The sequence below is a fragment of the Burkholderia sp. BCC0044 genome (assembly GCF_902832955.1).
Classification (GTDB): Bacteria; Pseudomonadota; Gammaproteobacteria; order Burkholderiales; family Burkholderiaceae; genus Burkholderia.
Genome location: NZ_CADFDO010000008.1, coordinates 112,043 through 168,105, shown reverse-complemented (window position 1 = coordinate 168,105; position 56,063 = coordinate 112,043). Strand labels below are relative to the sequence as shown.

Sequence of the window (56,063 nt, the reverse complement as noted above, 5' to 3'; positions counted from 1 at the left end):
TCAGCGTGGATTTGCCGCAGCCGCTCGGGCCGACGAACACGACGAATTCGCCGTCGGCGATGTCGAGGTTCACGTTGCGCAGCACTTCGGTGTCGTCGTAGCGCTTCGCGATGTTGCGCAGGAGCACGCTTGCCATGATCTGTCTCCGTTCGTTCGTGATGCGCCGCGTGACACGCGGCGCGCAATCGTTGCTAGTTCGGCAGCACCGCGCCCGTCGCCTGCCAGCGCGCGACGTAGCCGGGCAGCTCGTGCATGTCGTCGAATACGTGACGCGCGCCGATGCTGCGCAGCGCGTCGACCTGGGCCGCCGATGCGTGCCCGCCGCCGACGAAGCCGAGCACGGTCATGCCGGCCGCGGCGGCCGCGGTGATGCCGGTCACGCTGTCCTCGACGACCAGGCATTGCGCGGGCACCGCGCCGAGCGTGCGCGCCGCCGCGAGATACACGTCCGGCGCCGGCTTCGGCCGCGCGACCGAATCCGCGCAGAACAGACGGTCGCCGAAGAAGCGCGCGAGGCCGGTGCGCGCGAGCGCCGCTTCGACGTACGCGCGATAGCTGTTGCTCGCGCACGCGGTCGTCAGCTCGATCGCCGCAAGCGCCGTATCGATGCCTTCGACCATCGGCGCATTGACGGCCGCCGCCTCGACCGCGCGGCGGATCGCGTCGACGTCGTCGTTCGTCAGCGTCCGGCCCACCGCCTCGGAAGCGCCGGCCAGCACGCGCTCGATGCGCAGCCCGAGCAGCGGCATCACGGCCGGCCGCGCATCGACGCCCGGCCAGCGCGCATCGAGTTCGCGCACGATCACGTCGGCGGCGACGGCCTCGCTGTCGATCAGCACGCCGTCGCAATCGCAGATCAGCACGTTGATTCCATGCCCGGTCGTCCCTTTGCCGGCCGCGCTCACTTAACCGCCCCGAACGTGAGCCCGCGCACCAACTGCTTCTGCGACAGCCAGCCGACGATCAGGATCGGCGCGACCGCGAGCAGCGAAGCGGCCGACAGCTTCGCCCAGAACAGCCCTTCGGGGCTCGAGTACGACGCGATGAATACCGTGAGCGGCGCGGCGTTCGAGCTCGACAGGTTGATGCTCCAGAACGCCTCGTTCCACGACAGGATCACGAGCAGCAGCGCGGTGGACGCGAGCCCCGGCAGCGCCATCGGCATCAGCAGGTAGACGATCTCCTGCCACGTCGACGCGCCGTCGATGCGCCCGGCTTCCAGGATGTCCTTCGGGATCTCGTTGAAATACGTGAAGGTCATCCACACCGCGATCGGCAGGTTGATCAGCGTGTAGACGATCACGAGCCCCGACACCGTATCGAGCAGCCCCGCGTTCTTCCACAGCAGGTAGATCGGCACCAGTACGCCGACCGACGGCATCATCTTCGTCGACAGCATCCACAGCAGCACCTTCTGCGTGCGGTGGTTCGGGAAGAACGCCATCGCGTACGCGGCCGGCACCGCGAACAGCAGCGAGATCACCGTGACGCCGGCCGAGATCAGGATCGAATTCCACGCGAACCCGAAGTAGTTGCTGCGCGCGAACACCTCGCGGAAGCTGTCGAGCGTCGGCATGAAGAACAGCGACGATGCGTACGCCTGCTGCTCGGTCTTGAACGCGGTGATTGCCATCCAGAAGATCGGGAAGAACAGCAACAGCGCGATCAGCCACGCGAGCGTGCCGGGCAGCGCGCGCCGCACGAGGTCGAATGCAGCCGGCGTGCGCCGGCTTTCCAAAGTCAGGTCGCTCATTTCTCGTACTCCCCCTTCAGGTTGCGCGCGAGCATCCGCACGAGGAAGAACGACACGACGTTCGCGACCACGACGGCGATGATGCCGCCCGCGGACGCGAGGCCGACGTCGAACTGCTGCAGGCCGAGCGCATAGATCAGGTACGACAGGTTGGTCGTCGCGTCGCCGGGGCCGCCGCCGGTCGTCGTGTAGATTTCCGCGAAGATCGACAGCAGGAAGATCGTCTCCATCATCACGACCACGGCGATCGCGCGCTTCAGGTGCGGCAGCGTGATGTAGAAGAACATCGCGATCGGGCCGGCGCCGTCGATGCGCGCGGCTTCCTTCTGCTCCTGGTCGAGCGACTGGATCGCGGTGAACAGGATCAGGAACGCGAACGGCAGCCACTGCCACGCGACGATGATGATCACCGCGGTCAACGGGTAGTCGGCGAACCAGTCGATCGGCGTCATCCCGAGCGCGCGCATCGCGTTCGCGACGAGCCCGTACACCGGATGCAGGATCATGTTCTTCCAGATCAGCGCGGAGACCGTCGGCATCACGAAGAACGGCGCGATCGCGAGCAGGCGCGCGACGCCCTGCCCGTAGAACTTGCGGTCGAACAGCACGGCCATCAGCACGCCGCCGACCACGGTGATCGCGAGCACCGCGCCGATCAGCACGAGCGTGTGCCAGATCGCGGGCAGGAACGACGGATCGGTCGCGAGGAAGCGGTAGTTGTCGAACCCGGCGAAGCCCTTCACGTCCGGGTTCAGCAGGTTGTAGCGCGAGAACGAATACCAGATCGTCATCGCGAGCGGAATCGACATCCACAGCAGCAGCACCGCGACGGACGGCGACACGAGCCAGCTCGCGCCGCCGCGCGCACGGCGCGGCGCGCCGGGCGGCGACGACGCGTCGCCGACCGACGGCGCGTGACTCAGGGGAAGACGCAGGTGACGCATGATCGGAGTCCCTCCGGTTGATGCGCGGGCGCGAACGGCGCGCCCGCCTGTCAGCCTCGCCGGCCCGCGCCGTGTGCCACGGCGCACGATGCAGGCCGCGCGACGGCTTGCGCGTTACTTCTTGTAGCCGGCCTGCCGCACTGCGCGGTCGGCGGCGGCCTGGCCCGCGGCGAGCGCCTGGTCGACCGACATCTGGCCCGCGACCGCACCCGCGATCGACTGCCCGACCACCGTGCCGAACGACTGGAATTCAGGAATCCCGACGTACTGCACGCCCGTGTACGGCACCTTCTTCAGCGACGGATCGTTCGGGTCGGCCGTCTCGATCGCCTTCAGCACGAAGTCCGAGAACGGCGCGGCGGTCTTGTACTCGGCGCGCTGATACGTCGACGTACGCGTGCCCGGCGGCACCGACGCCCAGCCTTCGTCCTTGCCGACCATCTCGATGTACTGCTTCGACGTCGCCCACGCGATGAACTTGCGCGCGGCGTCCTGCTGCTTCGACGTCTTCGGCACGGCCAGCGCCCATGCCCACAGCCAGTGCGAGCCCTTCGGCGTCGCGGCGACCGGCGCGGCCGCGAAGCCGATCTTGTCGGCCACCTGCGACTGCTGCTTGTTGTAGAGCATCCCGGCCGCGACCGTCGCGTCGATCCACATCGCGCACTTGCCGGACGCGGTCAGCGTCAGGTTCTCGTTGAAGCCGTTCGAGCTCGCTCCCGGCGGGCCGTTCTTCTTCAACAGGTTCACGTAGAAATTGATCGCCTTCTTCCACTCGGGCGACGTCAACTGCGCGTTCCAGTTTTCGTCGAACCAGCGGCCGCCGAACGTGTTCACGACCGTCGACACGTACGCCATGTTCTCGCCCCAGCCGGCCTTGCCGCGCAGGCAGATCCCGTAGGTGCCCTTCGACTTGTCGGTGAGCTTGTCCGCGAATTCGGCGATCTGGTCGTAGGTCGGCTGGTCGGGCATCTTCAGCCCCTTCGCCGCGAACAGGTCCTTGCGGTAGAACGTCATCGAGCTTTCGACGTAGAACGGCAGCGCGTACAGCTGGCCGTTGTACGACAGGCTGTCGCGCGCGGTCTTCACGATGTCGTTCAGGTCGTAGTCGGCGGGCAGCCCCGTGATCGGCGCGAGCCAGCCGCGCTTGCCCCACTGCGGCGTCTCATAGGTGCCGATCGCCATCACGTCGAACTGGCCGCTGCCGGTCGTGATGTCGGTCGTCGCGCGCTGGCGCAGCACGTTCTCCTCTAGGATCACCCAGTTCAGCTTGATGTCGGGGTTCGCCTTCTCGAACGCCGGCGACAGCTTCTTCAACTCGATCATGTCGGGGTTGTTCAGCGTCGCGATCGTCAGCGTGCCGGCGGACGCCGCGCAGGCCGCCGTCGCGAGCGCGGCTCCGGCGAAACAGCGTGCGGCGGCGTCGAGCATCTTTCGTTGCATGGCATGTCTCCTGTGATTGTTCGAAATGTCGTCGGTCTTGCGTGGTGTTGCGTCGTTTCCTTCGCGGCCCGTCATGCCGGCCGCTGCATCCCGCACGCGCGCGCATAGTGCGCGATCACGTCGCGTATCCGGTGGCGCACCCAGGCGCGCGGCTCCTTCGCGAGGCCGCCCGCGCGGCATGCCGCGTAGACGTCCGGCAGCCACTGCGCGACGAGCGTTTCCGGCACCGGCTGCCGCGCGAGGTTGCCGAACAGCTGCTCGACCGCGGCCGCGACGGCCGGCTGCAGCCAGTAATAGCGGATGCGGTCGCTGTAGCTGAACTGGCGCGCGAGCCGCTGCGCGGTCTCGTCGCCGCGGTAGTACGGCGCCCAGTGTTCGGGCTGCGCGCGCATCGCCGCATCGACGACCTCGCGCAACCGCGAGCGCTGCGCGACGTCGTCGATCAGCGCGTCCTCGATGAACGTCAGCGCGAACAGCGCCTCGCGCAGCGCGAACGTCAGCGCGGGGCCGACCTTCAGCACCGCGAAGTGGTCGCGCACGAGCGCCGCGAGCGCGGCTTCGGTCTGATAATCGGTCGAATGCGCTTCGAACACGAGGCGCGGTGTTTGCAGGATACTCGCGCCGAGCGACGCCGCCTTCGCGCTGTCGTAATCGAGCACGTGGCGATCGTCGAAGTCGACGCCCGGCTGCGCGACGATCGCGACGACGCGCGTCCACGCATCGTCGAGCCCGGCCGCCGAGAACGCGCGGCGGTGCGCGTCGAGCGTCGCCGCGATGCTGTCGCCACGCGTGACCGCGATCTGCGCGATCGCATCGCCGCTCGCGTCGCTACCGGCGTCGCCGCTCACTTCGCCGCCCGGCGTCGGCACCTCGGTGCCGATCACGTAGACGGGCGCGATGCCGGCGCGCGCCGCCGCGTCTTCCGCGACGCGGCACAGCTCGGCCGCGCGCGCGGCGATCGTGCGATCGTCGAGCCGCGCCGGATCGTCCGCGCACGCCATGCTCGCATCGAGATGGATCTTTTCGAAACCGGCTTCGACGTAGGCCGCGACCATCGCGGCCGCTTCACGCATCGCGTCGGCCGCGCGGCGGTGCCGCCACGGGTTCGGGCCGAGATGGTCGCCGCCGAGCACGAGCGCCGACGGCGCGAGGCCGCAGCGCGCGGCGATCGCATCGACGTCGCGGCGGAAATCGGCGGGCGTCATGCCCGTATAGCCGCCGAGATGGTTCACCTGGTTGCAGGTCGCCTCGATCAGCAGCGGTGAGCCGTCCGCGCGCGCGGCTTCGCACGCGGCCTCCAGCACGAGCCGGTGCGCGCTGCAGATCGAATAGATGCCGCGCTGCGCGTCCGCGCGGTTCGCGTCGAAGATCATCCGCAGCACGGTGTCCGCGTGCGCGGTGCGCGTGCGCTCGGCAACGGTCGTCAGGCCGGACATGCGATACCTCGTTCGGTCAGGAAGCGGTCGATCTCGGCCGCGCTGCTGTTGCCTTCCATCGGGCCGCGCCGCGTGACCGCGATCGCACCGGCCGCGTTCGCGCGGCGCAACGCGACGTCGACGGCCAAGCCCGCGACGAGGCTCGCGACCAGCGTGCCGCCGAAGCAGTCGCCCGCGCCGGTCGGATCGACTTCGTCGACAGGATAAGCCTGCGCGTCGACGCGGCTCGCACGATCGAACGCGACACTGCCTTGCGCGCCGCGTTTGAGCACGACGCGCTCGAGCAGCGGATGCGTCGCGAGCAGGCCCGCGATCGCCCGCTCGGCCGGCTGCGGCCCGCAGAAGAACGGCAGGTCGGCTTCGCTCGGCAGGAACAGGTGGCATGCGGCGAGCATCTCGTCGAGCGCCGCGCGCATCGGGCGGAAGCTCAGCATTTCCGGCCGCACGTTCGGATCGAACGACACCTTCGCTCCCGCGCGCGCGGCCTCGATCACGCCGCGCTGCACGGCCGCGATCGCCGACTCGCTCGTCAGCGACGAGCCCATCACGTGAAAGTAGCGGCAGCCGTCGAACATTGCGGTGTCGACGTCGGACGCATCGACGCACGCGGCCGCACTGGTGGACAAGCTGAACACGAAACTGCGCGAGCCGTCGTCGCGATACGCGACGAACGCCGTGCCGGTCGGGCGGGCGACGCGGCGGATGCGCGCGACGTCGACACCGTCGCGTTCGAGCCGCGCGACGATCGCATCGCCGAACGCGTCGCGCCCGACGCAGCCCGCATACGCGACGCGCGCGCCGAGCCGCGCGGCCTGGTCGGCGAAGATCGCGGGCGCGCCGCTCGGAAACGGTCCTTCGAACAGGCCGGGCGTATCGAAACCCTGGCCGCGCTCGGCGGCGACGAATTCGGCCAGCAGTTCGCCAGCGACGACGATCTCGGCCATCAGGCGCGCCCTCCTCGTTCGACGGCGGCCGCGGCGTGCGGCGATGGCGCCGCGTCGCGGGCCGGCTGGCGACTGGCGCGTGCGAGCGGCGCCATGTCAGCTCATCCAGTTGCCGCCGTCGACGTTCAGCGTCTGGGCGGTGATGTAGTCGGCGTCGGCCGACGCGAGGAACAGCGCGGCGCCCGTCAGGTCGCCCGGCACGCCCATGCGCCCGAGCGGCACGGCTTCGCCCACGAGCCGCTTCTTCTCGCCGAGCGGCCGGTTCTCGTAGCGCGCGAACAGCGCATCGACCTGCTCCCACATCGGCGTGTCGACCACGCCCGGCGCGATACCGTTCACGTTGATCCGGTGCGGCGCAAGCGCGAGCGCGGCCGACTGCGTATAGCTGATCACCGCGGCCTTGGTCGCGCAGTAGTGCGAAACGAGCGCCTCGCCGCGACGGCCGGCCTGCGACGACATGTTGACGATCTTGCCGCCGCGCCCCTGCTCGACCATCCGCTGCGCGACCGCCTGCATCAGGAAGAACAGCCCTTTCACGTTGACCGAGAACAGCCGGTCGAACACGTCCCACGATTCGTCGAGGAGCGGGCGCATGTCGAACAGCGCCGCGTTGTTGAACAGGATGTCGACGCCGCCGAAGCGCTCGACCGCCGTGGCGACGATCCGCTCGATGTCGTCGCGGCGCGTGACGTCGGCCGTGACGGCCACCGCGCGGCCCGGGTTGGCCTCGATCAGCCGTGCGAGCGAGCCGCCTGCCGGCTTCACGTCCACGAGCACGCAGCGCGCGCCCTCGTCCAGATAGCGTTGCGCGACCGCCTCGCCGATGCCGCTTGCGGCGCCCGTCAGGATCGCGACCTTGTCTTCCAGTCTCACTGGTTGTCTCCGGTTCGTTCTGCTGCACGACGGCCGCGAAGTGAGCGAACGCTCGCGGACCGATCAATTGCTCTGTTAGTGATCGAATGATCGGATACGCGATACGCGCTGTCAAGACGACGTGACGGCTTTCTATGACGCGCTGCGGCACGACGGCACGCGACGACGCCTCGCCGCGCACGCCCCGCAAGGCGCGGGCCGCACGGTGCGGCGCAGTGGTATCGACGATGAAGGGGACGGAGCGAGGACGGGAAAAGGTGGAAACGGAATTCGCGCTGCACGGCGCGACGATACGTTATATCATCACGATACTGTGTTTCATCGCCCTGCTTCACGCCATGGCTACCTCATCGTCCATTGACGCCCGGCTGTCCCGGGCCGACGCATTCGCCGCCGAGCACGGGCTCGCGTGGACGCCGCTGCGCCGCCAGGTCTATGAACGCGTGCTCGTCGCGCAGCGCCCGATCGGCGCGTACGACCTGCTCGCCGAACTCGAACCGCAACGCGGCCGCGTGCCGCCGACGACCGTCTATCGCGCGCTGGATTTCCTCGTCGAGCACGGCTTCATCCACCGGATCGAATCGAAGAACGCGTTCCTCGCGTGCTGCGAGATCGGCGTGCCGCACGAAGGCCAGTTCCTGATCTGCGATTCGTGCGGCGACACCGTCGAGATTCCCGGCGGCGACCTCGCGAAGCAGTTGTCCGCGAGCGAGCCCGCGCACGGTTTCGAAGTCCACCACCAAGTCGTCGAGCTGAGCGGCCTGTGCGGGCACTGCAAGCGCAAGCCCGCGCAGCGCTGACGCCGCATCGCGCGGCGCACCCGCCGCCCTTCCAACGAGGAGTTCCATGTCCCTTGCCCTGAAGCGCGCGCCTCGGCGCGCCCTGTCGCCTGTCCGCTGGCTGGCCGCTGCCGTCGCCGCGCTGTCGTTCACCGCGCCCGTGGTCGCGCAGGCCGCGACCGTCAACGTCGTCGCGGCGGAGAATTTCTACGGCGACGTCGCGTCGCAGATCGGCGGCCGCCACGTCGCGGTCACCAGCATCCTCAGCAATCCGGATCAGGACCCGCACCTGTTCGAAGCGAGCCCGAAGACGGCCCGCGCGCTGCAGCACGCGCAGGTCGTGATCTACAACGGCGCCAACTACGACCCGTGGATGGGCAAGCTGCTCGGCGCATCGAAACAGGCGAAGCGCGCGACGATCGTCGTCGCCGATCTGGTCGGCAAGAAGGCCGGCGACAACCCGCACCTGTGGTACGACCCGGCGACGATGCCGGCGGCCGCACGCGCGATCGCGGCCGAACTCGGCCGCGCCGACCCGGCGAACAAGGCCGAGTACGATGCGAACCTGCAGAAGTTCGTTGCGTCGCTGAAGCCCGTCGACGACAAGGTCGCCGCACTGCGCGCGAAGTACAAGGGCGCGCCCGTGACGGCCACCGAGCCCGTGTTCGGCTACATGTCGGACGCGATCGGCCTCGACATGCGCAACCAGCGCTTCCAGCTCGCGACGATGAACGACACCGAGGCGAGCGCGCAGGACGTCGCCGCGTTCGAGGGCGACCTGCGCAAGAAGCAGGTGCGCGTGCTGATCTACAACAGCCAGGCCGAGGAACCGATGACCAAGCGCATGCTGAAGATCGCGCGCGACGGCGGCGTGCCGACCGTCAGCGTCACCGAGACGCAGCCGGCCGGCAAGACCTTCCAGCAATGGATGACCGGCCAGCTCGACGCGCTCGCCAACGCGCTTTCAGCCGGCAAGTAATAAGACAACCGTAACGACATGACCGCCACTCCCCACGCCCTCGCACTCGATCGCGTCACGCTCGAACTGGGCGGACGCACGATCCTGCGCGACGTCAGCTTCTCGGTCGAGCCCGGCGAATTCGTCGGCGTGCTCGGGCCGAACGGCGCGGGCAAGACGACGCTGATGCGCGCGGTGCTCGGCCTCGTCCCCGTGTCGGCCGGCACGCTGTCGGTCGGCGGCGTGCCGGTCGTGCGCGGCAACGCATCGATCGGTTACATGCCGCAGATCAGGAGCGGCCTCGCGAACCGCCGGATGCGCGGCTACGATTTCGTCGCGATGGCCGCCGACGGCCACCGCTGGGGCCTGCCGCACACGAACGCGGCCACGCGCCGCGACGTCGATCGCGTGCTCGATCTCGTCGGCGGCACGTCGCTCGCGCGCCGGCCGCTGTCCGAACTGTCGGGCGGCGAACGGCAGCGCCTGCTGCTCGCGCAATGCCTGCTCGGCAGCCCGAAGCTGCTGCTGCTCGACGAGCCGCTGATCAGCCTCGACCCGAACCACCAGCGCGGCGTCGTCGAACTCGTGCGCAACGTGCAGCGCGAGCTCGGCATCACCGTGCTGTTCTCCGCGCACGAACTGAATCCGCTGCTGAACGCGCTCGACCGCGTGCTGTATCTCGGCAACGGCGTCGCGGCGCTCGGCACCGTCGACGAGGTGATCACGAAGCCCGTGCTGTCGCGGCTCTACGGATCGCCGATCGACGTGATGCGCGTGAACGGCAAGATCTTCGTGATGTCGGGCGACGTCGAGATCGAGAAGCACGATCACGAACACGAGGACGACGACGGTCACTCGCACGGCGGTGGCGGCGGCCACGGCCATCATCACCACGGACACGCTCATCCCGGGCATTCGCACGATGTTTGAATACGACTTCATGATCAACGCGTTCGCCGCGTCGGGGATCGTCGCGGTGCTCGCGGGCATCGTCGGCTATTTCCTGGTGCTGCGCGGGCAGACCTTCGCCGGCCACGCGCTGTCGCACGTCGGCTTCACCGGCGCGACGGGCGCGGTGCTGCTCGGCATCTCGCCGATCTGGGGGATGGTCGGCTTCACGCTCGCGGCGGGGATCGGCATGGGCGCGCTCGGCGAAAAGCTCGCGGGCCGCGACGTCGCGATCGGCGTGATCCTGTCCGGCGCGCTCGGCTTCGGCCTGCTGTTCCTGCACTTCTACACGTCGTTCGCGACGCAGGTCACCGCGCTGCTGTTCGGCAACGTGCTCGCGGTCAGCCACGACACGCTCGCGGTGCTCGCGGGCATCGGCGCGGTGAGCCTCGCCGCGCTCGCGCTGATCGCGCGGCCGTTGCTGTTCGCGTCACTGCAGCCCGAACTGGCCGAAGCCAAGGGCGTGTCGCTGCGCATGGTGTCGGTGCTGTTCCTCGCGGTGTGCGCGCTCGCAGTGGCCTCGGCGACGCAGATCGTCGGCGTGCTGCTCGTGTTCACGCTGCTGGTCGGGCCGGCGGCGGCCGCGCAGAACGTGTCGACGCGACTGTCGACGGGCGTGCTGCTCGCCGCGCTGTTCGCGCTGTTCGAAGCGTGGGCCGGCATCGTGCTCGCGTATCACACCGACTGGCCGACGAGCTTCTGGATCACCGCGCTGTCGGCGCTCGTGTATGGGGCGAGCTTGTTGCGCAGGGCATGATGACTTGCATGCGCGTGGATGGCGTTACGAGATCGCTCTCCATGCGCACACCACCGTTGCCGCGAGGATTAGGAACCCGATCCAGGGTTTGGCACCTGTGGCCCTGGACCTCGCGAGCAACACGACCTGTGCGATCGCAACGACCATGAGCAATGCATAGCTGACCAGCGTATGGTCGCCAGTTTCGTCCTTGATCGCGTCGATCGCGACGGTTGGATCGATTTCATGCATCCACGCATACTTGTTCCCGGTGATCGTGATAACGACAAGCAATCCGACGACGCATGCGACATGAATGACGAAGCGAAGGAGACCCCGGTTCGGGGAGTTGTTTGATACCTCGCAAACCATGTCGCCCATTCAGGTCAAAGCCTCGCTCGAACAAATTCACCGCGATTAAATCGTCGATCATTATTCGGCGAATCGATTTGGCATCCTATAGAACGAGTACGAATTTGCAGCGACAGGTGATTTTTCCGGGCGGGCGCCCCGGCTGAATGCGTAGCGAAGGATGACAGCCACGTCGCCCGCTGAAGCGCAACGACGTGGCGTCAGGGCGGCTCACCGCGCAAGCACACGCGCATGATGCGCGAGGTGATCGGCGATGAACGTCGAGATGAAGTAGTAGCCGTGGTCGTAGCCCGGATGACGGCGCAGCGTCAGCGGCTGGCCGGCCTTCGCGCACGCGGCTTCGAATACGTCGGGGTTCAGCTGGTTCGCGAGGAACTGATCGGCGAGCCCCTGATCGACGAGGATGCCATCCGCGAACTTCGGCGCATCGGCACGCGCGACCAGCTCGCTCGCGTCATGCGCCTTCCACGCATCGCGATCGGCGCCGAGATAGCCGGAGAACGCCTTCTCGCCCCACGGGCAGCGGGTCGGCGCGGCGATCGGCGCGAACGCCGACACCGACCGGTACAGCCCCGGATGACGCAACGCGAGCGTCAACGCCCCATGCCCGCCCATCGAATGGCCGAAGATGCCGAGCCGCGCGCCGTCGATCGGCAGCTCGGCCGCGACCAGCTCGCGCAACTCGCCCGTCACGTACGACTCCATCCGGTAATGCGTCGACCACGGCGCTTCGGTCGCATCGACGTAGAAGCCCGCGCCGACGCCGAAGTCCCACGCATCGGTCTCGCCCGGCACGCCCGCGCCGCGCGGGCTCGTATCGGGCATCACGAGCGCGATCCCATGCTGCGCCGCGTATTGCTGCGCACCGGCCTTGATCGCGAACGTCTCGTCGGTGCACGTGAGCCCCGCGAGATAGAACAGCGCCGGCACGCACCCGTGCGCGGCCTGCGGCGGCAGATACACCGAGAACTTCATCGACAGGCCGATGGCCGCCGAATCGTGACGGTAGAAGCGCTGCTCGCCGCCGTGGCACGCATGCGAGGAAACGAGTTCGAGCATGGCGGTGCGCTCCCGGTCAGTACAGCACGACCGAGCGGATCGACTCGCCGGCCTTCATCAGGTCGAAGCCTTCGTTGATCCGCTCGAGCGGCAGCGTGTGCGTGATCAGGTCGTCGATGTTGATCTTGCCTTCCATGTACCAGTCGACGATCTTCGGCACGTCGGTGCGCCCGCGCGCGCCGCCGAACGCCGAGCCCTTCCACTCGCGGCCCGTCACCAGCTGGAACGGACGCGTGCTGATCTCCTCGCCCGCTGCCGCCACGCCGATGATGAACGACTGGCCCCAGCCCTTGTGCGTGCACTCGAGCGCCTGGCGCATCAACTTCACGTTGCCGACGCATTCGAACGAGTAGTCGGCGCCGCCGTCGGTCAGCTGCACGATGTGGTCGACGACGTTCTCGACTTCGTTCGGGTTGATGAAGTGCGTCATCCCGAACTTCTTCGCGAGCTCGACGCGCTTCGGGTTGATGTCGACGCCGATGATCTTGTCCGCGCCGACCATCTTCGCGCCCTGGATCACGTTCAGGCCGATCCCGCCGAGGCCGAACACGACCACGTTCGCGCCGGCCTCGACCTTCGCCGAGTACACGACGGCGCCCACGCCCGTCGTCACGCCGCAGCCGATGTAGCAGATCTTGTCGAACGGCGCGTCCTCGCGCACCTTCGCGACCGCGATCTCCGGCACGACGATGTAGTTCGAGAACGTCGACGTGCCCATGTAGTGGAACAGCGGCTTGCCGTCGAGCGAGAAGCGCGACGTCGCGTCCGGCATCAGGCCCTTGCCCTGCGTCGCGCGAATCTTCTGGCACAGGTTGGTCTTGCGCGACAGGCAGAACTTGCACTCGCGGCATTCGGGCGTGTAGAGCGGAATCACGTGATCGCCCTTCCTCAGGGTGCCGACGCCGGGGCCGACGTCGACCACCACGCCCGCGCCTTCATGGCCGAGGATCGCCGGGAAGATCCCTTCCGGATCGGCGCCCGACAACGTGTAGTAGTCGGTGTGGCAGATGCCCGTCGCCTTCACTTCGATCAGCACTTCGCCTGCGCGCGGCCCTTCGAGATCGACTTCCTCGATCGTCAGCGGCGCACCCGCCTTCCATGCAATCGCGGCTTTCGTTTTCATCGTGTCACTCCTGTGTGTCGGTGAGATCGGCCCGGGCCGGCGTGCGGCGCCGGCCGGGGTTTCATGCAAAGCGGTCGAAGCCGTGCCGCGCGGCACGGCGCAAGCATCTCGTGCTCGCCATGATGGCCGCTCCCGCCGCGCATCGCGTGCGGGAAACGGTCGTCGGCTTGCCAGGATGCGTCATCGCTGGCGCAAAAGAACAAGTGTCCGAGTTTAAACGCCCGTCGTGAACCATGCATCCGTGCGGGCGTACAGATCGACGAAACGTGCGTGGCGTACGGCCAGCTGGCAATCGTCGTGCGGTGCGGCAACCGGCGATGCGCTCGGCGCCAGCGCGCGCAACGCGTCTTCCTGCCAGTGCCCGATCGCGACGCCCGCGAGCAATGCGGCGCCGCGCGTCGCGGCGTTCGGGCAATCGATCGCGTGCAGCGACGCACCGAGCGCGTCGGCGAGCAACTGGCGCCAGCGCGGATCGACCGAGCCGCCGCCCGCGAGGCGCAGCGTCGTCACCGCATCGCTGCGATCGGCATCGCGAATTGCATCGAGCCCCGCGCGCAACGCGAACGCGACGCCTTCGAATGCGGCGCGCATCATCGCGCCGCGCGTGTCGCCGAGCCCGAGGCCGAGCCAGCCGCCGCGCGCATCGGGGTTCATCCACGGCGAACGCTCGCCGGTCAGGTACGGCAGGAAGCACAGCCGCTCGGACGCCGGCTGCGCGAATGCGTCGTCATACGCGTCGGCCCATCGCGCGTAGCCGAGCCAGCCGCGCACGGCTTCGAGCGCGAGCCCGACGTTCTGCATCGCCGCCATCGTGTAGTAGCCGCCGCCGGCCGCCGCGCGATAGCGATGCAAGCCGCGCCGCGCGGGCGGCAACGCATCCGCGAGCACGACGATCTGCCCGCCGCTGCCAGTCGTCAGCAGCGCATCGCCGGCCGCGGCCAGCCCGCTGCCGAGCGCCGCGCACGCGGTATCGGCCGCACCCGTCGCGAGCGGCACGCCGGCCGGCAGGCCGAGCGCGGCGGCAGCCTGCGCGCCGAGCACGCCGCAGCGCGCGGTGGACGCACGAACCGGCGCGAAGCGATCGGCCGGCAGGCCGAGTGCGTCGATCAATGCACCGTCCCACTCACCGTCGGGCGTCGCGAGCGCCGTTGCGCACGCGTCGCTCGGATCGGCGGCGACGTCGCCGCCGAGCGCGATGCGCAGCCAGTCCTTCGGCTGGACGGCCCAGCGCGCGGCACGCAGCGCATCGGGTTCGTGCAGCGCGAGCCAGCGCAACAGCGGTCCTGCCATGCCGGGCGCGACGGGGTTCGGTGGGACAGGCAATCCGGCGACGGGCAATCCGGCGGCGGGCAATCCGGCGGCGGCCCAGCCGGCCGCATCCGCCTCGCGCACCGCGCGCGTGTCGGGCCACAGCAGCGCGGGCCGCACCGGCTGGCCGGCCGCATCGATCAGCACGACGCCATGCATCTGGCCCGAAAAGCCGATCGCCGCGACCTGCGCGCGCTCGTCGGCCGGCAGCCGCGCGGCCGCGCGCACGAGCGCCTGCCACCAGGTGTCGGGCGCGATTTCCGCCCAGCCGGGCTGCGGCGACGACAACCCATAAGGTTCGCTCGCGACGGCCCGCTCGACGCCGTCGGCATCGAGCGTGACGAGTTTGACGGAGCCGGTGCCGAGATCGATTCCGAGCAGGCGCATGACGTGAGGGGGATTCGTATGAACGGATGTCGATGATAACGGGATCGCGATGTGCGCCCCCCCTTTTTGCCGCCGCTGCGACGCATCGAAAGTGCGCTCGGGCCGCCGCGTTCCACCGGGCCGCACCTTGCACGCAAAAGCGGGCGTTCGCGGGTTAACCCGGCACGATTTCCGCACACCGCTTTTTGCCACTATGCGGCCCACCCGATACACACCATAAAGCAGCCCATATTTGGCAGGGGGGCCGGCGCTATTTTGAAGCGCTATAAAACCGGTAGACCTCACTCCTGCGGCAGTTTCCCGATGATCGCGCCCCTGCTCCATACCGAAATGGCATATCGAACCAGCAAAGAACGGAATAGAACCCAGTGCTCTTGTTGCATGGATTCATTCCGAATAACTTCGTATCACCCCGAAAACAAGATCATGGAGTGAGACAGATGCAATCGAACACGGTCCATCCGTGCGATGAGGTGCTGCCGACCGGCAAGCTGGTAACGCTTGGCCTGCAACACGTCCTCGTCATGTACGCCGGCGCCGTCGCCGTGCCGCTTATCGTCGGCGGCGCGCTCAAGCTGCCGAAAGACCAGATCGCGTTCCTGATCAGCGCCGATCTGTTTTCGTGCGGCATCGCCACGCTGATCCAGACGCTCGGCCTGTGGATCTTCGGGATCCGCCTGCCCGTCATCATGGGCTGCACGTTCGCGGCAGTCGGCCCGATGATCGCGATCGGCACGAACCCCGGCCTCGGCATTCTCGACATCTTCGGCTCGACCATCGCGGCCGGCATCATCGGCATCGTGCTCGCGCCGACGATCGGCAAGCTGCTGCGGTTCTTCCCGCCGGTGGTCGTCGGCACGGTGATCGCCGTGATCGGGCTGTCGCTGATGGAAGTGGGCATCAACTGGGCGGCCGGCGGCGTCGGCAACCCCGAGTACGGCAGCCCGGTCTATCTCGGCCTGTCGCTGCTCGTGCTCACGCTGATCCTGCTGATCAACAAGTTCGGCCGCGGCTTCATCGCGAACATCTCGGTGCTGCTCGGCATCGTCGCCGGCTTCGTGATCGCGTTCGCGATCGGCCGCGTGAACACGGAAGGCGTGTCGCTCGCGCCGTGGGTCGGCTTCGTGATGCCGTTCCACTTCGGCTGGCCGCACTTCGACCCGCTGTCGATCGCGACGATGGTCACGGTGATGTTCGTCACGTTCATCGAATCGACCGGCATGTTCCTCGCGGTCGGCGACATGGTCGATCGGCCGGTCAACCAGGAGCGCCTCGTGCGCGGCCTGCGCGTCGACGGCCTCGGCACGCTGATCGGCGGCATCTTCAACTCGTTCCCGCATACGTCGTTCTCGCAGAACGTCGGCCTGATCGGCGTGACGGGCGTGAAGAGCCGCTTCGTGTGCGCAACGGGCGGCGTGATCCTCGTGCTGCTCGGCCTGTTCCCGAAGATGGCGCAGGTCGTCGCGTCGGTGCCGCCGTTCGTGCTCGGCGGCGCAGGGATCGTGATGTTCGGGATGGTCGCCGCGAACGGCATCAAGGTGCTGTCGAAGGTCGACTTCGTGAACAACTCGCACAACCTGTTCATCGTCGCCGTGAGCGTCGGCATGGGCCTCGTGCCGGTCGTGTCGCCGCACTTCTTCTCGAAGCTGCCGCCCGCGCTCGCGCCGATCCTGCACAGCGGCATCCTGCTCGCGTCGGCCAGCGCCGTGATCCTGAACATCGTGTTCAACGGCGTGAAAGGCGAAAAGGATGCGCGCTGCGAGATTCGGCGCGCAGGGCACGACTTCGACGGGCGGCCCGCCGACGTGCACCACTGATCGCGCCGCGCCGGACGATGGCGCGCAGCGGTAACGAAAAGCGCCACGGCATGCCGTGGCGTTTTGCTTGATTCCCCGCACGATTCGACAGCGCAAAAGAAAACGCCACGAACTGTCGTCCGTGGCGTTCTCGTTTCCGCATACAGCCGGTTCGAAGCGCAAGCGCGGCAAACCGCGCCCGCCCCTCTCTGTACTTACCCGTTCGTCGCAGTCGCCGACGCAGGCGCCGGAGCCGCCGCCTTGTCGTAGTCGACCGGTGCATCCGGCGCGCGCGGCGCTTCGCCTGCACGCTGGATCCACCCACCGCCGAGTGCGCGGTACAGGTCGACCAGGTTCGTCCAGCGCGCCAGACGCGCGCTGATCAGCGTCTGCTGCGCGGAGTACAGATCCGTCTGCGCGGTCAGCACCGACAGATAGCTGTCGACACCGTTCTTGTAACGCAAGTCCGACAGATCGAAGCGACGCTGCTGCGCGTGCTCGTTGCGCTCCAGCGCCGCGATCTGCTGGTCGTACGTGCCGCGTGCGGCGAGCCCGTCCGACACTTCGCGGAACGCCGACTGGATCGCCTTCTCGTAGTTCGCGATCTCGATGCGCTTCTGCACATGCGCGAGGTTCAGGTTCGCGATGTTCTGACCGCCTTCGAAGATCGGCATCGTGATCTGCGGCGCGAACGACCACGCCGCCGTGCCGGCCTTGAACAGCCCGCCCAGCGTCGGGCTGCCGGTGCCAAACGCGCCCGTCAGCGAGATCTTCGGGAAGAACGCCGCGCGCGCCGCGCCGATGTTCGCGTTCGCGGCCAGCAGCGTCTGCTCGGCCTGCATCACGTCCGGACGACGCGTCAGCAGATCCGACGGCAGGCCAGCCGGCACGTCCGTCAGCAGGTTCTGCGCGTCGAGCGGCATGCCGGCCGGCAGATCGTCCGGCAGCGGCTCGCCGATCAGCAGCACCAGCGCGTTCAGCGCCTGTGCGCGGGCACGCGCCTGCGCCTGCTGGTTCGCGAGCGCCGTCTCGACCACCGTCTGCGCCTGACGCAGCTCGAGCTCGGAGCCCGTGCCGTTGTCGAACTGCAGCTTGGTCAGGTCGTACGACGCCTGCGCGGTCTTCAGCGTGTCCTCCGTGACCTTCAGCAGATCGTCGGTCGACAGCAGCGTCAGGTACTGATCCGCCACCTGCGACACCAGCGAGATCTCGAACGCCTGCCGCGCGTACGACGTCGACAGGTACTGCGCGAGCGCCTGATCCTTCAGGCTCTGCACGCGGCCGAACAGGTCGAGCTCCCACGACGCCGACAGCCCGACGTTGTAGGCGCGCGAGATGTACGGCGCACCGGTCTGCGAAAGACCCTGCGGCACGCGCTGGATGCTGCCCGTGCCCGTACCGTCGAGCGTCGGGAACAGCCCCGCACGCGTGATCTGGTACTGCGCACGCGCCGCCTCGATGTTCAGCACCGACACGCGCAGGTCGCGGTTGTTTTTCAGCGCGATCTCGATCAGCCGCTGCAGGCGCGGATCGACGAAGAACTCGCGCCAGCCGATGGCGGTCGCCGCCTGGCCGTTCGCGCTGCGCGCGCCGGCCGCGCCCGGCTGCGTCGCGTAGACGCCGCCGGCCGGATACGCCTGCGCGACGGGTGCGTCGGGCCGCGTGTAATGCGGCGCCATCGTGCACCCCGTGGCAAAGAGCGCGACTGCGATTGCAGTCAAAGCGTGTTTTTGCATCATCACTGTCCCTTGTTGCCTTCGTCGCCGTTGCCCGGCTTCTCTTCGTGGTGCGAGTGCTCCTGAGCCAGGCGCAGCGCCTCGTCGGCATCTTCCTTCTCGCCGCTGAAGATCGCACGGATCTTCACGAAGAACATCGGGATCATGAAGATCGCGAGGAACGTCGCCGTGATCATCCCGCCGATCACGCCCGTGCCGATCGCGTGCTGGCTGGCCGACCCCGCGCCATTGCTGATCGCGAGCGGCATCACGCCGAGAATGAACGCGAGCGACGTCATCAGGATCGGACGCAGCCGCAGGCGCGCCGCTTCCAGCGCGGCCTCGATCGGCCCCATCTTCTCCGTCACCTGAAGTTCGCGTGCGAACTCGACGATCAGGATCGCGTTCTTCGCGGACAGGCCGACGGTGGTCAGCAGGCCGACCTGGAAGAACACGTCGTTCTCGAGGCCGCGCATCGTGGCCGCGAGCAGCGCACCGATCACGCCGAGCGGCACGACCATGATCACCGAGAACGGGATCGACCAGCTTTCATACAGTGCCGCGAGACACAGGAACACGACGAGGATCGAGATCGCGTACAGGATCGGCGCCTGCGAACCGGACTGGATTTCCTGGAACGACAGGCCCGTCCACGAATAGCCGATACCGACCGGCAGCTTCTTCGCGAGCGTTTCCATCGCGGCCATCGCCTGACCGGTCGACTTGCCCGGTGCGGCCTGACCCTGGATTTCCATTGCCGACACGCCGTTGTAGCGCTCGAGCTTCGGCGAACCGTACGTCCAGTGACCGGTCGAGAACGCGCTGAACGGCACCATCCCGCCCGACCCGTTGCGCACGTACCAGATGTTCATGTCTTCCGGCGTCATCCGGAACGGCGCGTCGGCCTGCACGTACACCTTCTTGATCCGGCCATCGGTGTCGAGGAAGTTGTTCACGTACTTCGACGCCCACGCGATCGAGAACGTCTGGTCGATCGCATCCGCCGTCACGCCCAGCGCATTCGCCTTCTCGCGGTCGATGTTGACCTTGTACTGCGGCGTATCGTTCAGGCCGTTCGGACGGACACCCTGCAGCGTCGGATCCTTCGACGCCATCCCGAGCAGCTGGTTACGTGCGGCCATCAGCGCATCGTGGCCGAGACCGGCGTTGTCCGTCAGCTCGAAGTCGAAGCCGGCGGCCGTACCGAGTTCCGGAATCGACGGCGGGTTGAACGGGATCACGAGCGCGTCCTTGTAGCTCCCGTAGCGCCCGAACATCCGGCCGATCAGCGCCTGCACCTTCTGGTTCGCATGCTGACGCTGCGAGTAGTCCTTCAGGCGCACGAACACGAGACCGGAGTTCTGACCGCGGCCCGCGAAGCTGAAGCCGTTGACCGTGAACGCCGATTCGACGATTTCCTTCTCGTCCTTCAGCAGGTAGTCGGAAATGTTCGCGAGCGTCTTCGCGGTCGTTTCCTGCGTCGAACCCGACGGCGTCTGCACGATCACGAACATCAGGCCCTGGTCTTCATCGGGCAGGAACGACTTCGGCAGGCGCACGAACAGCAGCCCGACCGCGACGATCACGACCAGATAGATGATGAGCCAGCGGCCCGAGCGCTTGATCACGTGGTGCACGCCGACGTGGTACTTGTCGCGGCTGTTGTTGAACGTGCGGTTGAACCAGCCGAAGAAGCCCTTCTTCTCTTCGTGATGGCCCTGCGGGATCGGCTTGAGGATCGTCGCGCACAGTGCCGGCGTCAGAATCAACGCGACCAGCACCGACAGCACCATCGCCGACACGATCGTCAGCGAGAACTGACGATAGATCGCGCCGACCGAGCCGCCGGAGAACGCCACCGGCACGAACACCGCCGACAGCACGAGCGCCACGCCGACGAGTGCGCCGGTGATCTGGCCCATCGCCTTGCGGGTCGCCTCCTTCGGCGACAGCCCCTCTTCCGCCATCACGCGCTCGACGTTCTCGACCACCACGATCGCATCGTCGACCAGCAGGCCGATCGCGAGCACGAGACCGAACATCGACAGCGTGTTGATCGAGAAGCCCACCAGCGACATGATCGCGAACGTACCGAGCAGCACGACCGGCACCGCGATCGTCGGGATGATCGTCGCCCGCAGGTTCTGCAGGAACAGATACATCACGAGGAACACGAGCACGATACCTTCGAGCAGCGTCTTGACCACTTCCTCGATCGACAGCTTCACGAACGGCGTCGTGTCGTACGGATACTTGACGACGAGGCCGTGCGGGAAGAACGGTGCGAGCTCGTCGATCTTCGCGCGCACGGCCTTCGCGGTCGCGAGCGCGTTCGCGTTGGTCGCGAGCTGGATACCGAGTGCCGCGGTCGGCTGACCGTTGTACTTCGTGTCGAAGTTGTAGTTTTCGCCGCCGAGGCCGATCTGCGCGACGTCCTTCAGGCGAACCTGCGAGCCGTCCTGATTGACCTTCAGCAGGATGTTGCCGAACTGCTCGGGCGTCTGCAGCAGCGTCGATTCGGTGATCGTCGCCTGCAGCACGGTGCCCGGCGTGGCCGGCGTGCCGCCGATCTGGCCGCCGGCGATCTGCACGTTCTGCGCGGTGATCGCCGAGCTGACGTCGACCGGCGTGAGGCCGTAGTTGGTCAGGCGGTTCGGGTCGAGCCAGATCCGCATCGCGTACTGCGAGCCGAACAGCGTGACGGTACCGACGCCGTTCAGCCGGCTGATCGGATCCTTCACGTGCGACGCCACGAAGTTCGCGAGGTCGTACTTGTTCATGCTGCCGTCTTCGGAGTTGAAGGCGAGCACCAGCAGGAAGCTGCTGCTCGACTTCGTGACCGACAGACCGAGCTGCTGCACGACCTGCGGCAGAACCGGCGTCGCGAGCGACAGCTTGTTCTGCACCTGCACCTGCGCGATGTCGGCGTTGGTGCCCGGCGCGAAGGTCAGCGTGATCGTTGCGTTGCCCGAGTCGTCACTCGTCGACGACATGTACAGGAAGTTGTCGAGACCGCTCATCTGCTGCTCGATCACCTGCGTCACCGTGTCTTCCACCGTCTTCGCGGAAGCGCCCGGGTAGTTCGCGGTGATCTGGATCGATGGCGGCGCGATCGTCGGATACTGCGAGATCGGCAGCGTGAAGATCGCCGCAATCCCGGCCAGCATCAGGATGATGGCGATCACCCACGCGAAGATCGGGCGATCGATAAAAAACTTTGCCATGAAACAGGCTCCCTGTTATTGCGCGCTCGAGGCAGCGGCAGCACTCGCCGGCGCGGCGCCCGATGCGGCGGCACCGGAAGCGGCAGCGGCGCCGGATCCGGCGGCAGCCGGCGCGGCGGGGGCAGCAGCACCCGAAGCGGCATCGGCCGCCGGGGCGAGCTGCGCGGGGACCGTCTTCACGGTCGCGCCCGGGCGCACCTTGTCGACGCCTTGCACGATCACGTGATCGCCCGCTTGCAGACCGCCTTCGACGATCCAGTTCTGGCCTTGCATGCCGGTGGTCTTCAGCGGACGCGGCTCGACCTTGTTGCTGGCGTTCACCACCATCGCGATCGCCTGGCCCTTCTGGTCGTGCGTGACGCCGATCTGCGGCACCAGGAACGCGTTTTCGTTCACGCCTTCCTCGATCCGTGCGCGCACGAACATCCCCGGCAGCAGCACGCGGCCCGGGTTCGGGAACACCGCGCGGATCGTCACCGAGCCGGTGGTCTGGTCGACCGTCACGTCGGAGAACTGCAGCTTGCCGGCTTCCGAGTAGGTCTTGCCGTCTTCGAGGATCAGCGATACCTTCGCCGCGCCCGGGCCGCTCGTCTTCAGGCGGCCGCTCTGCACGTCCTGACGCAGCTTCAGCCCTTCGAGGCTCGACTGCGTGAGGTCGACGTACACCGGATCGAGCTGCTGCACCGTCGACATCAGCGTCGCCTGGCTCGCCTGCACGTAGGCGCCCGGCGTCACCTGCGAGATGCCGACGCGGCCGCTGATCGGCGACACGACGTCCGTATAGCCGAGGTTGATCTGCGCGGTGTCGACCGCCGCCTTGCCGGCCGCGACATCCGCCGCGGCCTGGCCTTGCGTGGCGACCGCGTTGTCGTAGTCCTGCTTGCTCACTGCATTCGCGGCGACCAGCACCTTGTAGCGCGCGACCAGCGCGTTCTGCGTGACGAGGTTCGCCTGCGCCTTCGCGAGCGTCGCCTTCGCGCTGTTCAGCGCGGCGACGTACGGCGCCGGATCGATCTTGTAGAGGCGCTGACCGGCCTTCACGTCGGTGCCTTCGGTGAATTCACGGCGCAGCACGATGCCGTCGACCCGCGCACGCACTTGCGCGACGAGGAAAGCACTGGTGCGGCCCGGCAGGTCGGTGAAGACCGGTACGGCTTGCGGTTGGACGGTGACGACGCCGACTTCCGGCGTTTGCGGCGGCGGTGCCGATTCTTTTTTCCCGCACGCGGCCAGGAAAACGGCGGCCGTCGCGACAGTGATTAAGCGGTATGGAACCCGTTCGACGCGCATGGAGCGACCTCTGTGTATAACCAATGGAATGAGTGCCGCGCCCGACCCGAGCGCAACACGGATGCGCCTCGCGGCGCTGATCGAACACCTGAATTACTGGACTGCCGGATACAGCACGTCGGCACGAGACCTCCGTGCCGACGGGGATGCCGCGAACTGCGGACTGGTACTAGGGCGGGAATCAGCAGAGTGGGATATTAACTGATTGCCACTTGGGTCATTCGATCGTAGGGTGGTATTGTATATACATTCACGAATGTATGTAAAAAGCCCGTTTGTATTCCGCCCGCGGTCCAGTCTTACAGATTGTTACCCGCAGCAAGCATAGCCTGTCTGCATGACGGCGACGAGGGGTTGCGAACCCCATATTCACCCAAGATCGATCCAATCAGGCCTGCACATGGTCAGACGTACCAAGGAGGAGGCGCTCGAGACGCGCAATCGCATTCTCGACGCCGCCGAACACGTGTTCTTCGAGAAAGGCGTGTCGCACACGTCGCTCGCGGACATCGCCCAGCACGCCGGCGTGACGCGCGGCGCGATCTACTGGCATTTCGCGAACAAGAGCGAACTGTTCGATGCGATGTTCGACCGCGTGTTCCTGCCGATCGACGAGCTGAAGCGGATGCCGCTCGACGCGCCGGGCGGCAATCCGCTCGAGAAGGTGCGCCAGATCCTGATCTGGTGCCTGCTCGGCGTGCAGCGCGATCCGCAGTTGCGGCGCGTGTTCAGCATCCTGTTCATGAAGTGCGAATACGTCGCGGACATGGAGCCGCTGTTGCAGCGCAATCGCGCGGGGATGAGCGAGGCGCTGCACATGATCGACGCCGATCTCACGGTGGCCGTGGGGCTCAAGCTGCTGCCCGAGCGGCTCGACACGTGGCGCGCGACGCTGATGCTGCATACGCTCGTCAGCGGCTTCGTGCGCGACATGCTGATGCTGCCCGACGAGATCGACGCCGAGCAGCATGCGGAAAAGCTCGTCGACGGCTGCTTCGACATGCTGCGCTACAGCCCGGCGATGCTGAAGGACAACGACTGACGGCGCGGCAAGCGGCGCGCCCCGTCGCCGTGCGCGGTCAGGCCGCGTTCGCGCGCTGCGCGCGGGCCCGCCGGTTCGATGCGGCCACCGAATCGCGCGCCGGCATCGGCGCGCCGGCCAGTCCCGCGATCCATGCGTCGGTCGACATCACCGCCGCGAAATTCGACTGGAACACCACCCCATACGCGCGGTGAATCTCCTCGGCGCTCACCGCACCCGCTTCGTTCTCGTAAGGCAGCGTGCCCGTCGCGTCGTTCAGGTACTCGACCTTCAGCCCCGCATGCGCCGCGTGATAGACGGTCGACGCATTGCAGTTGTGCGTCATGTAGCCGGCCACCGCGAGCGTGTCGATCCCGTGCGCGTCGAGCCACGCGGCGAGATCGGTGCCGGCGAACGAACTCGCCTGCGCCTTCTCGATCCGATGCGCGTACGGGCGGCTCGCGACCACCGCGTGCAGCGCGACGCCGTCGCTGCCGGGCGCGAAAATCGGCGCGCCGGCCGGCGCGACGTGCTGAACCACGATCACCGGCACGCCGGCCGCATGCGCGGCGTCGATCGCGCGGCCGATGTTCGCGAGCGACACGTCGAGCGGCGGATACTCGATCGGCAGGTTGCCCGTCACGTATTCGTTCTGCACGTCGATCACGATCAAGGCACGGCGGGCAGCGGGACGGGAAGCGGAAGGCGGAACGGCGGTCGACATGGCGGGCTCCTGGTCGGGAGGCGCTGCCCCGCCCCGGAGCGGGGCGGCCAGCAGTGCGATGCGATGCATTGTCGGGCCGCGTGACTGGCGCCGATAGTGGCCCGATAGCCATTCTTCGATAAAATCGGGCCATCGCCGTTCCGGAGTCCGCCATGCTCGCCGCCGCCGCGTCCACGCCGTCCACGCCGTCCACGCCGTCCGCCCCGTCCGTTCCGACCGTCGTCGCCGTGATCGCGTACGACGGCATCAGTCCGTTCCACCTGTCGGTGCCGTCGGTCGTGTTCGCGAAGGAACGCGACGCGGCCGCGTCGCCGGCGTTCGAGTTCCGCGTCTGCTCGGTCGAGCGCGGCCCGCTCGCGACGACGGGCGGCTTCACGATCACCGCGCCGTACGGGCTCGACGCGCTCGACGATGCGGACATCGTCATCGTGCCGTCCTGGCGCGACCCGGACGAAGCGCCGCCCGACGCGCTGCTCGACGCCGTCCGTGCGGTCGCCGCGCGCGGCGCGGAGCTCGTCGGCCTGTGCCTCGGCGCCTACGTGCTCGCCGCGGCCGGCCTGCTCGACGGCCGCCCGGCCACCACCCACTGGGCGTGGGCCGACGATTTCGCCGAGCGCTTTCCGCGCGTGAAACTCGATCCGGACGTGCTGTACGTGGGCGACGGCAACCTGATGACGTCCGCCGGCACGGCCGCGGGCCTCGACTGCTGCCTGCACGTCGTGCGGCGGCGCTTCGGCTCGGACGCCGCGAACCGGATCGCGCGCCGCCTCGTGATCCCGCCGCACCGCCAGGGCGGACAGGCCCAGTACGTGCCGCAGCCGGTCGCCGCGCACCCGCGCGATGCGCGGCTCGCGGGCCTGCTCGACTGGGTACGCGCCCATCTCGACGCCGCGCACAGCGTCGATTCGCTCGCCGAACGCGTGCTGATGAGCCGGCGCACGTTCACGCGCCACTTCCGCCAGGCGACGGGCACGACCGTCACCGCGTGGCTGCAGGCCGAGCGGCTCGCACGCGCGCAGCATCTGCTCGAAACCACCGGGCAATCGATCGACGCGATCGCGCAGGCGGCCGGCTACGGCTCGAGCGTGTCGCTGCGCCAGCATTTCGCGGGCGTGCTCGGCACGTCGCCGTCTGCGTATCGAAGGGAATTTCGCGGCGCCGGCACCGGTGCCGACGCGGGACAGTGATGGCCGCCGCGCGGGCGCAGCGCAGGCCGTGACGCGGAACCGGGCGGCCGATCGGCCGCTCAGCCGCCGTTGATCCAGCGTGCCGCGTAAAGCAGCAGCGCGACGAACACGATCATCGCCGCCCACGCCCACACGGGCACCGTGCCGGAGTCGCGATGCCGGAGCGCGCTCGCCGCACGCCCGCTCAGCGCGCCGCCGAGATGCGGCGGCAGCGCACGCTTCGTCGCGGCCACCAGCGATGCCGGCCGCAGAAAGACATGCTGGCGTCGCTGCGCGGAGGCGCTCGCGCGATTCGGCGCGAGACCGTGCTTCGCCTGCACGACCGCGCAGAACTCGCGGAAGAACGTGTCGGTCCATTCGCGCAGCGCATTGTCGATCTGCCGCCCCGGCAACTCGGCGAGCGGCCCGCTCGCCGTCGCCCAGACCACGTACTCGATTCGCGTGGCGGTCGCATCGTCGTCCGGCATCAGCAGCAGTTCGACCTGGCCGCGCAGCGCGCCGAGGCCGTCGGCCCGCGCCTTGAAGTTGAGCACGCGGCGCGGCCGCCCTTCCGCGTCGCCCTGCTCGGCGGCCGCATGCGCGCGCACGTCGTAGCGGGCGCGCAGCGGGCCGAGCGGCACCGTGATCGTCAGCGCGAACTCGCCGTGCGCGAGTCTCACGAACGATTCGCAATGGTCGAAGCTCGCCCGCAGCAGCGCGAGATCCTCCAGCGCTTCCCGCACGACAGGCGGCGCGAGCGGTACGCGTAACGTGTCGTTCAGTTCCATGACGCCTCCCCGATGAACGCGCGCCGCATCAGGACGTCTCGACGAGACTGTCGACCCGTGCGACATCGAAGGCGACGTAGTGCGCAAGCACCGCGGCCGCCTCCTTCGGTTCCTCGTAACTCCATGCGGCGTTCTCGATCACGCCGTCTTCCGTCTGCAAGTCGAAATGCACGGCCTGCCCCCTGAACGGGCAGGCCGACGTGACGCCCGATTTCACGAGCCGGCGCATGTTGACGTCGCTGCGCGGCAGGTAATGGATGTCCGGGAGCCCCGCTTCGCGCACGGTCAGCGCGCCATGCGAATCGGCATAGGTGATGCCGCGATGGATCACGCGCACGCGATGACGGTTCGGCACGATTTCGAGTCGGGGGTCGGCTGCATCGGACATCGTTTCTCCTTCGGGCGGCCGCCAGGCCGGGGCAGGAAACGAAAAAGCCACGGCACGCATGCCGTGGCTTTCATTATGGGCGAAACTTCGTCCGATTGCGCGCCCGGGCCCGGGCCGCGCGCGGGCGGCTACTGCGCACTCCACTGGAACGCGGCTTTCGCGCCGCCCTTCGCGCCGACCGTGACGGCGCGCGATTCGTCGCTGCCCTGGTACGACGCGTGCACCGTATAGCGCCCCGGCGGCACCTTCACGAGCATGTACGGCCCGCGCGTATCGGTTTTCAGCACTTCGGCGCCCTTGCCGTCGACGATCCGGACATTGACGTCGGCCAGGAACTCGCCGCCCTTGCCGGTGAAGCGCAGCGCCAGCGGCCACTGCGACTCGTTGCGCTGGAACGCCGTCGATTCGTCCTGCCCGACGCCGCCGGACACGAAGGTGACGTCGCCCTGCTGGCGCGCGGCGGGCAAGCCGTCCGACTGCGCGTACGCGCCGGTCGCACCGGCCGCGAGGCCGGCGGTCAGCGCCGCGGCGACGGCAAATCGGGACACGTTGCGTAGATATTGCATGGCTCTCTCCTTGGGGTCGGAACACATACGGGGCGCAGCGTCACGCGAAGCGCACGGCGGCGGCGCCCGCCGCGGCCGGCCAGACCGGCCGTCGGCCGTGGCCGGTCAGCTCAGGTCGACCGGCACGAAGATCTGTGCATTATCGCGCTGGATCAGCAGAGCAAGACTGTTGCCCGCGCCCTTCACCGCGTCGCGCAACTGCTCGGGGCTCGTGACCGGGCGGCCGTTGACCGCGAGGATCACGTCGCCGGGCTGGATGCCCGCATTGGCGGCCGGGCCACCGGCCTGCTGCACGATCAGCCCGTGCGACAGGTTGTCGGCGTTGCGCTCCTGCGGCGACAGCGGCCGCACCGCGACACCCAGGCGGCCCTGCTCGACCGGCCCGCCGTCGTTCGACGCGAGCTTCGCATCGGCCATCGCGCCGAGCGTCACGCTGATCGACTTCTTCGACTTGTCGCGCCAGATCTGCAGGTCGGCCTTCGAACCCGGCTTCAGGTTCGCGATCTGCGCGGGCAGCGACGTCGAATCGGCGACCGGCGAACCGTTGACCGACAGGATCACGTCGCCCGGCTGCAGGCCGGCCTTCGCGGCGGGCCCGTTCGCGTCGACCGAGCTGACGAGCGCGCCGTCCGGCTTCTGCAGCCCGAACGAACTCGCGAGCGTCTGGTTCAGCCCCTGCACCGCGACGCCGAGACGGCCGCGGCTCACGTGGCCGGTCTTCACGAGCTCGTCCTTCACCTTGATCGCCTCGTTGATCGGAATCGCGAACGACAGGCCCTGGAAGCCGCCCGTCTGCGAGTAGATCATCGAGTTGATGCCGATCACCTCGCCCTGCAGGTTGAACAGCGGGCCGCCCGAGTTGCCAGGGTTCACCGGCACGTCGGTCTGGATGAACGGCGTGTAGTTCTCGTCCGGCAGCGCACGCGACTTCGCGCTGATGATGCCCGACGTGACCGTGTTGTCGAAGCCGTACGGCGAACCGATCGCGACGACCCACTGGCCGACCTTGCTCTGCGCCGGATCGCCGATCTTCACGGTCGGCAGGCCGCTCGCGTCGATCTTCAGCACGGCGACGTCCGACTGCTTGTCGGAGCCGACGACCTTCGCCTTGTATTCGCGCTTGTCGGTCAGCTTGACCGTGACGACGTTCGCGCCGTCGATCACGTGCGCGTTGGTGAGGATGTACCCGTCGGAGCTGACGATGAAGCCCGACCCGAGGCTCGCGCTCGGCTGGTCGTCCGGCTGCGCGTCGCCGCCCATGCCCGGCACCTGGCCGTAGAAGTGCTTGAAGAACTGGTAGAACGGGTCGCTCGGATCGATCGGCAGTTGCGGCTGCGGCGCGCGCCGCGACACCTGCTTCACGACATGCTTCGCGCTGATGTTCACGACCGCCGGGCCGTACGTCTCGACGAGCCCGGAGAAATCGGGAATACCGGTCTTGGCGGCGGCTTCGGCCGGCATCATGGCGGCCTGCGCGGGCGTGATGATCTGCGGATCGGCGCGGCGGGTGCCGGCGAAATAGCCTGCCGACAGGGCGGCCGCCACGGCGACCGCGACAGTGCCGCGCGCAAGGAATCGGGTGTTCATCGTAGGACCTCCTCGTTGTTAGGACGCAGCGTAACGACCCTGACTTAAAGGAGGCTTAATCAGCCTTAAGCGGGGCTTAAGCGGCTGCCGGCGTCCCGCCCGCACCGCCCTCGCCGGGCGCCTCCTTCAGACGGATTCGGAAGGTTGCGGCGCTTGAGCCGGCATCTCGGCATCGCGGAACACGACGCTGACGAGCAGCCCGCCCGCGGCCGCATCGCCGAGCGATACCGTCGCGCCCTGCTGCGCCGCCACGCGCTTGACGATCGCGAGCCCGAGCCCGCTGCCCGACACGTCGGTGCGCGCCCGCGCCGTGCTGTCGCGATAGAAGCGGTCGAACACGCGCTCGCGCTCGTCGGCCGGAATGCCCGGCCCGCTGTCGGCGATCTGCACGCACGCGCGGCCGGCCGCGTCGCGCGTCAGCGACACGTCGATGCGGCCGCCGTCCGGCGTGTACTTCACCGCGTTGTCGAGCAGGTTGCCGAACATCACGCGCAACGCGCCGACGTCCGCGACGACGCTCGCCGCGCGCGTTTCCTCGAAGCCGAGATCGATGCCGTGCCGCTGCGCGAGCGGCGCATGCGCGGCCACGCATTCGGCGAGCAGCGCCTGCAGGTCGACCGGTTCGCGCATCGTCGCGCCGTCCGGCTCGGCACGCGCGAGCGCCAGCAGTTGCTCGGTGAGACGCGTCGCGCGCGACACGCCGTCCTGGAGATCCGCGATCGCCTCGCGGCGCGACGCATCGTCCTTCGCGCGGGCGACGAGCTGCGCCTGGATCTGCACGGCCGCGAGCGGCGTGCGCAATTCGTGCGCGGCGTCGGCGACGAACGCCTTCTGCGTGTCGAGCGCCGACGACAATCGCGCGAGCAGCCCGTTCAGCGCCCGCACGAGCGGCTGCACCTCGAGCGGCAGGCGCGCGTCGGGCAGCGAATCGAGCGCTTCCGGCCGGCGCGCCTCGACCGCGCGCGTCACGCGGCCGAGCGGCGCGAGCCCGCGCCCGACGATCCCCCACACGGCCGCGCCGAGGAACGGCAGCAGCACGATCAGCGGCCACAGCGTGCGCAGCGCGACGTTCGCCGCGAGCCGGTTGCGCACCGACAGCGGCTGCGCGAGCTGCACGACGTTGTCGCCGACGATCGCGCCGTACACGCGCCATTCGCCGCGATCGGTGCGCTCGGTCGAGAAGCCGAGTTCCGCGCGCGGCGCGATCGGCGCACGCGGATGCGAGAAATACATCAGCACGCCGTTGCGATTCCAGATCTGGATCACGATGCCTTCGTCGCCGTTGGTGCGCGAGCCGAACACCTGCGAGAACGGCTCCGACGGCAGCGCCGCGGCGATTTCCTGCAACTGGTAGTCGAACAGCTCGTTCGCCTCGGCGAGCGCCTGGCGGTAGATGAGCCAGCCGGCCATGCCCACGCCCGCGACGACGATCGCGAGCAGCCAGATCAGCAATTGATGACGAATCGACCGCACGCGTCAGCTTTCCTTGACGACCATGTAGCCGAGCCCGCGCACGTTGCGGATCAGGTCCGAACCGAGCTTCTTGCGCAGCGCGTGGATGTAGACCTCGACCGTGTTGCTGCCGATTTCCTCCCCCCAGCCGTACATCTTCTCCTCGAGCTGGCTCTTCGACAGCACCGCGCCCGGCCGCGCGAGCAGCGCCTCGAGCAGCGCGAACTCGCGTGCGGACAGCGCGACGGGCGCGCCGTCGAGTGTCACCTGGTGCGAAGCGGGATCGAGCGTCAGCCCGCCGTGGCGGATCAGCGACTCGCTGCGCCCGGCCTGGCGGCGGATCAGCGCGCGCATGCGCGCGCCGAGCTCGTCGAGATCGAACGGCTTGACGAGGTAGTCGTCGGCGCCCGCGTCGAGCCCCTTCACGCGATCGGCGACGGCGTCGCGCGCGGTGACGATCAGCACCGGCAGCGCCAGCCCGCGCCCGCGCAGCGTGCGCAGCACGTCGATGCCGTCGCGCTTCGGCAGGCCGAGATCGAGCAGCAGCAGGTCGTACGTCTCGCCGCCGAGCGCAGTGAGCGCGGCGTCGCCGTCCTGCACCCAGTCGACCGCAAAGCCGTCCGAGCGCAGCGCCTTGCGCACGCCCTCGGCAATCATTCGATCATCTTCGACAAGCAGAATCCGCATCGGGCCACGCATCCATGGGGCGAATCAAACACGGCGATCATTGTAGCGCCGCGAATCGCGTGCGCGGCACCCTGCAATGCAACAGTAAGGCGGATTGCAAGGGGCCTGCCCCGACTTGTCTCTACAATGTGCGCTTCGGCGCCCGCGCGCGCCCTGCCCGAGCCCCCGCTTTTCCCGTATTCGCCCATGCCGATTTCCGATCTTTCCGCCCGGTTCGCCCCCCGCGCACGCGTCTGCCTGCGGGCGGCCGCCGTCGTCGCCACCTGCACGGCCCTCGCGTTCGCGCCGTCCGCGCAAGCCCGCAAGAAATCCCACAAGGAAGCGCGCAAGACCGCCGTCGTGTCGCCCGCGGCGCGCGCGGCGGGCCTGCCGGCATCGGTGCTCGTCGCGCTGCAGCGCGCGAAGGTGCCGGCGTCGGCGATGAGCGTCGTGGTCGAGCGCGTCGGCGATCCGCAACCGCTGATCGCATGGAATGCGAGCCGGCCGATGCTGCCGGCCTCGACGATGAAGCTCGTGACGACCTTCTCGGGCCTGTCGATCCTCGGCCCCGACTACCGCTGGCGCACGACCGCGTACACGGACGGCACGGTCGATCCCGACGGCACGCTGCAAGGCAACCTGTACATCAAGGGCACCGGCGATCCGAAGCTCGTGCCCGAAGAGCTGATCGACCTCGTCGACAAGCTGCGCAAGGCCGGCGTCAAGCGCGTGGCCGGCGGCCTCGTGCTCGACAAGAGCTATTTCGCGGCATCGACGCGCGACCTGCCGTCGTTCGACGACGATGCGAGCGCGCCGTACAACGTCGGCCCCGATCCGCTGCTGTATGCGTTCAAGGCCGTGTCGTTCACGGTCACGCCGGGCGAGGACGGCAAGGTCGCCGTCGACGTGCTGCCGCCGCTCGCGAACCTGTCGATCGACAACCAGCTCGTCGAGGGCGCGGGTTCGTGCAGCGCGGCCGCCGCGGCCGCACGCCCGACGCTGACGGCCGGCGGCGGGATCATGACCGCATCGTTCGCCGGCGACTACCCGCTGCGCTGCGGCGCGCACACGACCAACCTCGCGATCCTCGATCACACGACGTTCTTTGCGCGCGGCTTCCTCGCGCTGTGGCAGCAGGACGGCGGCACGATCGCGGGGCCCGTGAGCGAAGGCAAGGTGCCGACCACCGCGCGGCCGCTCGCCGTGCATCACAGCCCGGTGCTCGGCAGCATCGTCTACGACATCAACAAGTTCAGCAACAACGTGATGGCGCGCAACCTGTTCCTGACGATCGGCGCGGTCAGCGGCAAGCCGCCCGCGACGCCCGAACAGTCGAGCCGCGCGATCCAGGCATTCCTGCAGAAGAACGGCATCGCGATGCCCGACCTCGTGATCGAGAACGGCTCGGGGCTGTCGCGCGAAGAGCACGTGAGCGCGCTGTCGCTCGCCGCGCTGCTGCAGGCCGCGAACGCGAGCCCCGTCGCGCAGGCGTTCGTCGATTCGCTGCCGATCGCCGGCATCGACGGCACGATGAAGAACCGCCTCACCAACGCGGGCGTGCTCGGCAACGCGCACATCAAGACCGGCACGCTGCGCGACGTGCGCGCGATCGCCGGCTACGTCGCCGGCGCCGACGGCCAGAGCTACATCGTCGTCAGCTTCATCAACGACGATCACGCGGAAGGCGCGCGCGCCGCGCACGACACGCTGCTCGAGTGGATCTACGCGGGCGCGCACTGACGATCCGCGCAGCGCGCATCGGGCCGTCCTGGCAGGGCGGCCCGTGCGGCTTCCTCCACCACGCCGCCCGCGAAATCTCGCGCCGCGCGGTTTGAAACGCCTCCGTCACTCTCGCGCGACGCGCCGCGCGCGCACCGTTCCCACCAAACAGGGCCGCACCGCCCGGCCCCGCGCAGTACGGATTCCGTAGAAACCCTGTCCTCAGAGGGAACCCTCTACGCTGCCCCCTCGCCTAGCGCTTAGCGATTGCGTAGGCTGTTGGCCTGACGATATCTACAACGGGCCACACGCCCGGCCTGATGGCTTGCAGGGGAACGAAGGAGACACACGCCCATGCGATTCGACGTCGAATTGCTTCTGCTCGCGCTGGCGCCCGTCTTCCTGCTCTGCATCGCGTGGGAGGCCTGGCACCTCGCCCGCACCCGTGCGCAGGACCGCGTCTATGCGTGGCGCGACACGCTGTGCAACGCGGCGCTCGCGCTGATGCACCAGGGCGCCGACAAGCTCGCGTGGCTGTTCGTGATTCCCGTCTATGCGTACTGCTACCGGCACTATCGTGTGTACACGTGGCACGACGGCTGGCTGTCGTTCGCGGTGCTGTTCGTCGCGCAGGATTTCCTCTACTACGTGTTCCATCGCGCGAGCCATCGCGTGCGCTGGCTGTGGGCCGCGCACGTCGTGCACCACTCGTCCGAGCGGATGAATTTCTCGACCGCGTTCCGCCAGAGCCTGATGTACCCGGTCGCGGGCATGTGGCTGTTCTGGCTGCCGCTCGCGTTCGCCGGCTTTCCGCCGCAACAGGTCGTCGGCATCGTGCTGATCAACCTCGCGTTCCAGTTCTTCGTGCACACGCAGGCGATCGGCAAGCTCGGCTGGCTCGAATACGTGCTGAACACGCCGTCGATCCACCGTGCGCACCATGCGCGCAACCCGCGCTACATCGACCGCAATTACGCAGGTGTCCTGGTGATCTGGGATCGCCTGTTCGGCAGCTATGTCGACGAAACGCCCGACGATCCGCCGCAGTACGGGATCGTCGAGCGGCTCGGCTCGAACAACCCGCTCGTCGCGACGTTCCACGAGTGGGTGGCGATGGCGTCCGACGCGTGGCGCGTCGGCGGATGGCGCAACAAGCTGCGCGCGATTTTCGGCCCGCCCGAATGGGCGAGCGCTTATCATGCGCAGATTGCCGAGGCCGCGAACCAGGATCCGCGCACCGTGCCGCTGGCGGCTGCGCGCGACCGATAAACCGTTTCAGCCAACGGCCGCCGCGCAGCCCGGAACCGAGCAGGCACGCGGCAGATGAGAAATACATCAGGGCCATATCTACGAGGAGATCGAACGATGCAGACACAACAACACGCACCTTCCCGCACCCGGCAGCGCATGCTGCGCACCGCGCAGGTCGCGATCGCCGGCGCCGCGCTCGCGCTGCTCGCCGCCTGCGGCGGCGGGGACGACAACAACGGCAGCAGCGCGTCGACCACGCCGCCGTCGGGCGTGAAGATGCAGGTCGTGTCGTTCGGCGACAGCCTGTCCGACGTCGGCACCTACTCGCAGATCAAGCTCGGCTTCGGCGGCGGCCGCTTCACGACCAACCCGGGCCAGGTGTGGACGCAGAACGTCGCGCAGTACTACGGCGACACGCTGCAGCCCGCGAACCAGGGCGGCTTCGGCATCCCGCTGCAGGCCACCGGCGGCCTCGGCTACGCGCAGGGCGGCTCGCGCGTGACGCTGCAGCCGGGCATCGGCCATGCGGACGCCAGCGTGCCGAACCCCGACTACGCGCAGGCGACCACCACGCCGATCGCCGACCAGGTCAAGCAGTACCTGACGCAGCACGGCAGCTTCAACGCCGGCCAGATCGTGCTGATCAACGGCGGCGCGAACGACATCTTCTACCAGGCGCAGGTCGCGCAGGCGCAAGGCAACACGCAGGCCGCGCAGCTCGCGGCCGCGCAGGCGATCGGCCTGGCCGCGCAGCAGCTCGGCGGGATCGTCCAGCAGATCGTCGCGGCGGGCGCCACGCACGTATTCGTCGCGAACGTGCCGGACATCGGCGGCACGCCGCTCGCGCTGCAGGGCGGCACGCAGGCCGCGTTCACGCAACTGTCGGGCCTCTTCAACCAGACGCTGGTCGGCACGCTGGCCGCGCTGAAGGTCGACACGACGAAGGTCGCGGTGGTCGATTCGTTCACGTGGCAGGACGGCATCGCGGCCAACTACCAGGCGAACGGCTTCAGCGTGAAGAACACCGATACGGCCTGCAACCTGAAGGCGATGGTCCAGGCCGCGACGCAGTATGGCGTCGCGAACGCGACCGCGTTCGGCTCGTCGCTGTTCTGCTCGCCGCAGACCTACACGGTCGCGAACGCGGACCAGACCTACATGTTCGCCGACACGGTCCACCCGACGACGCACCTGCATGCACTGTTCGCGCAGTACGTCGAACAACAGATCGCGAAGTCCGGCGTCGGCAAGTAAGCCGCCGGCCACGCGCCCAAACGAAAACGCCCGACCGGTTCGCGCCGGTCAGGCGTTTTTTTATTCCCGAGCGGAAGGCAAAGACCGTGTCAGTCGCGCGCTTCGAACGCGGCCGCCGCGCGGCCGAGGCGATCGTTGACCGCGATCCATTCGACGGTCTCGGGCAGCTTCTCGACGAGGATGCGCGCGACCTGCGCGCGATCGAGCGCCCGCAGCATCCCGTACAGCTCGCGTGCATACGCCTGCGGATCTTCCGGCGCCGCGATGAAATGCACGCCGTCGGCCTGCGCCCAGTGCGCTGCCCGCGACGCGCGGGCGACGAGCGCGACACGCTCGCCGTCGGCTTGCGCGGCCGCGAGCAGCGGCTCGAGCGCGTCGAACGGCAGCAGCGCGAGCGGCGTGCGCGGCGCGTAATGCGCTTTCAGCGTGCCCGACGCGCGCGGCGCGGTCGCATCGCTGCCGTCCGGCAGCTTCGGCGCGCGGCCGAGCACGTCGGCGATCTGTTGCGGCGTCACGTGGCCTGGGCGCAGCAGCGCGGGGAAGCCGCGCGACAGATCGAGAATCGTCGATTCGATGCCGACTTCGGACGCGCCGCCGTCGAGCACGTGCACGGTCTCGCCGAATTCGTCGCGCACGTGTTGCGCGGTCGTCGGGCTCACGTGGCCGAACCGGTTCGCGGACGGCGCGGCCACGCCGCCGTGACCGTCGCGCCGCGCGCTGAACGCGGCCAGCAGCGCCTGCGCGACCGGATGCGACGGACAGCGCAGCCCGACCGAATCCTGCCCGCCGCTCACCGCATCCGGAATGCGCGCGTGGCGCTTCAGGATCAGCGTGAGCGGACCCGGCCAGAACGCATCGATCAGCGCGTGCGCGTCGGCCGGCAGGTCGTCGGCCCAGTAGCCCGGATCGCCGCCGGGCGGCAGATGCACGATCACCGGATGGTTCGCGGGCCGCCCTTTCGCCGCGTAGATGCGCGCGACGGCCTCGGGGTTTGCCGCGTCGCCGCCGAGCCCGTACACGGTTTCGGTCGGGAATGCGACGAGCTGGCCCGCGTCGAGCAACGCGGCGGCCGCGTCGATCTGCGCGGCCGTCACGTGCTTCGGGAGATCGATGGACATCGGCCCGCGCCTCAGTCGAGCGGCACGCGCAGCAGTTGCGCGCATGCGGTGGCGGCGGCGACGGCTTCGTCGCGCGTCTCGGCCGTGAAGTTCACATGGCCCATCTTGCGGCCGACGCGCGCTTCTTCCTTGCCGTACAGGTGCAGGTGCGCGGCCGGCATCGCGGCGACCGTGTCCCACGGCGGCGTGACGGCGTCGGCCGCCGCACCATCGGGAAACCACACGTCGCCGAGGATGTTCAGCATCGCGGCCGGCGAATGCTGGCGCGGGTTGCCGAGCGGCATGCGCGTCATCGCGCGCACCTGCTGCTCGAACTGACTCGTTGCGCACGCATCGACCGTGTAGTGGCCGGAGTTGTGCGGGCGCGGCGCCATTTCGTTCGCGACGAACGAGCCGTCTTCCAGCACGAAGAATTCGACGCACAGCACGCCGACGTAGCCGAGCGTATCGGCGATCCGTACGGCCGCCTGCTGCGCCTCTTCGACGCGCGCGGCGTCGGCCGCCGGCGCCGGCACGACCGTCAGCGCGAGGATGCCGTTGTGATGCACGTTCTGCGCGAGCGGGAACGCGGCCGAGCGGCCGTCGGCGCCGCGCGCGATCAGCGCCGACACTTCGTATTTCAGCGGCAGGCGCTTCTCCAGCACGCACGGCACGCCGCCGAGCGCGGCATGCGCGTCGCGTGCTTCCTGCGCGGTGCTCACACGCACCTGGCCCTTGCCGTCGTAGCCGAGGCGGGCCGTCTTCAGGATGCCCGGCAGCACCGCGTCGAGCGCGGTATCGTCGAGCGCGGCGAGCGCCGCCGCCGATTCGATCACGACGTGCGGCGCGACCGGCACGCCCGACGCCTCGATGAAACGCTTCTCCGCGATGCGATCCTGCGCGACCGCGACGCAGCGGCCGGCCGGCGCGACGAACGTGGTGCGCGCGAGGAAATCGAGGCTCGCGGCCGGCACGTTCTCGAATTCCGTCGACACGGCCTCGCACAGGTCGGCCAGTTCGGCGAGCGCGGCTTCGTCGTCGTACGCCGCGCGCAGGTGGCGATCGGCGACCGCGCCGGCGGGGCTCGTCGGATCGGGATCGAGCACGGCGACACGATAGCCCATCGACTGGGCGGCAAAGCAGAACATGCGGCCGAGCTGGCCGCCGCCGACCATGCCCAGCCACGCGCCGGGCAGGATCGGGGAAACGGAATCAGGAGTTGCGGTCATGTCAGTGGTCGGTCGCGGCGGAACGCGGAAATGCCCGCCGCAGTAGGAAAATCCGGCGCGGGCCGCGTCGCGCGGCCGCGCGCCATGCCGTCATTCCAGCGGCGGCAGCACCATCGCGTGCGCGGCTTCGTTCTGGCGCACGCGGAACGCGGCGAGCCGGTTCGCGTAGTCGACCGAATTGCCGGACAGGATCGACACCGCGAACAGCGCGGCATTCGCGGCGCCGGCCTCGCCGATCGCGAACGTCGCGACCGGCACGCCCTTCGGCATCTGCACGATCGAGTGCAGCGAATCGACACCCTTCAGGTACTTGCTCGCGACCGGCACGCCGAGCACGGGCACCGTGGTCTTCGCGGCCAGCATGCCGGGCAGGTGCGCGGCGCCGCCGGCGCCCGCGATGATCGCGCGCAGCCCGCGCTCGCGCGCCTTCTCCGCATAGTCGAACATCTCGTCGGGCATCCGGTGCGCGGACACGACTTTCGCTTCGTACGGCACGCCGAATTCCTGCAGGATCGCGACCGCATGCTTCATCACGTCCCAGTCGGAACTCGAACCCATGAGCACGCCGATCAACGGCGCGCTGTGCGTGTGGGCGGTCTGGACTTCACTCATTTCTTTTCTTCCCCGGTCAGGCGAGCGACTGGCCCGTGATGCGCTCGAGCGCTTCCTGGTACTTCGCGGCCGTCTTCTCGACGACGTCGGCCGGCAGCGCCGGCGCCGGTGCCGTCTTGCCCCACGGCTGCGCCTCGAGCCAGTCGCGCACGAACTGCTTGTCGAACGACGGCGGGTTCGTGCCCACTTCGTACTGGTCGGCCGGCCAGAAGCGCGACGAATCGGCGGTCAGCACTTCGTCCATCAGGTACAGCTTGCCGTGGTTGTCGAGGCCGAATTCGAACTTCGTGTCGGCGATGATGATGCCGCGCGTCGCCGCGTAGTCGGCCGCTTCCTTGTACAGCCTGATCGAGATATCGCGGATCGTCGCGGCCAGCTCGGTGCCGATGCGGCGCTCGGTTTCCTCGAACGTGATGTTCTCGTCGTGCTCGCCCATCTCGGCCTTCGCGGCCGGCGTGAAGATCGGCTCGGGCAGCTTCTGCGCGTTCTGCAGGCCTTCCGGCAGCTGCACGCCGCACACGGCGCCCGACGCCTGGTATTCCTTCCAGCCGCTGCCGGCCAGGTAGCCGCGCACGACCGCTTCGATCATGATCGGCTCGAGGCGCTTGACGACCACGCCGCGGCCCTTCACCTGCTCGACCTCGTCGGCCGCGACGACCGCTTCCGGCGCGTCGCCCGTCAGGTGGTTCGGCACGATGTGCGCGAGCTTGTCGAACCAGAAGTTCGCCATCTGGTTCAGCACGCGGCCCTTGTTCGGAATCGGCTCGCCCATCACCACGTCGAAGGCCGACAGGCGATCGGTCGTGACGATCAGGAGCTTGTCGTTGCCGACCGCGTAGTTATCGCGAACCTTGCCGCGACCGAGGAGCGGCAGCGAGCGGAGCGTGGATTCGTAAAGGGTAGACATCGTCTTTTCGCAGATAAGGAGCCAAACAAAAAGGGAAACGCCGTTCCCCGCGGCAGGCGGGAACGGCGGTCTTGCAATACGTCGGCGAACCGGCGGGCGCAACGCCCGGGCGGCTGCCGGCCGGCCCTCGTTCGGCCGGACGGAACGGCTGCCGGGGCCGGATCAGATCCGGCCAACCGGACGGCCAGCCCGTGCCCGGCGGCAGAACCGGGCGGGGCAATCGTACTACAGTCTCAGCGCACGACCTGGGCGAGCGCGCCCGACTTGTACTGCTCGGCGATCTTGTCGAGCGACACCGGCTTGATCTTGCCGGCCTGGCCTTCGCAGCCGAACGCGAGGTAACGGTCGACGCACACCTTCTTCGCGGCTTCGCGCGCGGGCTTCAGGTAGTCGCGCGGATCGAACTTGCCCGGGTTCTCGAACAGGTAGCGGCGGATCGCGCCGGTGATCGCCAGACGCAGGTCGGTGTCGATGTTGATCTTGCGCACGCCGTGCTTGATGCCTTCCTGGATTTCCTCGACCGGCACGCCGTAGGTTTCCTTCATGTCGCCGCCGAATTCGCGGATCTCGGCCAGCAGTTCCTGCGGCACCGACGACGAACCGTGCATCACGAGGTGCGTGTTCGGAATGCGCGCGTGGATTTCCTTGATGCGCTGGATCGACAGGATGTCGCCCGTCGGCTTCTTCGAGAACTTGTACGCGCCGTGCGACGTGCCGATCGCGATTGCGAGCGCGTCGCACTGCGTGAGCTTCACGAAGTCGGCGGCCTGCTCCGGATCGGTCAGCAGCTGCTCGCGGGTCATCGTGCCTTCCGCGCCGTGGCCGTCTTCCTTGTCGCCCTTCATCGTCTCGAGCGAGCCGAGCACGCCGAGTTCGGCTTCGACCGTCACGCCGATCGAGTGCGCCATCTCGACGACCTTGCGCGACACGTCGACGTTGTACTCGTACGACGCGACCGTCTTGCCGTCGGCTTCGAGCGAACCGTCCATCATCACGCTCGTGAAGCCGCTGCGGATCGCGGCCGTGCAGACGGCCGGCGACTGGCCGTGATCCTGGTGCATCACGACCGGGATGTGCGGATACGATTCGACCGCTGCTTCGATCAGGTGGCGCAGGAACGGCTCGCCCGCATACTTACGCGCGCCGGCCGATGCCTGCATGATCACGGGCGCGCCGACCTGATCCGCCGCCGCCATGATCGCCTGGACCTGCTCCAGGTTGTTCACGTTGAAGGCCGGCAGGCCGTAACCGTGCTCTGCCGCGTGGTCCAGCAATTGACGCATTGATACGAGAGGCATTGTGGAACTCCTTGGAATGAAAACCGGTGCGCCCTGACGCCGGCGCGGCGCTCGCTCCCCTCTGAACCGGGACGGCGCGGCGCGGCTGAGCGTCGAATAGCCGCATTTTATCGCGAAGCGCCTCCGATTCCGACCGCCCGGTGGGCCCCGCTCGCAATTTGTTACGTTCGCACGGCACAATCGGGCCAAAAAGGAGAAAAAAAGCCGCGCGGGGCTCCGGACCCCGCGCGGCTTTTGCGCAAAAAAAACGGTGCCAGATCGATTCCGGCCGATCCGGCCGCCGGCCCGCGGCCGGCTCGATGCGGCTCAGCCGGCGCTCAATAGTGCTCGCCGACCCGCACGATCTTCAGCGTGTTGGTGCCGCCCGCCTGCCCCATCGGCTCGCCGACGGTCAGCACGACCATGTCGCCGTGCTGCACGTAACCCTGCTTGACGACGATCTCGAGCGCGGCCTGCAGCGCCGAGTCGCGGTCGCTGTTGAAGTCGACGTGCAGCGGCGTCACGTTGCGGTACAGCGCCATCGTGCGCTCGCTGCCGACGCGCGGCGTCAGCGCGAAGATCGGCACGTGCGTGTAGTGACGCGACATCCACAGCGCGGTCGCGCCCGATTCGGTCAGCGCGATGATCGCCTTCGCACCGAGGTGGTACGCGGTGAACAGCGCGCCCATCGCGATCGACTGGTCGATCCGCGTGAACGTACGGTCGAGGAAATCCTTGTCCAGCTCGACGTGCTCCGACTTTTCCGCCTCGACGCACACGGCCGCCATCGTCTCGATCGTGACGACCGGGTACTTGCCGGCGGCCGTCTCGGCCGACAGCATCACCGCGTCGGTGCCGTCGAGCACCGCGTTCGCGACGTCCGACACTTCCGCGCGGGTCGGCACCGGCGCGTAGATCATCGATTCCATCATCTGCGTCGCGGTGATCACGAGCTTGTTCGACTCGCGCGCCATCCGGATCATCCGCTTCTGCAGCGCCGGCACGGCCGCGTTGCCCACTTCCACCGCGAGGTCGCCGCGCGCGACCATGATGCCGTCGGATGCGTCGAGGATGCTCTGCAACGCCGGAATCGCCTCCGCGCGCTCGATCTTCGCGATCATCTTCGGCTTGATGCCGTACGGCGCGCCCGCGATGTTCGCGAGCTGGCGCGCCATTTCCATGTCGGTCGCGTTCTTCGGGAACGACACCGCGACGAGGTCCGCGCCGAGCGACATCGCGGTGCGGATGTCTTCCATGTCCTTCGCGGTCAGCGCCGGCGCCGACAGGCCGCCGCCCTGGCGGTTGATCCCCTTGTTGTTCGACAGCTCGCCGCCCACCTTGACGGTCGTGTGGATCTCGTCGCCGAGCACGCGCTCGACGGTCAGCACGATCAGGCCGTCGTTCAGCAGCAGCAGGTCGCCCGGCTTCAGGTCGCGCGGCAGCTCCTTGTAGTCGAGGCCGACGCGCTCGTCGTTGCCGAGTTCGCAGCCCGCATCGAGGATGAACGGCTGCCCCGGCACGAGCGTGGTCTTGCCGTTCTCGAACTTGCCGACGCGGATCTTCGGGCCCTGGAGGTCGGCCATGATCGCGATCTCGCGGCCGACCTTGCGGGCGGCCTCGCGCACCATCTCGGCGCGCTGGCGGTGATCGTCGGCCGTGCCGTGCGAAAAATTGAGCCGCACGACGTCGAGGCCCGCCTGCATCATCTGCAGCAGAATCTCCGGCGAACTGGATGCCGGGCCGATCGTGGCGACTATCTTGGTGGCGCGCTGCATGAAACTCCTCATCTGGATCAAGGTGGATGCGCTGGGTGAAACGCTGCGAGAGCCGGAAGCGGCAGGCCCAGCGGCGGCCGTTCCGGGGGGCGTGCCGGTGCTGGCGCCCGGCATCGCTTTGTTCTGAATCTCGTGGTGCTGGTCGGCCGCGTCGCCGGCGGCCGCCGGTGCGCGCGGGGCGGTGTTCGCTCGCGCGGGCGCGCGTGTGCGCTTGCCCGCGCCGGCCGGCTGCTCCGCTTTCGCGGAGCGCGCGGCCTTCGTCACCCCTGCGCGCGCCGCCACGCTCAGGCCGCCCGCGTTTCGAGCACTTCCACCGCCGGCAGCTTCTTCCCCTCGAGGAACTCGAGGAAGGCGCCGCCGCCCGTCGAGATGTAGCTGACCTGGTCGTGGATGCCGTACTTCGCGATGGCCGCGAGCGTGTCGCCGCCGCCCGCGATCGAGAACGCGGACGATTTGGCGATCGCTTCGGCGAGCGTCTTGGTGCCGTTGCCGAACTGGTCGAACTCGAACACGCCGACCGGGCCGTTCCACACGATCGTGCCGGCCTTCTCGAGCTGGCTCGCGAGTGCCTTGGCCGTATCGGGGCCGATGTCGAGGATCATGTCGTCCGCCTCGATGTCGGCGACCTGCTTCACCGTGGCCGCAGCCGTCGGCGAGAATTCCTTGGCCGTCACGACGTCGGTCGGGATCGGCACCGATGCGCCGCGCTCGCGCGCTTCGTCGATGATCGCCTTCGCTTCCGCGACGAGATCGGCTTCCGCGAGCGACTTGCCGATCGACAGGCCGGCCGCGAGCATGAACGTGTTCGCGATGCCGCCGCCGACGATCAGCTGGTCGACCTTGCCGGCCAGCGACTTCAGGATCGTCAGCTTGGTCGACACCTTCGAACCGGCGACGATCGCCACCAGCGGGCGCGCCGGGTTGCCGAGCGCCTTGCCGAGCGCGTCGAGTTCGGCGGCCAGCAGCGGGCCCGCGCACGCGACCGGCGCGTACTTCGCGATCCCGTGCGTGGTCGCTTCCGCGCGGTGCGCGGTGCCGAACGCGTCGTTCACGTACACGTCGCAGAGCTTCGCCATCTTCTGCGCGAGCTCGTCGGAGTTCTTCTTCTCGCCCTTGTTCACGCGGCAGTTCTCGAGCAGCACGACCTGGCCCGGCGCGACGTTCACGCCGTTCTCGACCCAGTTCGACACGAGCGGCACGTCGCGGCCGAGCAGTTCGGCGAGACGCTTCGCGACCGGCGCGAGCGAGTCTTCCGGCTTGAATTCGCCTTCGGTCGGACGGCCGAGGTGCGACGTGACCATCACGGCCGCGCCGGCGTCGAGCGCGGCCTGGATGGCCGGCACGGACGCACGCACGCGCGTGTCCTCGGTGATGTTGCCGTGATCGTCCTGCGGGACGTTCAGGTCGGCGCGGATGAACACCCGCTTGCCGGCGAGCTGGCCGGCGGCGATCAGGTCGGTAAGACGCTTGACTTGGCTCATGTTGGACAGATTGAAGTAGTGGATGGGGAAAGGGGGTTCACGCTGGACGTGCGCGGGCTGCCGCGAAAGGGCGCCGGATGCGGCCGTGGCTGGCGGTTCGCATGACGCGCACGGGTAAAAAATCTCGAACGGGCATTCTAGCCGATCCACCCTGCGGACTGACCCGTGCGGCGGCGAATTCCGCCTATTTGGGATCGCGCGCCGGAACCGAAGCTCTGCCGCAATGCAGCAATCCGCACACGCAGGCGGGCAGCGCCCGGCAAGCCGGAAGGACCGCCCATCAGAAGATCAGGCGCAGCGCGGTGAACACGAGCATGCCGACGACGATCGTACCGAGCATGCTGCGCCGCCACAAAAACCAGCCGAGGCCGGCGAGCGCCGCGTAGAACGGATGATTGGACAGCGCGAACGACAGCCCGGCCGGCGTTTCGAGCACGTCGGGCAGCACGACGGCGACCAGCGCGGCGGCCGGCGCATAGCGCAGCGCGCGCTGCGCGCGTTCGGGCAGCACGGTGCGCTCGCCGCCGATCAGGAACAGCGCGCGCGTGACGGCCGTGACGATCGTCATCCCGACGATGACGATCCAGATCTCGGTCGCGCTCATTCAATGTCCTTGTCGTGCACGGTTTCGGTACGGATGCGCCGCCAGTCGGCGCGTTCGACGAAGAAATCGGCCGTGCAGCCGGCCGCGAGCGCGGCCAGCACCGCGATCGGCAGCGCGAGCCGGTACGGCAGGTCGAACGCGACGAGCGACACGATCCCGGCGACCGCGACGGCCGCGAGCGTCGAGCGGTTCGCGACCGCCGACACCATGATCGGGATCAGCGCGAGCGTGCCGGCCAGCTCCAGCCCCCAGCTCGCGGGAAAGACGCTCGCGAGCAGGATGCCGGCGAGCGACGACACCTGCCACGACGCCCAGCTCGCGAGCGCCATCCCCCAGAAATACGCTTCCTTGCCCGGCACGCGGCCGTACGCGAAGCCCTGTTTCTGGAACAGCAGATAGATCACGTCGCCGTTGAAATAGCCGATCGCGAGACGCCGCCACAGCGGCAAGTAGGAGAAATGGGGCGCCAGCCCCGCGCTGAAGATCACGAAGCGCATGTTGACCATCGCGGCCGTGAGCAGGACCGTCCAGATCGGCAGCTTCGCCGCGAGAAGCGGCAACACCGCGAGCTGCGACGAGCCCGCGTAGACGAACAGCGACATCGCGCTCGCCTGCCCGAGCGTCATCACGGACTTGCTCATCGCGATGCCGGTGACGAGCCCCCAGGACAGGATCGCCATCAGTGTCGGGGAATAGTCGCGCGCGCCCTGGATCAGCGCGAAGCGGTCGGTGGCGGACAATCGAGCGAACATGGGAAGCGGGCCGCAGCGGGCGGTTCGTCGGGACGCCGGCGCCTCCTGCCGGTGCGACCCATCGTTATTGGAATCGGTACCGGGCGATTATAGCGCCGGCCCCGCGCCGTCCGACCGGATCGCCCCCAAATGACGCTAAAATATGCGTCTTTCCGGTTCAACGCTGCACACAACCGGCAGCACATCCCCGCTTCCAGGAGAATCCTATGTCAATGGCCGACCGCGACGGCAAGATCTGGATGGACGGCAAGCTGATCGACTGGCGCGACGCCAAGATCCACGTCCTGACCCACACGCTGCATTACGGCATGGGCGTCTTCGAGGGCGTGCGCGCGTACAAGGCGGCCGATGGCGGCACCGCGATCTTCCGCCTGCGCGAGCACACCAAACGTCTGCTGAATTCGGCGAAGATCTTCCAGATGGACGTGCCGTTCGACCGCGAAACGCTCGAAGCCGCGCAACTCGCGGTCGTGCGCGAGAACAAGCTCGAGTCGTGCTACCTGCGCCCGATCATCTGGGTCGGCTCGGAAAAGCTCGGCGTGGCCGCGAAGGGCAACACGATCCACGTCGCGATCGCCGCGTGGCCGTGGGGCGCGTACCTCGGCGAGGACGGCCTCGCGAAGGGTATTCGTGTGAAGACGTCGTCGTTCACGCGCCACCACGTGAACGTGTCGATGGTGCGCGCGAAGGCGTCCGGCTGGTACGTGAACTCGATCCTCGCGAACCAGGAAGCGACCGCCGACGGCTACGACGAAGCGCTGCTGCTCGACGTCGACGGCTACGTGTCGGAAGGCTCCGGCGAGAACTTCTTCCTCGTGAACAACGGCAAGCTGTACACGCCGGACCTGTCGTCGTGCCTCGACGGCATCACGCGCGACACGGTCATCACGCTCGCGAAGGATGCCGGCATCGAGGTAATCGAAAAACGCATCACGCGCGACGAGGTCTACACGGCCGACGAAGCGTTCTTCACCGGCACGGCCGCCGAAGTCACGCCGATCCGCGAGCTCGACAACCGGACGATCGGCAGCGGCGCGCGCGGCCCGATCACGGAAAAGCTCCAGTCGGCGTTTTTCGATATCGTGTCGGGCAAGAACGCGAAGTACGCGCACTGGCTGACGAAGGTCTGAGCGCGCCGCGCCACCGACCGCCCCACACAAGAGTGATAAAAGAGAAAGTCTCATGAGTGAAATCAAGGAAATGCCGCTCGTCGAGCTGACGGCCAAGGATCTTCCCGCCTACTGCCCGAACCCGGCCATGGCGCGCTGGAGCGCGCACCCGCGCGTCTTCATCGACGTGTCGCACGGCGAGGCGCGCTGCCCGTACTGCGGCACGCGCTACAAGCTGCGCGACGGCGAGGTGGTCAAGGGCCACTGAGCCCCGTCAGCCGGGCTCTCGGGCCCGCCGTACGCGAGGCGGCGTAGCCGGAATGCCGGCGCGCCGCCCTTTTCCCGTTCTGAACAACCCGAACGCGGTGCGGTGCACCGTGCTTCATTACGACATCGGAAGTCGACCTGATGCGTCGAGCGCTGGTTATCGCACCGAACTGGATCGGTGACGCATTGATGGCGCAGCCGCTTTTTGCGCTGCTGAAAAAGCTCCATCCCCGCATCGCGATCGATGCCGTCGCACCCTCGTGGGTCGCGCCCGTGCTCGAACGGATGCCCGAGATCCACGATGTCTACGCGACCGATCTCGCGCATGGCAAGCTGCAGCTGCTGCGCCGCTGGCAGCTCGCGAGCGACCTGCGCGACGTCGGCTACGACGCGGCGTACGTGCTGCCGAATTCGCTGAAGTCCGCGGTGATCCCGTGGCTCGCGAACATCCCGCTGCGGATCGGCTATACGGGCGAGCACCGCTACGGGCTGTTGAACGTGCGGCACGCGAACCCCGACAAGTCGGGCGAGCGGCCGCCGATGACGACCCACTACGCGGCGCTCGCGTACGCGCCGGGCGCGAAGCTGCCCGAGTCGATGAAGACGCTGCCCGCGCCGCGCCTGGACGCCGACCTGAACGAGACGGCGCGCGTGTCCGCACGTTTCAATCTCGATACGCGCAAGCCGCTCGTCGTGTTCTGCCCCGGCGCCGAATACGGCCCGGCCAAGCGCTGGCCGCCCGAGCACTTCGCGTCGCTCGCGACCATCGTCCACCAGTCGTTCCCGTATACGCAGATCGTCGCGCTCGGCTCGCCGAAGGATTCGGCCGCCGCGCAGGCGATCGCCGACCACGCGCCGAACGTGCGCAACCTGTGCGGGCAGACGTCGTTGTCCGAGGCGTGCGCGCTGATCGCGCGCGCGAACGCGGTCGTCACCAACGATTCGGGGCTGATGCACGTCGCGGCCGCCTTGCGCCGGCCGCTCGTCGCGCTGTACGGATCGACCGATCCGCGCCACACCCCTCCGCTGTCGGACCTGGCGAAGGTACAATGGCTGCATCTCGAATGCAGTCCCTGCTTCGAACGCGAGTGCCCGCTCGGCCACCTGAAGTGCCTGCGCGAACTCGGTCCCGAGCAGGTATTCGGCGATTTGCGCGGCATGCTCGTCGGGCAGCGCTGACCCTGACCGGCAGCGTCGCACGGCGCGCCGGGCAATCCGATTCACCGGTGTACGGCGGTTCCATCCGGGCCGCCGTGCTGAATACGGCGCGCGACGCGCGCGAGAGACCACCCCGATGCCACGTTTTGCCCGCCTCTTCGAAGCCGCTGCCGATACGCTGAACGCCTACTACCAGGCCGTCGCGGATGCCAATCTCGACGCGCTGCTGGCGTTGTGGATCGACGAGGATTTCGCCAGCTGCGTCTGGGCGGACGGCGAGCATCTGCACGGCCTCGACCAGATCCGCAGCGGGCTGGGCAACCGCCTCGCGACGCGCCCGGTCACGATCGAGCCGCTCGACATCCGCGTGTACGACAGCCTCGGCACGGTCGTCTATACGATCGCCGAAGCGCATCAGCAGGCCGACCTGACGGCCGAACCCGACATGGTTTTCGCAACGTACGTGATGATCCACGAACGCGGCGAGTGGCGCATCGCGCACATCCACGCGAGCCCGATTCCTGAACAAGCGGCCGGACAATTCGCCGCGAAGATCCGTCACGGGCAGGGTCCGCTGCACTGACGAAAACGAAGTAACGCATTAGCGGGGCGATCATGAGTACGGCTTCTCCGCCCACCTCGCCGCTGACCGGGGCCCCGGCCCCCAACGACGATTCATTGCGCTATCGCGCACCGCGCTGGCTGCCCAACAGCCATGTGCAAACCATCGTGCCCGCGCTGTTCGCGCGGCGGCCGGTCGTCGCGTACCGGCGAGAGCGATGGGAAACGCCCGACCACGACTTCATCGATCTCGACTGGGTCGCGCACCTCGACAGCGCGGCGCCGGCGCCCGACGCACCGCTGTTCGTGCTGTTCCACGGCCTCGAAGGCAGCTCCGGCTCGCACTACGCGCTCGCGATGATGGCCGCCGCGCGCGCGCAGGGCTGGCACGCGGTCGTCCCGCACTTCCGCAGTTGCAGCGGCGAGATCAACCGGCAGCCGCGCTTCTACCATCTCGCCGACAGCGCCGAAGTCGACTGGATCCTGCGCCGGCTCGCCGCGCAGCATCGCGGGCCGCTGGTCGCGGCCGGCGTGTCGCTCGGCGGCAACGTGCTGCTGCGCTGGCTCGGCGAGCATCGCAGCGACACGTCGATCGTGCACGCCGCCGCCGCGATCTCGACGCCGATCGACGTGCACGCGGGCGGCCTCGCGCTGTCGCAGGGGTTCGCGATGGTCTATACGCGCAGCTTCCTGAAGACGCTCAAGCGCAAGGCGCTCGCGAAACTCGACCAGTATCCGGGGCTGTTCGACCGCGAAGCGATGCTGCAGGCCGTGACGATGCGCGATTTCGACGAGGTCGTGACCGCGCCGCTGCACGGCTTCGCGAACGCGGACGATTACTGGACCAAGGCGACCACGCGGCCGCTGCTGCCCGCGATCGACGTGCCGACGCTGATCCTCAACGCCCGCAACGACCCGTTCCTGCCCGAATCGGCGCTGCCAGGCCCGGCCGACGTCTCGCCGGCCGTCGAGCTCGACCAGCCCGCGCACGGCGGCCACGCGGGCTTCATGACCGGGCCGTTCCCCGGCCGCCTCGACTGGCTGTCGGCGCGGGTATTCGGCTATTGCTCGAAATTCGTCGACCATGGATGACATCGTCAGGCAGGCGCTCGCCAAATGGCCGAACGTGCCGCATTGCACCGGCTGGCTGCTGCTCGACCGGCGCGGCGCATGGCGGCTGCGCGACGACGCCGCGCAGGCGGCCAGCGAGCTCGGCTCGCCGATCCGGCATGCGGCGCTGAACGCGTTCATCGGCCGCAACTACGCATGCGACGCGCAGGGCCAGTGGTTCTTCCAGAACGGGCCGCAGCGCGTGTACGTCGAACTCGCCTATACGCCGTGGGTCGTGCGGCTCGTCGAACGTGACGGGCAGCTTGCGCTCACCGACCAGACGGGCGCGCCGTTCGAACCGGACGCAGCCTGGCTCGACGATGGCGGCGGCGTGCTGTTTCGCGATGCCGGCGCGCCTCCGCGCATCGCGGCGCTGCACGATCACGACCTCGGACTGTTCGCCGATCACGCGGATTTCGATACCGAGCCGCCCGTGCTGCGCTGGCGCGACGGCCGCACGCTGCCGCTCGGCAGCATCGCGTGCGCCGACGTGCCTAAGCGGTTCGGCTACATCGTGAGCCCGGCGCGTCACGCGCGCGACGCGGCCGACAGCGGCAACTGACCGGCCGCGTTTGCCGAGCAGCGGCCGCTAGCCGCGGCCGTTCTTCTCGTCGTCGCGCTCTTCCTTGTAGCGCGCCTCGAATTCCAGCAGCCGCGCACCGATGATCGACTGCTCGTAGAACGACACCTCCTTCGCGTCGCGCGCTTCCTTCAGTTGCCGGATCGCCGACGGCCACGCGCCATCGAGCGCCAGTTTCTCCGCCAGCGCGCGGCGCCGCGCGAGCACGTCGCCCTTGCCGTCGCTCGCTTTCGCGAGGTAATCCCACCAGTCCGGCTGTTCGGGGTCGGCCTTCGCCTGCGCCCGCGCGAGCGTCTGCGCTTCGGCAAAGCGGCGCGCGGCGATCAGCGCCTGCAGGTGCGCGACGATCGCCGCGTGCGACCGCGGCCAGCGCCGCTGCGCGAGCGCCGACAGCCGTACCGCGTCGTCGGTCCGGCCCGCGCGGCGGGCGATCTCGGCGGCCAGCACGTCGAGGCTCGGCGAACTGCTCGCCGGATCCTCGTCGCGCCGCTCGCTCGCATCGAACGCGCCGCGCGCCGATGCGAGCGCCTTGTCCGCCGCGTCGTACTGGCCGAGCAATGCGTTCGCGAGCGCGATCCCGTACCAGTTCGCCGCGACGTTCGGCGCCGTGCGATCGTCGATCTCGAGCTGCATCCGGCGCGCCTCGGCGGAAATGTCGGTCGGCGCCCGGTTCTGCAGGATGCGCAGCCGCGCCCGCACGAACCCGTATTCGGCCGACTGTCGCGGCTGCCGGTACGGCGCGCGACGCGCGCGATCCTCCATGTCGGCAATCCGCTCGCCGGTCAGCGGGTGCGTGCGCGCATAGGCCGGCACGCCCGCATCGCCCATCGACGCGCGGTCGAGCCGCTCGAAGAAACCCGGCATCCCGTACGGGTCGTAGCCGGCGCCGGCGAGCAGCTGGAAGCCGACGCGATCGGCCTCGCGCTCGGCCGAACGCGAGAAGCGCAGCTGGTTGTCGACCGCATACGCCTGCCCGCCCATCGCGATCGCGCTGCCGAGATCGCCGCTGCGCGCGAGCACGCCGGCCAGCACGCCGAGCAGCATCGTCGCGAGCGCCGTGTAGCCGCTCTTCTCGCTCGCGCCGATCATCCGCGCGATGTGCCGCTGCAGCACGTGGCCCATTTCGTGGCCGACCACCGACGCGAGTTCCGACTCCGTCTGCGTCGTCACCACCAGCCCGCTGTTGATCCCGATGAAGCCGCCCGGCATCGAGAACGCGTTGATCTGCGGATCGCGCACCGGGAACAGGTCGAAGTCGGGCGTGTAGCCGCCGATGTAGCGCGCCGCCGCCGCGGCCGCGAGCCGCGCGGCCATCGCGTTCAGGTAGTCGCGCACGAGCCAGTCGTCGAGATAGTCGGGATCGCGCCGCACCTCGCGCATCACGCGTTCGCCGAGCCGGCGCTCGGCCCGCGGCGTCAGCGAGCCGCCGGAGCCGTCGCCGAGATCGGGCAGCTCCAGCGCACGCAGCGGCGCGCGCAGGCTCGCGATCGGCGCCGACGCACCGTCCGTGCCCGAGAACCGGCTCTCCGCGCCGCCGTACGTGCCGAACACGCCGGTCGCGATGCCGGACGGCACGGTGGAAATCGACGTCGCGCCGCCCGCCGCCGGCTCGAGCGGCGGCGCGGCTGCACTCTGCGCATGGCCGCCCGGCGGCAGCGCGAGCGCGGCCGACAGCGACACGGCAAGCAACTGTTTGACACGCATGGCAGGATGAAAACGACGCCGTCCCGCGCGAGCGGCGCGCATCGCGGCGTTTGGTCTGAATATTCGGGTCATTGTACCGGCGCCGCGACGACTGTCCCGTGCCGCGCATGCGCCATCTGCGCCCCCGGCAACGCGGACGCCGCTGCTATGATAGGCGCCCGTCGAGCGGTTGGATCGGTCCGTCGCGCCCGCATCGGATTCGCTGTGCGGCCGATCGCGAAGCAGGATCGACGGACGTGCGCGCGCACGCCGTTCCACTAGAGGAAGACATGTCAGGACTCACCCATTTCGATGCCGCCGGCCATGCGCACATGGTCGATGTCGGCGACAAGCAGGAAACCCGACGCATCGCGATCGCACGCGGCACGATCCGGATGCTGCCGGCCACGTTCGCGCTGATCCGCGACGGCAAGGCCAAGAAAGGCGACGTGCTTGGCGTCGCGCGCATCGCGGCGATCCAGGGCGCGAAGCGCACGGCCGATCTCATTCCGCTGTGCCATCCGCTCGCGCTGACGCGCGTGGCCGTCGACTTCGAACTCGACGACGCGCTGCCGGGCGTGCATTGCGTCGTGCAGGTCGAGACGTTCGGCCGGACCGGCGTCGAGATGGAAGCGCTGACGGCCGTGCAGGTCGGGCTGCTGACCGTCTACGACATGTGCAAGGCGGTCGATCGCGGGATGGTGATCACGGATGTGAGCGTGCGGGAGAAGCGCGGCGGGAAGTCGGGGGATTGGAAGGCAGAAGACGCGGCGGGTTGAACGCCCGCTGCAACGCACTCGCGCGCGGTTTGCGGGGAATCGTTGGTCGTCGCGATGCCCCGATCAACGACAGACAGTCAGAAAAACACGTCGCCGACGGAGAGCGACTCGGTGAAACGTGCGCCGTTACAGGCAGCACGATCCGCTTTCCACGTGAACCGGATCTGACGGGCAAAAGCAGGGAAGCTGGCGCGATGGGTTGATTAACGGAAGCGCGATGGGTTCACCCCGTTCGGGCCGCGCAATGCAGCCGAGCGGACTGCCACGGCGCGAACCCGATATCACAGCATTCAATCTTGACCACGCTCGCATCGCGACTTCCGACGATGACGCGCCATAGCACGGGACACCCGCCCTCGCGTCACTGCCCGCGCTGCGGCTCGAACACGAACGGTTGCGTCAGCAAGAAAGGATTCGCGGTCGCGCCGGTTTGCACGCAGATCGCGTGCGTCATCGCGTCGACGGCCGCGCGATCGGCCGCCGCATTACGGCTGCTCGTCGTCACGGTCACGTTCTGCGCTTCGCCGGACGTCGTCATCAGCGCGCGCACGAGCACAGTAACCGGACGCGTGAGCGGCTTCGCGGTATCCGGATAGACGGCACGCGGAATATGGCAGGTCAGCTTGCTTTCCTGCGACGACGACAGCATCGCGCAGCCGGAAAACAGCATCGCGACGGTGGGCAGGATCAGGTAGGTCGAGCGAATGGCCATGGTCGAATATCGTTCTTCAGCACTGTTCTGGGCACACGCGGCGCGCGCCGGAAGCCTTTCGCCGGCCGCATCGCGTGTGTCGCACTGCGCCGCGGCCATCGGACCGGCGCCCCGTTACGGCCGCACGGTCGAGCAATGCCCGGCCGCGATCCTGCTCGGCGGAACGCCCGGATAACCGGGAAGTTTTCCGTATTCGCACCGGCTACGCCCCGCGCCGGCGCGCACACGAGCGCTTTCGCGCATTGTGCACGCGCCGCCCGGCCGGCGGCGGCGATTTGACAATGGTTGACGCGAATCGCCGCCCATTCGACCGGAATCCGCGCGATCCGCGACGTAATCGACAGCCGACCGGATGGGCGTGCGACACGCTGCGTCGTATTGCTCCGGCGTCAGTCGCCTTCAGCGCGGCGCGGTCGACGCCGGCATTCCCCGTTCCGGCGTGCACGACATGCGTCAATCCGAATCGTCGTCGTCCGAATCGTCGCCCTCATCGGCCGGCGCTTCGCCGTACTTCGCGACGACGGCCGCCCTGAACGTCTTCAGCGCCGGCTCCTGGTCGCACAGCTTGTACAACGCGGCCAGCTGCTGCGGCCAGTCCTTCAATTCCTTCGCAAACACATGCAGGCGCGCGACGGTATCGAGCGCGTCGGCTTCGCGGCCGGCCAGCGCCTGCAGCACCGCGTAGCGGCGCAGCACCGTCTCGCCCGGCAGCAGCGCGATCGCGCGCTCGTGCGCGGCGAGCTTGAGCGGCAGGTTGTCCGACGAAATGGTCAGCAGCGTCGCCGCACCGTAATCGCCCCACGCGCCGAACAGCTGCGACGGCGCATCGCGGTACTGCGCGGCCGGGTTGCTGCCGTAATAGAGCACTTCCGCGCGCTGGTAGTCGCGCAGCACGGGCACCGCCGCCAGCACGCCGCCGAACGACAGCACCGCGAACAGCCCGAATGCCGCCCGCCCCGGCAGGACGCGCAGCGGCTTCACCTCGAGCAGCCCGATCACGAACATCGCCGGCAGCAGAAAGAACATGTATTGCTGCGGATACTCGACCAGCGCATGCATCAGCAGGATGCCGATCAGCGCGAAACCGAACACGCGCATGCTCGACTGCGGCGCCCGCACCGCGCGCACGAACCACGCGACGAGCGTGACGGCGAGCACGCCGAGCCCGACGAGACCGGACTTCGCGAGCAGATCGATGAAGATGTCGTGCGAATTGTTCGCGATCTCGACGCCGCCGAGCGTGCGCACGAGCGCAAACTGGTGCGACGGGAATTCGCCCCAGCCGACCCCGAGCAGCGGATGCTCGCGGAACATCGCGAGCCCGTACTTCCACAACGCGAGGCGCGGCGCGATCTGGCCGGCGTCGCGCATCCGGTCAGCGGCCGACTCCGCGAGATTCAGGTGGTAGTGCACGTTGGCCCAGCGCACCGCGACGTTCACCGCGATGAACGCGACCGCGAGCACGACCGGTATCAGCCACGCACGCGCATTGCCCGGCGTGCGGCGCGACTCGACCCACGCCATCCAGAAGCCCGCGACGACCATCACCGCGACCTGCAGCCACGGCCCGCGCGACACCGTCAGCGCGAGACCGACCGACAGCACGAGCGACAGCGCGAGCCATGCCCACACCGCGAGCCGGCGCGTCTGCACCAGATACAACGCAGCCGCGAGCGCGAAGGCGATGTAGCTGGCCAGGTGGTTCGCCTGCGCCATGTTGCCGTACGGACGACGGTCGACCGCGATGTTGTACACGACGACGAACGGCGAGACGGCCGATTCGAGGTGGAACAGCTGCACGATCTGGGTACCGACCGCGAACACGCCACCCACGAGCAGCGCACCGGCCATCATCCGCGACACGGTTTCCGCCATCCCGTCGCGCGCAAGCGCATAGCCGGCCTGCATCGCGACCAGCGCGGCCGCGAGGTAACCGACCGCCAGCCAGTTCATCGACGGCACCTTGAGCGGGATCAGCGCGACCTGCGCGATCAGCACCACCGCAAAGCCGAGCGGCACGACGAATGCAGCCGGCGCGGCAAACGGCTCGGCCGGGCGGCCGGTGCGCGCGAGCAGCACGACCGACACACCCACCAGCAAATACAGCACCAGCGCGGAAAACTCGGAATAGAAGGTCGGAATCGGATACGTGTGATTCGTGATCGCGTACGGCACGATCAGGGCGACAGCCAGCGCAACGAGCGACAACGAACGGGAAAAAGTAGAAGGCATGAGCGAACCGGATGTCAGCAACCGGCGCACTATACAAAACTTTCCCTGCTCTGTGCGGGGCTGTCGCTCCGCGAGCCGGCGCGGAGCCGCAGCCCCGCCGGCCGAAGCGGGCCGAAGCGGTGGCCGGCAGGCCGCACGCGCGGCCGGCCGCCTCCTCCGCCAGCCTTATGCACGGCACTCCGCAGGCGCGTATTTCGCGGGCAGCGTCGCGGCGTTACCCGGCAACGGTCCCGCTCCGGGCGCCGGCAGCGACGACGCGTCCTTGCCGGCCGCGAAGCATTCCCACGCAATCGCGCCCGCCTGTATCGCACCCTTTTTGAGCGGCACGCGCGCGGTGGGCGCATCGGCCTTGTCGGGCGCGGACGGCACGAGCACCAGCGTATTCGTGCCGGCCGCGGCGACGCGGGTGGTGAAAGAAACCGTGATCTGGCCGGTGGCGCCGTCGATCGCGACCGATTCGACGTTGCGGGT

53 protein-coding genes (2 of these 53 running past the window's edge) are annotated in these 56,063 nt (G+C 68.4%); 18 read left to right on the top strand and 35 right to left on the bottom strand.

Annotated elements, in window-relative coordinates; all coding sequences use genetic code 11:
- From ugpC to HWX14_RS33810, 8 genes are all read right to left on the bottom strand, one after another.
- Positions 1-136, bottom strand: partial view of a sn-glycerol-3-phosphate ABC transporter ATP-binding protein UgpC gene (ugpC, locus tag HWX14_RS33845; protein ID WP_175886468.1) — the 5' portion only. It extends 974 nt beyond the left edge of the window; 136 of the gene's 1,110 nt are visible here — the first part of the coding sequence; its start codon is at positions 134-136; its stop codon lies beyond the left edge, outside the window.
- 55 nt (positions 137-191) lie between these two features.
- Entirely contained in the window at positions 192-905 is a 714-nt protein-coding gene (locus tag HWX14_RS33840) for an HAD family phosphatase (RefSeq protein ID WP_175886467.1), read from the bottom strand.
- Positions 902-1,753, bottom strand: coding sequence for a carbohydrate ABC transporter permease (locus HWX14_RS33835; RefSeq protein ID WP_175886466.1), 852 nt, complete (start codon positions 1,751-1,753; stop codon positions 902-904). The genes HWX14_RS33840 and HWX14_RS33835 overlap by 4 nt, the downstream gene beginning before the upstream one ends.
- Positions 1,750-2,697 carry a sugar ABC transporter permease gene (locus tag HWX14_RS33830; protein ID WP_175886465.1) on the bottom strand — a complete coding sequence of 316 codons (948 nt, stop codon included), beginning with the start codon at positions 2,695-2,697 and terminating at the stop codon, positions 1,750-1,752. Before HWX14_RS33830 ends, HWX14_RS33835 begins: the two co-directional genes overlap by 4 nt.
- Positions 2,698-2,811: 114 nt before the next feature.
- Positions 2,812-4,137 carry a sugar ABC transporter substrate-binding protein gene (locus HWX14_RS33825; RefSeq protein WP_175886464.1) on the bottom strand — a complete coding sequence of 442 codons (1,326 nt, stop codon included), beginning with the start codon at positions 4,135-4,137 and terminating at the stop codon, positions 2,812-2,814.
- A gap of 71 nt (positions 4,138-4,208) precedes the next feature.
- Positions 4,209-5,573, bottom strand: coding sequence for a D-tagatose-bisphosphate aldolase, class II, non-catalytic subunit (locus HWX14_RS33820; protein WP_175886463.1), 1,365 nt, complete (start codon positions 5,571-5,573; stop codon positions 4,209-4,211).
- Positions 5,561-6,517 carry a sugar kinase gene (locus HWX14_RS33815; protein WP_175886462.1) on the bottom strand — a complete coding sequence of 319 codons (957 nt, stop codon included), beginning with the start codon at positions 6,515-6,517 and terminating at the stop codon, positions 5,561-5,563. The genes HWX14_RS33820 and HWX14_RS33815 overlap by 13 nt, the downstream gene beginning before the upstream one ends.
- A 96-nt stretch (positions 6,518-6,613) precedes the next feature.
- The gene (locus HWX14_RS33810; protein WP_048988957.1) at positions 6,614-7,390 is read right to left on the bottom strand and encodes an L-iditol 2-dehydrogenase; all 777 of its coding nucleotides are present in this window, start codon (positions 7,388-7,390) and stop codon (positions 6,614-6,616) included.
- A gap of 338 nt (positions 7,391-7,728) precedes the next feature.
- Here HWX14_RS33810 and HWX14_RS33805 point away from each other — a divergent pair, with 338 nt between their 5' ends.
- The 4 genes from HWX14_RS33805 to HWX14_RS33790 are packed head-to-tail and all read left to right on the top strand — an operon-like array spanning position 7,729 to position 10,832.
- Positions 7,729-8,190 carry a Fur family transcriptional regulator gene (locus HWX14_RS33805; protein WP_126363094.1) on the top strand — a complete coding sequence of 154 codons (462 nt, stop codon included), beginning with the start codon at positions 7,729-7,731 and terminating at the stop codon, positions 8,188-8,190.
- Positions 8,191-8,236: 46 nt separating this feature from the next.
- The gene (locus HWX14_RS33800) at positions 8,237-9,148 is read left to right on the top strand and encodes a zinc ABC transporter substrate-binding protein (protein WP_175886461.1); all 912 of its coding nucleotides are present in this window, start codon (positions 8,237-8,239) and stop codon (positions 9,146-9,148) included.
- An 18-nt stretch (positions 9,149-9,166) separates the two neighbouring features.
- Positions 9,167-10,057, top strand: coding sequence for an ABC transporter ATP-binding protein (locus HWX14_RS33795; protein ID WP_175886460.1), 891 nt, complete (start codon positions 9,167-9,169; stop codon positions 10,055-10,057).
- Positions 10,050-10,832, top strand: coding sequence for a metal ABC transporter permease (locus HWX14_RS33790; RefSeq protein ID WP_175886459.1), 783 nt, complete (start codon positions 10,050-10,052; stop codon positions 10,830-10,832). Before HWX14_RS33795 ends, HWX14_RS33790 begins: the two co-directional genes overlap by 8 nt.
- Positions 10,833-10,856: 24 nt before the next feature.
- Here HWX14_RS33790 and HWX14_RS33785 read toward each other — a convergent pair whose 3' ends face one another.
- The 4 genes from HWX14_RS33785 to HWX14_RS33770 all read right to left on the bottom strand — a co-directional run bounded on the left by HWX14_RS33785 (position 10,857) and on the right by HWX14_RS33770 (position 15,060).
- A complete protein-coding gene (locus HWX14_RS33785; RefSeq protein WP_175886458.1) occupies positions 10,857-11,192 on the bottom strand; it encodes a hypothetical protein in 336 nt (111 codons plus the stop codon).
- Positions 11,193-11,393: 201 nt separating this feature from the next.
- Positions 11,394-12,242 (bottom strand): S-formylglutathione hydrolase, encoded by an 849-nt coding sequence (gene fghA, locus HWX14_RS33780; protein WP_175886457.1) that lies wholly within the window; start codon positions 12,240-12,242, stop codon positions 11,394-11,396.
- Positions 12,243-12,258: 16 nt separating this feature from the next.
- Positions 12,259-13,365 carry an S-(hydroxymethyl)glutathione dehydrogenase/class III alcohol dehydrogenase gene (locus tag HWX14_RS33775; protein WP_011353045.1) on the bottom strand — a complete coding sequence of 369 codons (1,107 nt, stop codon included), beginning with the start codon at positions 13,363-13,365 and terminating at the stop codon, positions 12,259-12,261.
- 213 nt (positions 13,366-13,578) lie between these two features.
- Positions 13,579-15,060 (bottom strand): FGGY family carbohydrate kinase, encoded by a 1,482-nt coding sequence (locus HWX14_RS33770; protein ID WP_175886456.1) that lies wholly within the window; start codon positions 15,058-15,060, stop codon positions 13,579-13,581.
- Between the two features lie 440 nt (positions 15,061-15,500).
- Between HWX14_RS33770 and HWX14_RS33765 the strand changes: the two genes are divergently transcribed.
- Positions 15,501-16,877 carry a nucleobase:cation symporter-2 family protein gene (locus HWX14_RS33765; RefSeq protein WP_175886455.1) on the top strand — a complete coding sequence of 459 codons (1,377 nt, stop codon included), beginning with the start codon at positions 15,501-15,503 and terminating at the stop codon, positions 16,875-16,877.
- A gap of 194 nt (positions 16,878-17,071) precedes the next feature.
- Here the strand turns inward: HWX14_RS33765 and HWX14_RS33760 are convergent, their stop codons facing one another.
- From HWX14_RS33760 to HWX14_RS33750, 3 genes are read right to left on the bottom strand one after another with little or no spacing between them, the layout of a single operon-like run.
- On the bottom strand, positions 17,072-18,595 hold the full coding sequence (locus HWX14_RS33760) for an efflux transporter outer membrane subunit (RefSeq protein ID WP_175886454.1): 1,524 nt from the start codon (positions 18,593-18,595) through the stop codon (positions 17,072-17,074).
- Positions 18,595-21,795, bottom strand: a complete 3,201-nt coding sequence (bpeB, locus tag HWX14_RS33755; RefSeq protein ID WP_175886453.1) for an efflux RND transporter permease BpeB — start codon at positions 21,793-21,795, stop codon at positions 18,595-18,597. The genes HWX14_RS33760 and bpeB overlap by 1 nt, the downstream gene beginning before the upstream one ends.
- A 15-nt stretch (positions 21,796-21,810) precedes the next feature.
- Positions 21,811-23,085 (bottom strand): efflux RND transporter periplasmic adaptor subunit, encoded by a 1,275-nt coding sequence (locus tag HWX14_RS33750; RefSeq protein WP_175886452.1) that lies wholly within the window; start codon positions 23,083-23,085, stop codon positions 21,811-21,813.
- 400 nt (positions 23,086-23,485) lie between these two features.
- Here HWX14_RS33750 and HWX14_RS33745 point away from each other — a divergent pair, with 400 nt between their 5' ends.
- Positions 23,486-24,127, top strand: a complete 642-nt coding sequence (locus tag HWX14_RS33745) for a TetR family transcriptional regulator (RefSeq protein ID WP_175886451.1) — start codon at positions 23,486-23,488, stop codon at positions 24,125-24,127.
- Between the two features lie 37 nt (positions 24,128-24,164).
- Here the strand turns inward: HWX14_RS33745 and HWX14_RS33740 are convergent, their stop codons facing one another.
- Complete coding sequence (locus HWX14_RS33740; RefSeq protein ID WP_175886450.1) at positions 24,165-24,830, bottom strand: cysteine hydrolase family protein; 666 nt, start codon at positions 24,828-24,830, stop codon at positions 24,165-24,167.
- A 152-nt stretch (positions 24,831-24,982) separates the two neighbouring features.
- Here HWX14_RS33740 and HWX14_RS33735 point away from each other — a divergent pair, with 152 nt between their 5' ends.
- Positions 24,983-26,017 (top strand): helix-turn-helix domain-containing protein, encoded by a 1,035-nt coding sequence (locus tag HWX14_RS33735; protein WP_175886449.1) that lies wholly within the window; start codon positions 24,983-24,985, stop codon positions 26,015-26,017.
- A gap of 59 nt (positions 26,018-26,076) precedes the next feature.
- Here the strand turns inward: HWX14_RS33735 and HWX14_RS33730 are convergent, their stop codons facing one another.
- From HWX14_RS33730 to HWX14_RS33705, 6 genes are all read right to left on the bottom strand, one after another.
- The gene (locus HWX14_RS33730) at positions 26,077-26,784 is read right to left on the bottom strand and encodes an SRPBCC domain-containing protein (protein WP_175886448.1); all 708 of its coding nucleotides are present in this window, start codon (positions 26,782-26,784) and stop codon (positions 26,077-26,079) included.
- A 28-nt stretch (positions 26,785-26,812) separates the two neighbouring features.
- Entirely contained in the window at positions 26,813-27,172 is a 360-nt protein-coding gene (locus tag HWX14_RS33725) for a DUF427 domain-containing protein (RefSeq protein WP_089468338.1), read from the bottom strand.
- Positions 27,173-27,300: 128 nt separating this feature from the next.
- A complete protein-coding gene (locus HWX14_RS33720) occupies positions 27,301-27,738 on the bottom strand; it encodes a carboxypeptidase-like regulatory domain-containing protein (protein WP_175886447.1) in 438 nt (145 codons plus the stop codon).
- A gap of 105 nt (positions 27,739-27,843) precedes the next feature.
- Positions 27,844-29,325, bottom strand: coding sequence for a DegQ family serine endoprotease (locus HWX14_RS33715; RefSeq protein ID WP_175886446.1), 1,482 nt, complete (start codon positions 29,323-29,325; stop codon positions 27,844-27,846).
- Between the two features lie 126 nt (positions 29,326-29,451).
- A complete protein-coding gene (locus tag HWX14_RS33710) occupies positions 29,452-30,798 on the bottom strand; it encodes an ATP-binding protein (RefSeq protein WP_175886445.1) in 1,347 nt (448 codons plus the stop codon).
- A gap of 3 nt (positions 30,799-30,801) precedes the next feature.
- Entirely contained in the window at positions 30,802-31,464 is a 663-nt protein-coding gene (locus HWX14_RS33705; RefSeq protein WP_175886444.1) for a response regulator, read from the bottom strand.
- Between the two features lie 186 nt (positions 31,465-31,650).
- Between HWX14_RS33705 and dacB the strand changes: the two genes are divergently transcribed.
- The 3 genes from dacB (at position 31,651) to HWX14_RS33690 (ending at position 35,667) form a co-directional block, all read left to right on the top strand.
- Positions 31,651-33,183 carry a D-alanyl-D-alanine carboxypeptidase/D-alanyl-D-alanine-endopeptidase gene (dacB, locus tag HWX14_RS33700; RefSeq protein WP_175886443.1) on the top strand — a complete coding sequence of 511 codons (1,533 nt, stop codon included), beginning with the start codon at positions 31,651-31,653 and terminating at the stop codon, positions 33,181-33,183.
- 333 nt (positions 33,184-33,516) lie between these two features.
- Positions 33,517-34,431: a sterol desaturase family protein gene (locus tag HWX14_RS33695; RefSeq protein WP_175886442.1), complete on the top strand. Its 915-nt coding sequence runs from the start codon at positions 33,517-33,519 to the stop codon at positions 34,429-34,431.
- Between the two features lie 96 nt (positions 34,432-34,527).
- The gene (locus HWX14_RS33690) at positions 34,528-35,667 is read left to right on the top strand and encodes an SGNH/GDSL hydrolase family protein (RefSeq protein ID WP_175886441.1); all 1,140 of its coding nucleotides are present in this window, start codon (positions 34,528-34,530) and stop codon (positions 35,665-35,667) included.
- 89 nt (positions 35,668-35,756) lie between these two features.
- On the opposite strand, the gene HWX14_RS33685 is transcribed toward HWX14_RS33690, so the two are convergent.
- The 6 genes from HWX14_RS33685 to pyk all read right to left on the bottom strand — a co-directional run bounded on the left by HWX14_RS33685 (position 35,757) and on the right by pyk (position 42,564).
- Positions 35,757-36,785, bottom strand: a complete 1,029-nt coding sequence (locus HWX14_RS33685; RefSeq protein WP_175886440.1) for an L-threonylcarbamoyladenylate synthase — start codon at positions 36,783-36,785, stop codon at positions 35,757-35,759.
- Positions 36,786-36,796: 11 nt separating this feature from the next.
- Complete coding sequence (locus HWX14_RS33680) at positions 36,797-37,993, bottom strand: 5-(carboxyamino)imidazole ribonucleotide synthase (RefSeq protein ID WP_175886439.1); 1,197 nt, start codon at positions 37,991-37,993, stop codon at positions 36,797-36,799.
- 90 nt (positions 37,994-38,083) lie between these two features.
- Entirely contained in the window at positions 38,084-38,605 is a 522-nt protein-coding gene (gene purE / locus HWX14_RS33675; RefSeq protein WP_050014544.1) for a 5-(carboxyamino)imidazole ribonucleotide mutase, read from the bottom strand.
- A gap of 16 nt (positions 38,606-38,621) precedes the next feature.
- Positions 38,622-39,512, bottom strand: coding sequence for a phosphoribosylaminoimidazolesuccinocarboxamide synthase (locus HWX14_RS33670; RefSeq protein ID WP_027785305.1), 891 nt, complete (start codon positions 39,510-39,512; stop codon positions 38,622-38,624).
- A gap of 233 nt (positions 39,513-39,745) precedes the next feature.
- A complete protein-coding gene (gene fba, locus HWX14_RS33665; protein ID WP_006481730.1) occupies positions 39,746-40,810 on the bottom strand; it encodes a class II fructose-bisphosphate aldolase in 1,065 nt (354 codons plus the stop codon).
- A 317-nt stretch (positions 40,811-41,127) separates the two neighbouring features.
- Positions 41,128-42,564: a pyruvate kinase gene (gene pyk, locus HWX14_RS33660; protein WP_174383843.1), complete on the bottom strand. Its 1,437-nt coding sequence runs from the start codon at positions 42,562-42,564 to the stop codon at positions 41,128-41,130.
- Between pyk and HWX14_RS36820 the strand changes: the two genes are divergently transcribed.
- Positions 42,563-42,691, top strand: coding sequence for a hypothetical protein (locus HWX14_RS36820; protein ID WP_021164118.1), 129 nt, complete (start codon positions 42,563-42,565; stop codon positions 42,689-42,691). The genes pyk and HWX14_RS36820 overlap by 2 nt on opposite strands.
- Before the next feature lie 157 nt (positions 42,692-42,848).
- On the opposite strand, the gene HWX14_RS33655 is transcribed toward HWX14_RS36820, so the two are convergent.
- From HWX14_RS33655 to HWX14_RS33645, 3 genes are all read right to left on the bottom strand, one after another.
- A complete protein-coding gene (locus HWX14_RS33655; RefSeq protein WP_006481732.1) occupies positions 42,849-44,045 on the bottom strand; it encodes a phosphoglycerate kinase in 1,197 nt (398 codons plus the stop codon).
- Positions 44,046-44,325: 280 nt separating this feature from the next.
- Positions 44,326-44,649, bottom strand: coding sequence for an AzlD domain-containing protein (locus tag HWX14_RS33650; protein WP_006477942.1), 324 nt, complete (start codon positions 44,647-44,649; stop codon positions 44,326-44,328).
- A complete protein-coding gene (locus HWX14_RS33645) occupies positions 44,646-45,401 on the bottom strand; it encodes an AzlC family ABC transporter permease (RefSeq protein WP_175886438.1) in 756 nt (251 codons plus the stop codon). Before HWX14_RS33645 ends, HWX14_RS33650 begins: the two co-directional genes overlap by 4 nt.
- 206 nt (positions 45,402-45,607) lie before the next feature.
- On the opposite strand from HWX14_RS33645, the gene HWX14_RS33640 reads away from it, so the two are divergent.
- The 6 genes from HWX14_RS33640 (at position 45,608) to HWX14_RS33615 (ending at position 50,168) form a co-directional block, all read left to right on the top strand.
- Positions 45,608-46,531 (top strand): branched-chain amino acid transaminase, encoded by a 924-nt coding sequence (locus tag HWX14_RS33640; RefSeq protein WP_175886437.1) that lies wholly within the window; start codon positions 45,608-45,610, stop codon positions 46,529-46,531.
- 52 nt (positions 46,532-46,583) lie between these two features.
- Positions 46,584-46,778, top strand: coding sequence for a zinc-finger domain-containing protein (locus tag HWX14_RS33635; RefSeq protein WP_006749970.1), 195 nt, complete (start codon positions 46,584-46,586; stop codon positions 46,776-46,778).
- 140 nt (positions 46,779-46,918) lie between these two features.
- Positions 46,919-47,956: a lipopolysaccharide heptosyltransferase II gene (gene waaF, locus HWX14_RS33630; protein WP_050014556.1), complete on the top strand. Its 1,038-nt coding sequence runs from the start codon at positions 46,919-46,921 to the stop codon at positions 47,954-47,956.
- A 115-nt stretch (positions 47,957-48,071) separates the two neighbouring features.
- Positions 48,072-48,518 carry a nuclear transport factor 2 family protein gene (locus tag HWX14_RS33625; RefSeq protein ID WP_077220996.1) on the top strand — a complete coding sequence of 149 codons (447 nt, stop codon included), beginning with the start codon at positions 48,072-48,074 and terminating at the stop codon, positions 48,516-48,518.
- A gap of 32 nt (positions 48,519-48,550) precedes the next feature.
- Entirely contained in the window at positions 48,551-49,588 is a 1,038-nt protein-coding gene (locus HWX14_RS33620) for a hydrolase (RefSeq protein WP_175886436.1), read from the top strand.
- Entirely contained in the window at positions 49,581-50,168 is a 588-nt protein-coding gene (locus HWX14_RS33615) for a DUF2946 family protein (protein WP_175886435.1), read from the top strand. Before HWX14_RS33620 ends, HWX14_RS33615 begins: the two co-directional genes overlap by 8 nt.
- A gap of 27 nt (positions 50,169-50,195) precedes the next feature.
- On the opposite strand, the gene HWX14_RS33610 is transcribed toward HWX14_RS33615, so the two are convergent.
- Positions 50,196-51,890 carry a M48 family metalloprotease gene (locus HWX14_RS33610; protein WP_175886434.1) on the bottom strand — a complete coding sequence of 565 codons (1,695 nt, stop codon included), beginning with the start codon at positions 51,888-51,890 and terminating at the stop codon, positions 50,196-50,198.
- 269 nt (positions 51,891-52,159) lie between these two features.
- Between HWX14_RS33610 and moaC the strand changes: the two genes are divergently transcribed.
- Positions 52,160-52,648 (top strand): cyclic pyranopterin monophosphate synthase MoaC, encoded by a 489-nt coding sequence (gene moaC, locus HWX14_RS33605; protein WP_050014564.1) that lies wholly within the window; start codon positions 52,160-52,162, stop codon positions 52,646-52,648.
- 361 nt (positions 52,649-53,009) lie between these two features.
- Here the strand turns inward: moaC and HWX14_RS33600 are convergent, their stop codons facing one another.
- The 3 genes from HWX14_RS33600 to HWX14_RS33590 all read right to left on the bottom strand — a co-directional run.
- Positions 53,010-53,360, bottom strand: a complete 351-nt coding sequence (locus HWX14_RS33600) for a TonB family protein (RefSeq protein WP_175886433.1) — start codon at positions 53,358-53,360, stop codon at positions 53,010-53,012.
- Between the two features lie 453 nt (positions 53,361-53,813).
- Positions 53,814-55,592 (bottom strand): Wzy polymerase domain-containing protein, encoded by a 1,779-nt coding sequence (locus HWX14_RS33595; protein ID WP_175886432.1) that lies wholly within the window; start codon positions 55,590-55,592, stop codon positions 53,814-53,816.
- A gap of 165 nt (positions 55,593-55,757) precedes the next feature.
- A protein-coding gene (locus HWX14_RS33590; protein WP_175886431.1) for a pilin crosses the window boundary here: on the bottom strand, positions 55,758-56,063 show its 3' portion. 291 nt of this gene lie beyond the right edge of the window; 306 of the gene's 597 nt are visible here — the last part of the coding sequence; the start codon falls outside the window, past its right edge — the gene reads right to left on this strand; the stop codon is at positions 55,758-55,760.

Excerpts from the sequence above, each read along its gene's own strand:
- HWX14_RS33835 (WP_175886466.1), bottom strand. The coding sequence starts at position 1,753 with ATGAGCGACCTGACTTTGGAAAGCCGGCGCACGCCGGCTGCATTCGAC.
- HWX14_RS33830 (WP_175886465.1), bottom strand. The coding sequence starts at position 2,697 with ATGCGTCACCTGCGTCTTCCCCTGAGTCACGCGCCGTCGGTCGGCGAC.
- HWX14_RS33825 (WP_175886464.1), bottom strand. The coding sequence starts at position 4,137 with ATGCAACGAAAGATGCTCGACGCCGCCGCACGCTGTTTCGCCGGAGCC.
- HWX14_RS33820 (WP_175886463.1), bottom strand. The coding sequence starts at position 5,573 with ATGTCCGGCCTGACGACCGTTGCCGAGCGCACGCGCACCGCGCACGCG.
- HWX14_RS33815 (WP_175886462.1), bottom strand. The coding sequence starts at position 6,517 with ATGGCCGAGATCGTCGTCGCTGGCGAACTGCTGGCCGAATTCGTCGCC.
- HWX14_RS33805 (WP_126363094.1), top strand. The coding sequence starts at position 7,729 with ATGGCTACCTCATCGTCCATTGACGCCCGGCTGTCCCGGGCCGACGCA.
- HWX14_RS33800 (WP_175886461.1), top strand. The coding sequence starts at position 8,237 with ATGTCCCTTGCCCTGAAGCGCGCGCCTCGGCGCGCCCTGTCGCCTGTC.
- HWX14_RS33795 (WP_175886460.1), top strand. The coding sequence starts at position 9,167 with ATGACCGCCACTCCCCACGCCCTCGCACTCGATCGCGTCACGCTCGAA.
- HWX14_RS33790 (WP_175886459.1), top strand. The coding sequence starts at position 10,050 with ATGTTTGAATACGACTTCATGATCAACGCGTTCGCCGCGTCGGGGATC.
- HWX14_RS33785 (WP_175886458.1), bottom strand. The coding sequence starts at position 11,192 with ATGGGCGACATGGTTTGCGAGGTATCAAACAACTCCCCGAACCGGGGT.
- fghA (WP_175886457.1), bottom strand. The coding sequence starts at position 12,242 with ATGCTCGAACTCGTTTCCTCGCATGCGTGCCACGGCGGCGAGCAGCGC.
- HWX14_RS33775 (WP_011353045.1), bottom strand. The coding sequence starts at position 13,365 with ATGAAAACGAAAGCCGCGATTGCATGGAAGGCGGGTGCGCCGCTGACG.
- HWX14_RS33770 (WP_175886456.1), bottom strand. The coding sequence starts at position 15,060 with ATGCGCCTGCTCGGAATCGATCTCGGCACCGGCTCCGTCAAACTCGTC.
- HWX14_RS33765 (WP_175886455.1), top strand. The coding sequence starts at position 15,501 with ATGCAATCGAACACGGTCCATCCGTGCGATGAGGTGCTGCCGACCGGC.
- HWX14_RS33760 (WP_175886454.1), bottom strand. The coding sequence starts at position 18,595 with ATGATGCAAAAACACGCTTTGACTGCAATCGCAGTCGCGCTCTTTGCC.
- bpeB (WP_175886453.1), bottom strand. The coding sequence starts at position 21,795 with ATGGCAAAGTTTTTTATCGATCGCCCGATCTTCGCGTGGGTGATCGCC.
- HWX14_RS33750 (WP_175886452.1), bottom strand. The coding sequence starts at position 23,085 with ATGCGCGTCGAACGGGTTCCATACCGCTTAATCACTGTCGCGACGGCC.
- HWX14_RS33745 (WP_175886451.1), top strand. The coding sequence starts at position 23,486 with ATGGTCAGACGTACCAAGGAGGAGGCGCTCGAGACGCGCAATCGCATT.
- HWX14_RS33740 (WP_175886450.1), bottom strand. The coding sequence starts at position 24,830 with ATGTCGACCGCCGTTCCGCCTTCCGCTTCCCGTCCCGCTGCCCGCCGT.
- HWX14_RS33735 (WP_175886449.1), top strand. The coding sequence starts at position 24,983 with ATGCTCGCCGCCGCCGCGTCCACGCCGTCCACGCCGTCCACGCCGTCC.
- HWX14_RS33730 (WP_175886448.1), bottom strand. The coding sequence starts at position 26,784 with ATGGAACTGAACGACACGTTACGCGTACCGCTCGCGCCGCCTGTCGTG.
- HWX14_RS33725 (WP_089468338.1), bottom strand. The coding sequence starts at position 27,172 with ATGTCCGATGCAGCCGACCCCCGACTCGAAATCGTGCCGAACCGTCAT.
- HWX14_RS33720 (WP_175886447.1), bottom strand. The coding sequence starts at position 27,738 with ATGCAATATCTACGCAACGTGTCCCGATTTGCCGTCGCCGCGGCGCTG.
- HWX14_RS33715 (WP_175886446.1), bottom strand. The coding sequence starts at position 29,325 with ATGAACACCCGATTCCTTGCGCGCGGCACTGTCGCGGTCGCCGTGGCG.
- HWX14_RS33705 (WP_175886444.1), bottom strand. The coding sequence starts at position 31,464 with ATGCGGATTCTGCTTGTCGAAGATGATCGAATGATTGCCGAGGGCGTG.
- dacB (WP_175886443.1), top strand. The coding sequence starts at position 31,651 with ATGCCGATTTCCGATCTTTCCGCCCGGTTCGCCCCCCGCGCACGCGTC.
- HWX14_RS33695 (WP_175886442.1), top strand. The coding sequence starts at position 33,517 with ATGCGATTCGACGTCGAATTGCTTCTGCTCGCGCTGGCGCCCGTCTTC.
- HWX14_RS33690 (WP_175886441.1), top strand. The coding sequence starts at position 34,528 with ATGCAGACACAACAACACGCACCTTCCCGCACCCGGCAGCGCATGCTG.
- HWX14_RS33685 (WP_175886440.1), bottom strand. The coding sequence starts at position 36,785 with ATGTCCATCGATCTCCCGAAGCACGTGACGGCCGCGCAGATCGACGCG.
- HWX14_RS33680 (WP_175886439.1), bottom strand. The coding sequence starts at position 37,993 with ATGACCGCAACTCCTGATTCCGTTTCCCCGATCCTGCCCGGCGCGTGG.
- purE (WP_050014544.1), bottom strand. The coding sequence starts at position 38,605 with ATGAGTGAAGTCCAGACCGCCCACACGCACAGCGCGCCGTTGATCGGC.
- HWX14_RS33670 (WP_027785305.1), bottom strand. The coding sequence starts at position 39,512 with ATGTCTACCCTTTACGAATCCACGCTCCGCTCGCTGCCGCTCCTCGGT.
- fba (WP_006481730.1), bottom strand. The coding sequence starts at position 40,810 with ATGCCTCTCGTATCAATGCGTCAATTGCTGGACCACGCGGCAGAGCAC.
- HWX14_RS36820 (WP_021164118.1), top strand. The coding sequence starts at position 42,563 with ATGAAACTCCTCATCTGGATCAAGGTGGATGCGCTGGGTGAAACGCTG.
- pyk (WP_174383843.1), bottom strand. The coding sequence starts at position 42,564 with ATGCAGCGCGCCACCAAGATAGTCGCCACGATCGGCCCGGCATCCAGT.
- HWX14_RS33655 (WP_006481732.1), bottom strand. The coding sequence starts at position 44,045 with ATGAGCCAAGTCAAGCGTCTTACCGACCTGATCGCCGCCGGCCAGCTC.
- HWX14_RS33650 (WP_006477942.1), bottom strand. The coding sequence starts at position 44,649 with ATGAGCGCGACCGAGATCTGGATCGTCATCGTCGGGATGACGATCGTC.
- HWX14_RS33645 (WP_175886438.1), bottom strand. The coding sequence starts at position 45,401 with ATGTTCGCTCGATTGTCCGCCACCGACCGCTTCGCGCTGATCCAGGGC.
- HWX14_RS33640 (WP_175886437.1), top strand. The coding sequence starts at position 45,608 with ATGTCAATGGCCGACCGCGACGGCAAGATCTGGATGGACGGCAAGCTG.
- HWX14_RS33635 (WP_006749970.1), top strand. The coding sequence starts at position 46,584 with ATGAGTGAAATCAAGGAAATGCCGCTCGTCGAGCTGACGGCCAAGGAT.
- waaF (WP_050014556.1), top strand. The coding sequence starts at position 46,919 with ATGCGTCGAGCGCTGGTTATCGCACCGAACTGGATCGGTGACGCATTG.
- HWX14_RS33625 (WP_077220996.1), top strand. The coding sequence starts at position 48,072 with ATGCCACGTTTTGCCCGCCTCTTCGAAGCCGCTGCCGATACGCTGAAC.
- HWX14_RS33620 (WP_175886436.1), top strand. The coding sequence starts at position 48,551 with ATGAGTACGGCTTCTCCGCCCACCTCGCCGCTGACCGGGGCCCCGGCC.
- HWX14_RS33615 (WP_175886435.1), top strand. The coding sequence starts at position 49,581 with ATGGATGACATCGTCAGGCAGGCGCTCGCCAAATGGCCGAACGTGCCG.
- HWX14_RS33610 (WP_175886434.1), bottom strand. The coding sequence starts at position 51,890 with ATGCGTGTCAAACAGTTGCTTGCCGTGTCGCTGTCGGCCGCGCTCGCG.
- moaC (WP_050014564.1), top strand. The coding sequence starts at position 52,160 with ATGTCAGGACTCACCCATTTCGATGCCGCCGGCCATGCGCACATGGTC.
- HWX14_RS33600 (WP_175886433.1), bottom strand. The coding sequence starts at position 53,360 with ATGGCCATTCGCTCGACCTACCTGATCCTGCCCACCGTCGCGATGCTG.
- HWX14_RS33595 (WP_175886432.1), bottom strand. The coding sequence starts at position 55,592 with ATGCCTTCTACTTTTTCCCGTTCGTTGTCGCTCGTTGCGCTGGCTGTC.